The organism is Methyloversatilis sp. (assembly GCF_030698125.1).
Taxonomy (GTDB): Bacteria; Pseudomonadota; Gammaproteobacteria; order Burkholderiales; family Rhodocyclaceae; genus Methyloversatilis.
On record NZ_JAUYNV010000025.1, the window covers coordinates 342,778 to 390,216 of the forward strand.

A 47,439-nucleotide genomic window follows, 5' to 3' on the forward strand; every position below is an offset into this window, starting at 1 on the left:
TATTCCTTTTCGCGCGACCACGAGCGCGAAGCGGATGCAATCGGGCTGGAACTGATGCATCGCGCCGGTTACGACGCCGGCGAAGCCGCCAGGGTCTGGGCGCAGCTGATCAAGGAAAACGCCGGCGAAGACGGGGGCGGCACGCTGCTGTTCGCCACCCATCCGTCGGCCGACGAGCGTCGCGACACGCTGAAGGCGGCTGCCACGACACTGGCCGGTGACCGGAATCCCGGCGAGACACACGCCGAACGCTACCGCGCGCACATCGCGCCGCTGCGCCTGCAGATGCTGCAGGACGAACTGCGCCGACGCGTACCGGACAGTTCGTTGCGCCTGTTCGACCGCCTGATGACCCACCACGGACGTGACGGACAACTGCTGTATGCGCGGGCCGAAGCACTGCGCTCGCGCGCTCGCGACGACGATCTCGATCAGGCACTTGCCGCGCTCGGCGAGGCTGAAGCTCATCCCGACCGGCCGGAAGAAGCCGTGCGCTTGCGTGGCCAGATCCTGCGTAGCCGCAACGACGCCGACGGCGCGCGCAAGGCCTTCCGCGACTATCTTGAACTTCGACCCGGCGCGCCTGATGCGCCGATGATCCGCAGCTATATCGAGACCCCTGCACCATGAAACTGATCTGCCTGCTTTGCCTCACCCTTCTGCTGACCGGCTGCGGCGGCCAGTTCAAGCGGGTCGAATCGGCCCCTGTTATGGTGCGCGGCAGCATGGAAGTGCAGGCCGGCGGCGACTGGAACCACCACACGCCGTACGGTTCCAGACACCGGGAAATGTGGACCCAGCACGGTCTGCCGATCGATCGGCTGGCGTTCTTCAGCGGTGTGGCCGACGGTGTGGCCCTGGACGACCTGGCGCCGCGCAATGGAAAGCCGCCGCTGTTCCGCAGCACTATGTCGCCGGAAGACACGGTCGGTCTCGTGGAAACCATGCTGGCCGGCAATGGTGGCCAGTTCCAGTTGCAGTCCCTGGCGCCCGACACGGTATCGGGCAGCCCGGGCTTTCGCTTCGAGTATCTCTACACGGCGCGCAGCGAAGAGGTGGAGCGCGCGGGGGCAAGCCGTGGTGCCGTCGTCGGCGACCGGCTTTACCTGATGCTTTTCGACGCGCCGCGCGGTCGCTATTTCGACCGCGGCAGGTCTGCGGCAGAGCGGCTGATGGACAGCCTGCGCATCGTGCCGGCGCGTTGATCGTCCGTTGACCGCCTGACTGCGCACGAGGCGCGCAATCAAAATTCACCCGCCAGGCCGCGCTCGCGTAGTATTTTCCGGGCCATGCCATTACCGCCGATACTTGCGAAACGGGCCTTCCTCGACCTGCTGCCCGACGCCATATGCGTGGTCGATGAACACGGCCGTTTCGTGTTCGTCAGCGCGGCCTGCGAACGCATCTTCGGCTATACGCCGGACGAAATGATCGGCCGCGCGATGATCGATCTGGTGGCGCCGGAAGACCGTGCCCGCACGCTGCAGGCGGCGGCCGACATCATGGCGGGCGAGCACAAGCTGAATTTCGAGAACAGCTATGTGCGCAAGGATGGCCGGCGCGTGCATATCCTGTGGTCGGCCCGCTGGTCCGACTCCGACCGGCTGCGCATTGCGGTTGCGCGCGACATCACGGAGCGCAAGCGTGCCGAAGCCACACAGGCCGCGCTGTACGCGCTGTCCGAAGCGGCGCACGCAGCAAGCGACCTGCCGGCGCTGTGCGCCCATATCCGGCTGATCATCGACAGTCTGGTGCCGGCCAACAACTTCTTTGTGGCCACCGTCGACGGCGACGGCGTGCTCAGCTTTCCCTACAGTCTCGACGAACATCGCGCGGCGCCGCCCCATGCGCTGTGCAGCGAAGTGGTGCGTACCGGGCAGTCGCTGCTGCGCACCGGCGCCGCACCCGAGGCCTGCTGCTGGCTGGCCGTGCCGCTGAAGACCGAGCATCGCACGACCGGTGCGCTGGTGCTCAAAAGCATGCCGGGCGAGGCCTGCTATACCGATCGCGACCTGGCACTGCTGCACTTTGTATCGACCCAGGTTGCCACCGCCATCGAACGCATGCAGCTGCTGGCACAACTCAAGCGCATGGCCCGGTTCGACGAACTGACCGGCCTGCCCAACCGCGCGCTGCTGCGCGACCGGCTCGAAACCGCGCTGTCGGCCGCGCGCCGCGAGCACACACACATCGGCCTGCTCTATCTGGATCTCGACCGGTTCAAGGAAGTGAATGACACGCTGGGCCACTCGACCGGCGACCGTCTGCTGCAGGAAATTGCGCAGCGGCTCAAGCACTGCGTGCGCGATGCCGACACGGTGGCGCGCGTTGGCGGCGACGAATTCGTCGTGCTGCTGCCCGGCATTCCGCAGCCGGAAGACGCCCTGGTGGTCGCCCGCAAGATTCGCAGCGCGCTCGGCCAGCCCGTCGCGCTGGGCGGTCGCCACCTCACGGTGTTGCCCAGCATCGGCATCGCGGTCTATCCGGATCACGGCGAAGATGCGCTCGCCCTGCTGGAAGCCGCCGATCAGGCGATGTATCGCGCCAAGCACAGCGGCGACGACTGTCGCTGGGCCGGTGCGGCCGACGAGCTCTAGCACACGCCGTTCAGGTCAGACGATGACGTAACGGTTGCGACCGCGATTCTTCGCCGTGTAGAGCGCCCGATCGGTGCGGCGGAACAGCGTCTCGGGGCAGTCGTCGGGGCGTACCGCGGTCACACCGGCGGAAAACGTGTAGGCCGGCAACCGCGATGGCATGAGTTCGGGCAGCTGCAGCCGGTTCAGCAGCATGGCGACACCCGAAATCTGCAAGTCGGGCATGATCAGCAGGAATTCCTCACCGCCGATGCGTGCCGCCACATCGCTTGCGCGGATGCCGCTGCGCAGGCGCTCGGCGAAGTCGCGCAGCACCTGGTCGCCGACGTCGTGTCCGTGCAGGTCGTTGCAGGCCTTGAAGTGATCAATGTCGATCATGACAAGAATCAACGTCGTATTCCCGGTGACCGATGCCGCAACCGCCGCCTGCAGGTATTCGAACGCGTAGCGACGGTTGTACAGGCCGGTCAGCGAGTCGCGCTGCGACACATGCAGTGCGTGGTCGTAATTCTGTTGCAACACGACCTCGCGCCGCTTCAGGTCGGAAATGTCGCTGGCCAGCGTCAGCACACCGCCGCCCGCGTCGATCGTTTCGACCACCCATACCCAGCGCCCGTCGGTCAGGTCGGATTCGAAGCTACGCGTCGGCCGGCTGCGCCGGCGCAACCGCACGGCGGAAATCCAACCGTCGATGTCGTCAGTGTCGATCAGCACGCCCTGCCGCGTTGCGTGGCAGTTGCGCATCATGTCTTCCCAGCTCGGGTGGTCCGCCGCAACAACGTTGTAGCTCGACTCGAACCAGCGGTTGGCATAGCGCAGCACATCGTCGGCGTCGAACCACGCGATGCCGGCGGCAGCATGGTCGAACAGGCCGCCTGGATCGAACGCAGCCGCAGCGCCTGCAAGGGGTGCGCAAGACAGTTTCATTCCGGCTAGATTCGATCGGAGGTGCGCCTGCGCGGCGGCAGCACGCGTGACGGATCAGGCCAGGCGAGCGGGTCCACGGCGGCAATGGAATTGAAGGCCGCTTTCGCGAACAGCCAGCCCTGCATCAGCCGCACACCGGAGTCGATCAGCACATCACGCTCGGCCACGGTTTCGACGCCCTCGGCGATGACGGTGATGCCCAGTTCCTCACAGGTGCGCAGCACGCCGCGCACGATGGCGCGGCTCGCACGACGCTGGTCGATGTTGCGGATCAGTTCCATGTCGATCTTGATGTAATCCGGCTGGAACAGCGCAAGCAGGTTCAGGCCCGAATAACCCGCCCCGAAATCATCGATGGCGGTCTTGAATCCAAGACGCTGGTATTCGGTGAATATTTCGCTCAGCCAGCGCGCATCGCCGACCCGTTCGCCTTCGGTCGCTTCGAACAGGATCTGCTCGACCGGAAAGTTGAAGTCGCGCGCGGCATCGAGCGTCGCACGAATGCACACTTCGGGGCGGTAGATCGCATTGGGCAGGAAATTGATCGACAGCAGTTCGGACATGCCCAGGCGTGCTGCGCCCTCGATCGCCGTGCGGCGGCAGATCTGGTCGAACCAGTAGCGGTTCTTGTCATCCACCTTGTCGAGCACCGAAGCCGCACCTTCGCCGGCCGGTCCGCGCACCAGCGCCTCGTGCGCGAAGATGCTGCGATCACGTACGTCGACGATGGGCTGATAGGCAAAGGAAAGCTGGAACTGGGCATCCGCGGGCGACTTGCAGCCTGAACAGCCGGTGGTTTTGGGTTGGATGTCGATGATGGAGCGGGTCATGGCCTGATTGATCGGTGCGGGTTTATACGTCGTCTTAACGGGTGGCCGCACCGGAACTTGATCGCGTTCGACGCTGGAAATTCGTGTTCAGGATCTTCTGCCGCGCCATTTCAAAGCGGCCGCACCGCCTGCCGCACTCACAAAAAACACAGCACACGAACCTGCACGCCAGCGTTCAGGGCGATGGTCCTGATGCCGCACAAGGCTTTGGATAATCAGTAAGACACGCCCTGCACGTGTTGCACGCTTGATCCATCCGGTCGATCATGACGATGCAGTCAGGTGAAAATGAGCGATGTGCCAGTGGTTCTGAAACAGACGGATACAAAAGGCGTCGCGTTCTCCGGTTGTCCGTCGATCCGACCGTCCACAATCAACGCTTACCAGTGCGCAAGCTGACATGCGCAGCGTCCTTTGCTGCGCCCGAACGATCGAAGCCGGCCACAAGGAGCTTGAACGCAATCATGCAAGCCCCGCTGCCTGCAAACGAAGCCGGCCGTCTCGCTGCCCTGGCCGAATTCGACATTCTCGATACCCCGGCTGAACAATCGTTCGATGCGATCACCCGTCTGACGGCCGACATCTGCGCGATGCCGGTCGCCCTGGTTTCGCTGGTGGCTGGCGATCGGCAATGGTTCAAATCGGCCGTCGGCACCGATATCGAACAGACACCGCGTTCAGTGTCCTTCTGCGCGCACGCGCTCGATTCTTCGAGCACGCTCGAAGTGGAAGACGCGCTCACCGACCCCCGATTTGCCGACAATCCGCTCGTGACGAGCGGCCTGAAAGTGCGCGCCTACGCGGGCGCTCCGCTGGTGATGCCGGGCGGAGAAATTCTGGGTACGCTGTGCGTGATCGACTGGGTGCCGCGGCGTCTTGACGCGCTGCAGCGCCAGGCGCTCCGGACGCTGGCCGATCAGGTGATGGCGCAGCTCCAGCTACGCCGGCAACTGCAGCTGCGCGCACGGACCGAAGCAGCGCTGCACGAGAGCGAGGAACGCTGGCAGTTCGCTCTGGCCGGTAACGCCCAGGGGGTATGGGACTGGAATATCGAAACCGGAGAGGTGTTCTACTCCGGGCGGTGGAGCGCGATTCTTGACCACGCGCCGTCAGACATCGCGCCCACACCCGACGCATGGTCGTCGCGCGTGCACCGGGACGATCTTGCGCAAGCGCTCGCGCAGCGACAGGCGCTGCAGAATGGTTCGGCGCCAACGTACGCAGCCGAATACCGCATGCGTTCGCGTGACGGTCATTACATCTGGGTGCTCGACCGCGGCATGGTCGCCACCCGGGATCGCAACGGTCGGGCGCTGCGCATGGTCGGCACCCACTCCGACATCACGGTCCGCAAGACCGCGCAACATCAGACTGAACGCATGGCGGCGCTGCTCGAGGAAGCACAGGGCATCGCTGCAATGGGCAGCTGGGAATTCGATCTCGACAGCAAGGTACTGACCTGGTCAGCACAGACCTGCCTGCTGTTCGGTATTGCCCCGAAAGATTTCCGCTGCACTTTCGATGAATTTCTTTCGTACATCGTGCCCGAAGATCGCGCTGCCGTCGCCGCGTGTATCCATGAGCAGACGCTTGCCGGGAGCATCGTCGAGAACACGTATCGAATACGTCGCCCGGACGGCGAAATCCGATGGATGTACGAGCGTGGCAAGGTGGTGTTCGATGGCGATGGCCGGCCGCGGCGGCGCCTGGGCATGGTGATGGATACCACCGAGCGGGAACAGGCTCGCGAGGCGCTTGCATCGACTGAAAAAAGCTTCCGCAAGGTGTTCGAGGACGCCGCTACCGGCATCGCGATCACGACGCCCGACGGGCGTTTCGTCGCAACCAATGCAGCTTACCGCCGCATGCTCGGCTACCCGGAACACGCGTTGCTGACGTGCACCCTGTGGTCGATCACGCATCCGGATGATGTTGCGGTGGTTCGCACCTTGATCGATCAGTTGCAGGTCGGTGAACGTGACAGCTTCGTCCTGGAAAAACGCGACCTTGCTTTGAACGGCCGGACTATCTGGTGTCGCATGAGCGTGTCGATGCAGCGCGATGCAGCGGGTGTGCCGCACAGCATGATCGGCGTGTGCGAAGACATCACGCAGCAGAAAGAGACCGAATCACGCCTGATGCAGACCGAGGCGCTGCTTGCCATGGCCTCGCGCGTCAGCCACCTCGGCGCCTGGATCATCAGGTCGCCCGACCACGCGATGATCTGGTCGGATGAGGTCAGACGCATCCACGGACTGCACCCGGACGAGACGCCCAGCCTCGATCAGGCACTGCAGTTCTACATCCCCGAACACCGGCCACTGGTCAGCACGGCAATCATCGAGTGCCTGAACTCCGGCGCGCCATTCGACCTTGAACTGCAGATCTTGACCGCTGCCGGGCAGCGGCGCTGGGTGCGCACGACCGGCGAAGCAGTACGCAACGCAGCCGGCGGAATCGTGCAGCTTCAGGGCGCGCTCCAGGATGTGACCGAACGCAAGGACGCGGAGTTGGCGCTGCGGGAAAGCCGGCGCGAACTGCTGACCCTGATGACCAATCTGCCCGGCATGGTCTATCGCTGTCGGGCGGATGAAGAACGAACGATGGAATTCGTCAGTGAAGGCGTCGTCGATCTCACCGGCTACAGGCCGGACGAGCTGATCGGCGACGGCGCCACGCACTACGCGTCGCTGATTCATCCCGACGATCGCGCCGGCGTCAAACGCGCCTTGTTGGCGGCGCTGCAGACCGGTCGTCCGTTCGAACTGAGCTATCGAATCATCACCCGGGACGGCAGGGAACGCTGGATGTGGGAGCGCGGACAAGGCATATTCAACCCGGAAGCCGACCGGACCACCATCGAAGGCGTCGTTTCCGACGTGTCTCAGCGGCGCAAGGACGAAGAGCAACTGCGTCTGCTCGAAACCTGTGTCGCGCACATGGGCGACATCATCGTGATTACCGAAGCGGAGCCGGTCTCGGCGCCGGACGGACCGCGCATCCTGTTCGTCAACGATGCGTTCGAACGAGTGACCGGCTACTCGCGCGAGGAAGCCATCGGCCGGACACCGCGCTTCCTGCAGGGGCCGGTGACCCAGCCGGAGGCGCTGGCCCGTTTGCGCAGGGCACTGGGCGAGTGGCAGCCGGTCCGCGAAGAGCTGATCAACTACAGAAAATCGGGTGAATTGCTGTGGCTGGAACTGGAAATTTTCCCGATCGCCAACGACAAGGGCTGGTACACGCACTGGGTCGCGATCGAGCGCGACATCACCGAACGCAAGCGCGCGGAGCAGGCCCTGCGCGACAGCGAGGACCGCTTCCGCAGGCTGTCACGTGCAACCAATGACGCGATCTGGGACTGGGACCTGCTTTACAACACCCTGTGGTGGAACGACGGGCTTGAAACGCTGTTCGGCTATGACCGGATGAAGGTCGAGCCGACCATCGAATCGCGCATCTCACGCATCCATTCCGCCGATGTGGCGCGCGTGATGGAAAGCATGACCCGCGTCATCGATGACGGCAGCGAGCAGTGGTCCGACAGCTATCGCTTCCGGCGCAGTGACGGCAGCTACGCCTATGTGATAGACCGCGCTTACGTGATCCGTGACCCCGACGGCTTTCCGAAACGCATGCTGGGCGGCATGACCGATATCACCGATCGCAGGCTGGCCGAGGAAGAACTGCGTACCGTCGCCAGTCGGCTTCAGCACTACCTTGCCGTCAGCCCGGGCGTGACCTACGCGCTGGCCGTGCAGGGGGACCGCGTGGTGCCCGAATGGGTCAGCGACAATATCAAGTGGCTGTTCGGCTACCTGCCGGAACAAACCATGGCGCGGGACTGGTGGGTGTCGAATGTCCATCCCGACGACCTCGAAGGCGCGCTGCCCCGTGTGCGCGAAGCACTTACGCAGGGCCATGTCATCCACGAGTATCGTTTCCGCACGCTGAATGATCACTGGATGTGGATCAACGACCGCATGCGGGTCGAACGTGATTCGAACGGCTCGCCGATCCGCATCGTCGGCGTGTGGACCGACGTGACACTGCGCCGGGAGGCCGAGCAGGAACTGACGCGATACAAGACCCGGCTGGAAGAGCTGGTGCTGTCCCGCACCGCCCTGCTCGAAGAGGCGCAGCGGCAGGCCGAAGCAGCCAACCAGGCCAAAAGCGTATTCCTGGCCAATATGAGCCACGAGATCCGCACGCCGATGAACGGCGTGCTGGGCATGCTCGAAGTGCTGGCGCACGGCAAGCTTTCGCCAAAGCAGGAAGACATGGTGCGTACCGCTCGCGAATCCGGCCGCATCCTGCTGGGCCTGATCGACGATGTACTGGATTTCTCGAAGATCGAAGCCGGACGCCTGGACATTGCGTACGAACCGGTGGCGGTGCCGGATCTTGCCGAGAGCCTGTGCGACACCCTGCTTCCGGTGGCGGAGGGCGTCATGGTCGATATCAGTGTATTCGTCGATCCGGACATCCCGTCGCAGCTGCTGACCGATTCGGTACGCCTGCGCCAGATTCTGTACAACCTGGTCGGTAATGCGATCAAGTTCTCTGGCGGCCGCAAGCACATGCGCGGCCGGGTCAGCCTTGATGTGGAGGTGGTGTCCAGCGATCCGCTCCGCCTCACCTTCAGCATCCGGGACAATGGCATCGGCATGCCGGAAGAGACGATCGTCAGATTGTTCACGCCATTCCTGCAGGGCGAAGGTTCCGCCACACGCCGCTTCGGCGGCACCGGGCTTGGCCTGAGCATCTGCCGGCGACTGGTCGAACTGATGGGGGGCACCATCGCGGTCTCGAGTGCGCCCGGCGAGGGCTCGCTGTTCACGGTCGAGTTGCCGTTCGTGGCGGCGGACGAACAGACTCCGCCCACGTTGTCCGATCTGTCAGGCGTGTCATGCATCGTGCTGGACGACGCGCTGTTTCCGGCGCTTCTACGGCGCTATCTTTCGCACGCCGGTGCTTCGGTACAGGCAGTCGCCAGCGCCGACGAGGCGGCGATGCGCGCCGTCGGATGCGCGCCACCCGTCGTGCTCATCCGCAGCGCCAACGCGCGTGATCAGACATCGGTGCTGGAGAGCCTGGACGAATTGCACCATGTGCTGATCACGCACGGCAGACGCAGGCGGCCACGAATGGCGGGTGTCGATGCGGTCAGCCTTGACGGAGGCGTCCTGCACCGCGCTGCGCTGCTGCGTGCGGTCGCGATTGCCGCAGGGCGCGCGTCGCCCGAAATCATCAACGAGTGGACGGCTCGCGAAACACTTGATGCGATTGCGCCGCTGTCCGTCGCGGACGCCCGGGCAAAGGGCGAGCTGATACTGATTGCGGAAGACGATGCCATCAACCAGAAGGTCATCCTGCAGCAGCTCGAGCTGCTCGGTCGCACGGCCGAGGTGGCCACCAACGGAAAAGAGGCATTCAGAATGTGGGCGGCCGGCCGTTATGCGCTACTACTGACCGATCTGCACATGCCTGAAATGGACGGCTACACGCTGTTGCGCGCCATCCGTGCCGAAGAGGCTGCGTGTGCGGACGACCTGGCGTCATTCCGGAGGCCGCTGCCGATCATTGCCCTGACCGCGAATGCACTGAGCAGTGCCGCCGCGCAGGCGCGTACCGAAGGATTTGACGACTATCTGACCAAACCGCTGGCGCTCGACATGCTGAAGGCGACGCTCGAACAGTGGATGCCGGATTCGGAACCTGAACCGGACCGGGGTGGCGACACGGGTGCGCAGGACAACTGCGAAATTTTCGACCCGGTTGAAATGCGGCGCTTCCTGGGCAACAAGGAAAAAACCATCCGTGGCCTGCTGCAACTTTTTCTGGAACGCGCCGTGCAGCAGTGCGAGGAACTCCTGCAGCATTGCGCCAACGGTGACGCAAGCTCGGTAGCAAGCGTTGCGCACATGCTCAAATCATCATCGCGATCGGTCGGCGCCGTAAAGCTGGCGGAGTGCTGCACGGATATCGAGCAGGCGGCGCGGGCGGGCCGGACAGCGAGTTTCGCGAAGCAGTTGAAGCGGCTGGACCGGATCTACAGCCGCACGGACGCAGCAATACGCCGCTATCTCGCGGAACCCGTCATCCATCACGACGATCGCACGGAACCGCTGAATTGAACGTACTGATCATCGATGATGACCCGTTCGCGCTGACGCTGCTGTCACAGCAGCTCAACGAGCTCGGAATGCGAGGCGTGCAGACGTGCGACAGCGCAGATGGCGCGCTGACACGTCTTGCCGATCGTGCCGAGCACTTCGACGCGCTGTTCTGCGACCTGAACATGCCGGGCATGGATGGCATCGAGTTCCTGAGGCATCTGGCGCAAACCGATTATTGCGGCGGCCTCGTGCTGATCAGCGGCGAAGACCAGCGCATCCTCGATACGGTTGGTCGCCTCGCCAGTGCGCGCGCGCTGAAGCTGTGGGGTGCATTGCACAAGCCGTTCGGGCTGGATGCCCTCAAAGCGGTGCTCGATTCGGCGCTGACACGTTCCGGCGATACCCGCGCGAGCGCACAGGGCGCGCTCTATCCAGCGGATGCGCTGTTGCAGGCAATCGACGACGGACAGCTCGTCAATCACTACCAACCCAAGGTTGACTTCGCAACCGCCAGCGTAGTCGGGGTCGAAACCCTTGTGCGCTGGAAGCATCCGGCCGACGGTCTCGTCTTTCCGGACCAGTTCATCGGCACCGCGGAAGCACACGGCCTGATTGACCGACTGACCCATGCGGTGCTTTCCCGTGCGCTGTGCGATGCTGCGCAGTGGAACGGTCTGGGTCAGACACTGCGCGTGGCAGTGAATGTATCGATGGACAATCTCGTCGCACTCGACTTTCCGGACGAAGTCGCGCGCGCGGCGCAGATAGCCGGGGTGCCGATTTCGCAGCTGGTACTCGAAGTGACCGAAAGCCAGTTGATGCGTGACCCGCTTGCGTTGCTCGACATCGTGGCGCGGCTGCGCCTCAAGCGCATCGGCCTGTCGATCGACGATTTCGGCACCGGGTTTTCTTCGCTTGTGCAGTTGCGCGATATTCCATTCGACGAACTGAAACTGGACCGCAGCTTCGTGCACGGTGCCAGCACCAGCACATCAATGATGGCCATCCTGCGCGCCAATCTCGGCATGGCCCGCCAACTGGGGCTGCGCACCGTCGCCGAAGGCGTCGAGACCCGCGAGGACTGGGACTGCCTGCGCCAGCTCCGCTGCGACGTCGCACAAGGCTATTTCATCGCGCGTCCGATGCCGGCGGAACGGCTGCCCGAGTGGCTCAGCACCTGGAACACACGTCGTCTGGAACTTGTGTCGTAGCCGCGGGCCGACGCAGCCTGTGCGCGAATGGGTGCGCAAGCTGTCGCACGTCGATTGGGGACGATGCCTGACGCCGATCAGTCCGCGCCGTGGACGTGCGCGAAGCAGCTAGGGCTGCATCGCCATGTCCGGCTGGTCCAGCAGGCCCTGCAGCGTATGCCCGTCCTGCGTGCCGACGAAGCTGCATTCGGTGCTGTGGCCATCGCAGCGCCCGAGAATGGGGCAGCGGCTGAACAGTTCGGCTGCCCAGTCCACGAACGCACGCACCTTGGGCGACAGGTGCCGGTTCTGCAGATAGACGACCGATATCGGCATCGGTGACGGCTGCCACTGCGGCAGCACCTCGCGCAGCGCGCCCGACTGCAGGTGCGCATGCACCATGAAACGCGGCGGCTGGATGACGCCGAAACCCTGCAGACCGCAGGCGACATAGGCGTCGGCGTCGTTCACCGACACCTTGCCCGGCACCTTCACCTCGACCACCTTGTCGTCGACGACGAAATCAAGATCGATGACGCGGCCGGTACGGCTGGAAAAGTAATGCACCGCGCGGTGGTCCTGCAGGTCGTCGAGCGTGCCCGGCGCACCATGGCGCTCGAGATAGTCGGGCGCGGCGCAGGTGACCGTTTCCATCGTGCCGATGCGTCGCGCAACCAGCGTCGAATCCTGCAGTTCGCCAACCCGGATGACGCAATCCACGCTTTCGCGCACCAGGTCGACCGGACGGTCTCCCATGCCGATCACCAGTTCGATGTCCGGATAGCGGCTATGGAACTCGCACAGTCGCGGGATCAGGAACAGCCGGCCGACCGGCGCCGGTACATCGATGCGCAGCCGGCCTTTCGGCCCGCGCGATACCTCGCGGAAGGACGCCTCGGTCTCTTCGATGTCGGCCAGGATGCGCGCGCAGCGCTCGTAGTACGCCGCACCATCCGGCGTCAGGCTGATCCGCCGCGTGGTGCGGTTGAGCAGCCGCACGTGCAGCAGGTTTTCCAGGTTCTGCACCGCCGTGGTGACGGTGGCACGCGGCAGGCCGAGGCTGTCGGCGGCACGGGTAAAGCTGTTGGAATCCACGACGCGGGTGAATACCTGCATGGCCTGCAAACGATCCATGGTGCAGCTCCGTCAGAAAGGGTCGTCGCCGACCGATTGTTCGCGATTGGCGAATAGTGTTACCGAATTATCGATATTTATCCAGACGGCGCCAACACAGACAATCCGGTCACGCCTCGACTCCGGCTCTGCCGACAGGACTGACCGCATGAACCCGCCGCACCCCGACACCGTTGTCGAACGCTCGCCTGCGCTGCCGTGGCGCGGCCTGGACATTGCCGGCCCGAGTGGACGCGTTCCGCTGCGGCTGTATCGGCCCTCACCCGACGCGCTACTGCCGCTGGTGATCTACCTGCACGGCGGCGGCTTCGTCGGCGGTTCGCTCGACGACGCCGATGCAGCGGCACATTTCATCGCTGGCGAACTGCCGGCCGTGGTGCTGTCGGTCGGTTATGCACTGGCCCCGGCACACCCCTTTCCGGCCGCACCGGAAGACGCCTATACCGCAACGCTGTGGGCCTTGAAACACGCAGCCACCCTGGGCGCCGACCCGGAGCGCCTCGTCGTCGCCGGCGATGACGCGGGCGGCAATCTGGCCGCCAGCCTCGCGTTGATGGCACGCGACCGGCAGGACTTCCGCATCGCGGTGCAAGTGCTGATCGGGCCGATGCTCGACCCGAGCATGACGCGCGCCGGCGACGCGCAGCGGCTGCAGTCCGACCTCAGCGTCGCGGACTGCACCGACTGCTACCGCCAGTACCTGCCGCGGCTTGCGCAGCGCCTGCATCCGTACGCCGCGCCGCTCGAATCCTGCCGCCAGGCCGGTCTGCCACCCGCCTACATCGCCACCGCCGAGCACGACCTGCTGCACTGCGAAGCCGAAAAATACGGTGCGGCGCTGATTGCCGCCGGTGTGCACACCCAGGTCGAACGCTTTGCCGGCGTGACGCACGCCGGCCTGCTGGCCCATCCGCCGGTACTCGCTGGCGCGGTCCAGTTCATGCGCTGCCGGCTCGGCCGGTGCGCACCCGCCTCTCCCGCCTTGAATCGCCCTTCAACCCTTGCATGAGGTCAGCCATGTCCATCCTGAACCGCCGTCATACGCTCACCTTTCTCGCGGCCACGCTGATCCTGATCGGCAGTGGTGCGGCCGTGCTGCACGCCCGGGCCGGCACGCCGGAAGCCACGGCGACCGCAGCACCGCCCGCCACCGTGGTCGAGGTCGCCGAAGTGTCCAGCCAGACCATCATCGACTGGCAGGACTATTCCGGCCGGCTCGAAGCGGTCGATCGGGTCGACATCCGGCCGCTGGTGTCGGGCACGCTGACCGCGGTGCATTTCCGCGACGGCGCGCGGGTGAACAAGGGTGACCTGCTGTTCACCATTGACCCGCGCCCGTATGCGGCCGAAGTCGAACGCGCGCAGGCCCAGCTTGCGGCGGCCGAAACGCGCGCGGCCTACACCGCCACCGACATGGCGCGCGGCCAGCGCCTGGCCGCCGACAACGCGATCGCGCAGCGCGACCTCGACGAAAAGCAGAACGCCGCGCGCGAAGCGGCCGCTCAGGTGCAGGCGGCGCAGGCCGCGCTGACCTCGGCCCGGCTCAACCTCGAATACACGCGCATCACGGCACCGGTGTCGGGCCGCATTTCGCGCGCCGAAGTGACGGTCGGCAACATCGTCGCCGCCGGCGCCGGCACCGTGCCGCTGACCACGCTGGTGTCGATGGACAAGGTCTATGCCGCCTTCGATGTCGACGAAAAGAGCTTCCTGAAGTACGTCAATCCGTCGCGTGCCGCCGGCGGCGAACCGGTCGCGGTATTTCTCGGCCTGGCTGACGAAGACGGCCATTCGCGTCGCGGCCGCGTGTCGTCGGTGGATAACCGGCTCGACACCTCGTCCGGCACGATCCGCGTGCGCGCCGTGTTCGACAACGCCGACGGCCTGCTGCTGCCGGGGCTGTACGCGCGCATCCGGCTCGGCGGCGGTGCGCCGCGCGAAGCGCTGCTGATCGACGAACGCGCCATCGGCACCGATCAGGACAAGCGCTTCGTGCTGGTGCTCGACCAGACCGACCGCACCGCCTACCGCGAAGTGCGGCTGGGCGCGCGCCAGAGCGGCCTGCGCATCGTCGAGAGCGGCCTGAGTGCCGGCGAACGCATCGTCGTCAATGGCCTGCAGCGCACCCGGCCGGGCGACACGGTGAGCCCGAAGACCGTGCCGATGAACCGCGAAGTGCTGGTCGACGCGCCCGCGCAGCCGGCCCGGCGTACCCCGAACGTGAAGGCCTGAAGCCATGAACATATCCAGATTTTTCATCGACCGTCCGATCTTCGCCGGCGTGCTGTCGATGCTCATCCTGCTGGCCGGCGCGCTGTCGCTGTTCCAGCTGCCCATTTCCGAGTACCCGGAAGTGGTGCCGCCTTCGGTCGTCGTACGCGCACAGTTTCCGGGTGCCAACCCGAAGGTGATCGCCGAAACCGTCGCCTCGCCACTGGAGGAATCGATCAACGGCGTCGAACAGATGCTGTACATGCAGTCGCAGGCCAACAGCGACGGCAACCTCACGCTGACGGTCTACTTCCGTCTCGGCATGGATCCTGACAAGGCGCAGCAACTGGTGCAGAACCGCGTGTCGCAGGCGCTGCCGCGACTGCCTGAAGACGTGCAGCGGCTCGGCGTGACGACCATCAAGAGCTCGCCCACCATGACCATGGTGGTGCACCTGACCTCGCCCGACGACCGTTACGACATGACCTATCTGCGCAATTACGCGGTCATCAACGTGAAGGACCGGCTGGCGCGGCTTGAGGGTGTCGGCGAGGTCGGCCTGTTCGGCTCCGGCAACTACGCCATGCGCGTGTGGCTCGATCCGCACAAGGTTGCGCAGCGCGGCCTGACCGCCAGCGACGCGGTGCGCGCGATCCGCGAACAGAATGTGCAGGTCGCGGCCGGCGTCATCGGCGGCTCGCCCAGCGCACGCGACGTGCCGCTGCAACTGTCGATCAATGCGCAGGGCCGGCTGAAGACCGAAGCCGAGTTCGCCGACATCATCCTGAAGTCGTCGCCCGACGGCGGCATCACACGTCTGGGCGACGTGGCGCGCATCGAACTGGCGGCGTCCGAATACGGCCTGCGTTCGCTACTCGACAACAAGCCGGCAGTCGCCATCCCGATCTTCCAGTCGCCGGGCGCCAACGCGCTCGACGTGTCGGACCGCGTGCGCGCAACCATGGAAGAACTGTCGGCCGACTTCCCGGCCTCGGTCGAATACCGCATCGTGTATGACCCGACGCAGTTCGTGCGCGCGTCGATCAAGGCAGTCATCGTCACGCTGCTCGAAGCGGTGGCGCTGGTCGTGCTGGTGGTCATCCTGTTCCTGCAGACCTGGCGCGCCTCCATCATACCGCTGCTGGCGGTGCCGGTGTCCATCGTCGGCACCTTCGCGCTGATGCTCGGCTTCGGCTACTCGATCAATGCGCTGTCGCTGTTCGGCATGGTGCTGGCCATCGGCATCGTGGTGGACGACGCCATCGTCGTGGTCGAGAACGTCGAGCGCAACATCAGCGAAGGCCTGAGCCCGCGCGACGCGACCTACCGCGCGATGCAGGAAGTCAGTGGGCCCATCATCGCCATCGCGCTGACGCTGGTCGCCGTGTTCGTGCCGCTGGCCTTCATGACCGGCCTCACCGGCCAGTTCTACAAGCAGTTCGCGATGACCATCGCCATTTCGACGGTGATTTCCGCCTTCAACTCGCTGACCCTGTCGCCGGCGCTGGCCGCGCTGCTGCTCAAGGGCCACGACGCGAAACCGGATGCGCTCACGCGCGTCATGAACCGCCTGTTCGGCCGCTTCTTCGCCGCCTTCAATCGCGTGTTCAGTCGCGCATCCGACCGCTATTCGCGCGGCGTATCGGGCGTGATTTCGCGCAAGGCGTCGGCGATGGGCGTCTATGGTGCGCTGCTCGCGGCCACGGTCGGCCTGTCGTATCTGGTGCCCGGCGGCTTCGTGCCGGCGCAGGACAAGCAGTACCTGATCAGCTTCGCGCAACTGCCGTCAGGCGCCTCGCTCGACCGCACCGAAGACGTGATCCGCCGCATGGGCGACATCGCACTGGCGCAGCCCGGCGTGGAAAACGCGGTCGCCTTCCCCGGCCTGTCGATCAACGGCTTCACCAACAGTTCGAGTGCCGGCATCGTGTTCGCCACGCTCAAACCGTTCGATGAACGAAAAAGCGAGGACCTGTCGGCGGGCGCCATCGCCGCCTCGCTGAACCAGAAGTTCGCTGCGATCCAGGACGCCTACATCGCGGTGTTCCCGCCGCCGCCGGTCATGGGCCTGGGTACGCTGGGCGGTTTCAAGCTGCAACTGCAGGACCGCGGATCGCTCGGCTACGCCGAACTGGACGCTGCCGCGCAGGCTTTCGTCGCCGCGGCGGCGAAGGCACCCGAACTGGGCCCGACCTTCTCCAGCTACCAGATCAACGTGCCGCAGCTCGACGTCGATCTCGACCGGGCACGCGCCAAGCAGCTCGGTGTGCCGATCACCGACGTGTTCGACACCATGCAGATCTATCTCGGCTCACTGTACGTGAACGACTTCAACCGATTCGGCCGCGTCTATCAGGTCAGGGCCCAGGCCGACGCGCCGTTCCGCGCCCAGGCCGAGGACATCCTGCAGCTGAAGACGCGCAATGCCAACGGCGACATGGTGCCGCTGTCATCGCTGGTCACCGTCAGGCCGTCGTTCGGCCCGGAAATGGTGGTGCGCTACAACGGCTACACCGCGGCCGACATCAACGGCGGGCCGGCGCCCGGCTATTCGTCGGACCAGGCGCAGGCGGCGGCCGAGCGCATCGCGGCCGAAACGCTGCCGCGCGGCGTCAAGTTCGAATGGACCGACCTGACCTATCAGAAGATTCTGGCCGGCAACGCCGGCGTGTGGATCTTCCCGATCAGCGTGCTGCTGGTGTTCCTGGTGCTCGCCGCGCAGTACGAAAGCCTGACGCTGCCGCTGGCCGTCATCCTGATCGTGCCGATGAGCATCCTGGCTGCGCTGACCGGCGTCTGGCTGACCGCGGGCGACAACAACATCTTCACGCAGATCGGACTGATGGTGCTGGTCGGGCTGTCGGCGAAGAACGCCATCCTGATCGTCGAGTTCGCGCGCGAACTGGAACTGCGCGGCCACGGCATCGTGCAGGCGGCGATTGACGCCAGCCGCATGCGCCTGCGCCCGATCCTGATGACCTCGATCGCCTTCATCATGGGTGTCGTGCCGCTGGTCATCTCGACCGGCGCCGGCTCGGAAATGCGTCATGCCATGGGCGTGGCGGTGTTCTCCGGCATGCTCGGCGTGACGCTGTTCGGCCTGTTCCTGACGCCGGTGTTCTACGTGCTGCTGCGTTCCCTGAGCGGACGCCGCCTGACCCATGCCGGCCACGCCCCCGCCACCCCTGCCGCGCTTGCGCCGCAGGCTGCCCACTGATCAACGGGAGACCTACGCATGAACCTCAATCTCCGACCCCGCGCGCCGGCGTTGCTGCTGGCCAGCCTGCTGCTGCTCGCCGGCTGCTCGGTGGTGCAGCCCTACGAGCGCCCGACGGTCGACACACCCGCCGCATTCAAGGAAGCAGCGGTGGGCAACGCCGACTGGAAACCGGCGCAGCCGTCCGAACAGAGTGCCCGTGGCGAGTGGTGGACGGTGTTCGGCGACGACACGCTGAACACCCTCCAGGCGCAGGCGCTGGCCGCGAATCAGGACCTGAAGGCCGCCGCCGCCCGGCTGGCGCAGTCGCGGGCGCTGCTGAAGGACGCTCGCTCGCTGCGCGCGCCGCAGGTGAGCGCGGGCTTCGGCCCGACCCGGCAGCGCGCCTCCCCCGCCTCGCGTGGCCTGCCGGATGACGGCGACGCCAGTTCGCTGACACTGTGGCGCGCCCAGGCCACGGTGGGCTACGAGGTCGATCTGTTCGGCCGCGTCGCCGCCGGTGTCGATGCCGCATCGGCCACGGCGCAGCAGCGCGAGGCGCTGTTCCGTTCGGTGCAGCTCGCGCTGCAGGCCGACGTCGCCCAGGGCTATTTCCTGCTGCGCGAACTGGATGCCGAACAGGCGCTGTATGCCGGCACCGTGCAGTTGCGCAGCGACGCACTGCGTCTGGTGCAGCGACGCTTCGACGAGGGCGACATCAGCGAACTGGATCTGGCGCGCGCGAAGACCGAACTGGCGTCGGCGCAGTCGGAGTCGTTCGGCGTCGCCCGCCGCCGCGCCAACGCCGAACATGCGCTGGCGCTGCTGCTCGGTCGCGCGCCGGCCGATTTCAGCCTGCCGCCGAGCCCGCTGCAGCAGGTCAGCATCCAGGTGCCGGCCGGCCTGCCGTCGGCGCTGCTGGAACGACGTCCCGACATCGCCGCCGCCGAGCGCGCCATGGCGGCGGCCAATGCGCGGGTCGGCGTGGCGCAGACGGCGTGGTTCCCGCGGCTGAACCTGACCGGCGCGCTGGGCTACGAATCGTCCGACCTGGGCAATCTGTTCCAGTGGTCGAGCCGCAGCTTCCTGCTCGGTCCGCTGGTCGGCACGATGCTGTCGCTGCCGGTGTTCGACGGCGGTGCGCGCGAAGCCGGTCTGGAGCGCGCCCGCGCCGCCTGGGAGGAAGATGTCGCCAACTACCGGCAGACCGTACTGAACGCCTTCCGGGAAGTCGAGGACAATCTGGCCGGACTGCGCATACTGGCTGACCAGACGCGCACCCAGGACGAAGCGGTGCGGGCGGCGACGCGTGCGGCGCAGCTGTCGCAGATCCAGTACCGCGAAGGGTCGGTCAGCTTTCTCGACGTGATCGACGCCGACCGCAGCGTGCTGCTGCAGCGGCGGGTCGCATCGCAGCTCGAAGGCGAACGCGCGCGTGCCGCCGTCGGTCTCATCCGTGCGCTCGGCGGCGGCTGGGACCACCCGGCCGAAGCCATCAACACATCCGACGCAGGGCCGGTTCAGCCCCTGCATGCCCGACATCATTGAGGAGATCCATCATGACCGTTACCCGCAAAGTTGCCTTCATCACCGGCGCCAACCGCGGCCTGGGCCTGGAAACCGCACGCGGCCTCGGCCAGCTCGGCATCGAAGTGGTGCTCGGCGTGCGCAATGCCGAACGCGCGGAAGAAGCCATCGCCGCGCTGCGCGCCGACGGCATCACCGCCAGCGCGATCGCGTTCGACGCGAAGAAGCCGGCCACCTACCAGAATGCCTATGACCACATCGCGCACCACTACGGCCAGCTCGATATCCTGGTGAACAACGCCGGCATCGCGCTCGAAGACCTGTTCGCACCGGACGCCAGCAGTGTGACGCCGGCCGTACTGCGCGAAACCTTCGACGTCAATTTCTTCGCCGTGGTCGAACTGACGCAGCTGTTGCTGCCGCTGATCCGCCTGTCGCCAGAAGGCCGCATCGTCAACCTGTCGAGCATTCTCGGCTCACTCACGCTGCAGAGCGACCCGACGTCGCCGATCGCGGCCGCCAAGGCCTTCGCCTACAACGCCTCGAAAACCGCGCTCAACGCCTTCACCGTGCATCTGGCCGACGAACTGCGCGACACGCCGATCAAGGTCAATTCGGCCCACCCGGGCTGGGTGAAGACCGACATGGGCGGCGAAAACGCGCCGATCGAAGTGTCGGAAGGCGGCCGCACCAGCGTGATGCTGGCCACCCTGCCCGCCGACGGCCCGACCGGCACCTTCACGCACGTCGGCGAAGCGCTGCCCTGGTGAGGCAGATGCAAGATGCAGGACACAAGATTCAAGGGCAAAGCTCGACGCTCGATGGATCCGACTGCTTGCATCTTGAATCTTGCATCTTGAATCTGGATTGAATGGAGTGATGATGACGATTTCCATGTATGAAACTTCGATACCCGTTTTCGTGCGGGTGCTCCGGAACATGTCCGACGTGCTCGCGAAGGGGGCGGCAGATGCCGCGACCCGGAAGATCGACGAGTCGGTCTTCGTCAACGCGCGACTCGCACCCGACATGTTCGCGCTGGCGCGTCAGGTACAGATCGCGACCGACATCGTCAAGGGTGGCGCGGCACGTCTGGCCGGTGCCGAGGTGCCGCGCTGGGAAGACAATGAAGCAACCTTCGCCGAACTGCAGGCGCGCATCGCCAAGGCCATCGACTTCGTGCAGGGCTTCGGCGCCGCGCAGATCGACGGCAGCGAGGAACGCGACATCACAATCCGGCTGGCCGGGCGCGACGCGCATTTCAAGGGCCTGCGTTATCTGCTCGATTTCGTGCTGCCCAATCTGTATTTCCACGCCACGACCACCTTCGCCATCCTGCGCCACAACGGCGTCGAGGTCGGCAAGATGGACTTTCTCGGCGCGGCGGCGCTGGGCGATGCGCCGGGTGCCTGAAACCGCGGCGTTGAAATGACGGCGGCGCGACCCCAGCTTCTGCGAACCCCAACCGGCGAAACGGGCCAGACGTGCCGCTGCTCCTCTTCATCCTGCTGACGCTGATTCCGGCGGTCTGGCTGCTCGCCGAACCGCTGCGCATCGAATCGCGCCGCCGCTGGCAGCGCAGCCGGCCGTTCCCGCCGGCCTGGCGGGCCATCCTGCGCCAGCGCGTGCCGCAGGTCCGGCTGCTGCCGGCCGACCTGCAGCTCCAGCTGAAGAAGCACATCCAGGTGTTCGTCGCCGAAAAGACCTTTGTCGGCTGCGACGGACTTGAAGTGACCGACGACATGCGGGTGACCATCGCCGCCCAGGCCTGCCTGCTGCTGCTGAACCGGCGCAGCGGCTACTTTCCGGCGCTGCGTGAAATTCTCATCTATCCGTCGGCGTTCGCCGTTCGGCGCCTGACCACCGACGCCGCCGGCGTCGTGCATGAAGGGCGCGCGGTCCATCTGGGCGAGTCATCGGCGCGCGGGCATGTCGTGCTGTCGTGGGACGACGTCGTGCGCGGCGCGGCCGATGCGGCCGACGGCCACAACGTCGTCATCCATGAATTTGCGCATCAGCTGGATCAGGAGAACGGCGACGCCAATGGCGCCCCGCCCATGGTCGGCCGCCACCGCGTCGAGCGCTGGACGCGCGTGTTCGACGCAGCCTACAGCCAGCTCCACCATCAGTTGCGGGGCCAAACTGCGCCTGCGCTCGATCCTTATGGCGCGAGCAGTCCGGCCGAGTTTTTCGCGGTGGCGTCGGAAGCCTTCTTCGAACGGCCGCAGCATCTGGCAGAAAGCTTTCCCGACGTGTTCGGCGAGCTGAGCCGTTACTACCGTGTCAATCCGCTCAGCTGGTGATGACCGCGTTGCGGCCTACAGCAGGCGCCCGTCATGCAGCGCGCTGGCCACCAGCACCGCCGTGACGCCGATGCCGTCGAGCGCGCGCAGGTCCTCGCGGTTGCGCACACCGCCGGCGGCAATGACAGCCACGTCGGAGCGCATCGACTGCAGCGTGCGGATCAGCTGCAACGCCGGACCGTCTTCGGCACCGACACGCCCCAGTTCCATCGCGAGCACCCGGGCCGGCCACTCGACCGGGTCGTACGACCAGTCCGGGCCGAGCGGAACACCGCGCCGGTAATCGAGCGACAGCACGGTATCGATGCGCGCGTTGCGGAATTTGCGCAGCGCGCCATAGCTGCGCATCGATTCGGTGCCGAACACCGGCGTCACGCCGGCCGCACGATGCAGCGCCAGCGCAGGCGTGGCATCGACATAACCGCCGTCCACCCACCACTCGACATCGGGGTGACGCACGGCCAGTTCGGCGATCAGCGTCGCGTGGTCAGCCCTGGCAGCGGTTTCGCCGCCGTCCTTGCCGCTGACCTTGCCGCTGACCTTGCCGTTCGCCTTTCCAGCGACCGGTCCGCGAATGGCATCGATGTCGGCCACATAGACCTGACGCGCACCGGTCGCCTCGATCAGCGCCTGCGCCACGTCGTGCGGGTCGCAGCCATCGACCAGTGAAGACTGCAGCGGCTGGTAAGCTTGCCGGTCGCCGCGGCGCGCATGCACGACCTGGCCGTTCATCAGATCGATGACGGGAATGATTTGAGGCACCACGAATCCTTATATGAAACGTCGAATTTTCGTGTTCGAGTTTATCACCGGCGGCGCACTGGCCGGCCTGCCCCGGCTGCCGCCCGGGCTGCTGCGAGAAGGCCGGCTGATGCGCGATGCACTGCTGCGCGACGCGGCCGCGCTGCCCGATATCGACATCATCCTGCTGCATGACGCCCGCCTGCCAGCGCCCGACTTTCCGGCGCATCTGATTGCGGTCACCCCTGACCATGCCTTCGACGCCGGTTTCGAAGCGGCTTTCGAGCATGCGCTCGCGGCCGCCGACGCGGCGCTCATCGTCGCGCCGGAGAGCGGTGGCGTGCTCGCCGCACTGACGTCCCGGGTCACGGACGCCGGCAAGACGCTGCTTGGTTGCGACGCCGACGCCTGTCGCATCGGCGCGTCCAAGTCGCTGACCGCCCGCTGTCTGGCCCGGGCCGGCATCCCGGTGCTGCCGCACTACACCGATGCCGCCGCGCTGCCGGCGCTGCCCGGTCGCTGGGTCGTCAAGCCGGATGACGGCGCCGGCTGTGACGGCCTGCGGCTTGTCGACAGCGTGCACCAGGCCGCGCAGGCACTGCGCCCGGGCTTCGTGGCACAGCCCTGGGTCGCCGGCGAGGCGCGCAGCCTGAACCTGCTGTGCGCGCGAGGCGAAGCGGTGCTGCTGTCGATCAACCGCCAGCACCTCGCGATCGACGGCGACCAGGTGGCGCTCGCCGCGTTGGCCGTCGGTGAGGTGCCGATCGACGAGACATACAAGGCCTTGGCACGGCGCATCGCTGGCGCCCTGCCCGGCCTGCTCGGTCATGTCGGCGTCGACGTGCTGCACACCGCCGACGGCCCGGTCGTGGTCGAACTGAATCCACGCCTGAGCACGTCGGCCTGCGCGCTGCACGACACGCTGGGCTGCAACCTGCTCGCCGCCACGCTGGCCGCGGCCGACGGCGGCCCGCTGTGGCGTCCGGCCGGCGCAGCGCGGCCGCAGCGCATTGATCTTGCGGAGGCCGTCGATGCCGTCTGACAGCGCATTGACCGGCTGGGACATCGGCGGCGCGCACGTGAAGGCAGCGCGCGTCGAGCACGGCCGGGTCACCGGAGTCGTACAGGTCGCCTGCCCGCTGTGGCACGGGCTGGACAAGCTCGATGCAGCCGTCGTGCAGGCACGTGCGGCACTCGGTGACACCGTCCACCACGCCATCACGATGACCGGCGAAATGGTCGACCTGTTCGATTCGCGTGCGGCCGGCGTGGTGGCTATCGTCGAGCGGTTGACTGCCGCACTTCCGGGCGAGCTGCGCCTGTATGCCGGGCGCAGCGGCTGGGTCGCGCCGGCCGGTGCCGCCGCACATGCCGACGATATTGCCTCGGCCAACTGGCTGGCGACTGCCGCCTGGGTCGCGAGCCGCTGCCCGCAGGCGCTGCTGGCGGACATCGGCAGCACCACGAGCGATCTCATCGTGATCAACCGCGGTGTGGCCAGCACCAGCCGCAGCGACGCCGACCGGCTGATCAGCGGCGAACTGGTGTATGCCGGTCTGGTCCGCACGCCGCTGATGGCGCTGGCCCCGGCCATCGATTTCCGCGGCCGGCGGCACCGCCTGATGGCCGAACATTTCGCGACCACCGCCGACGTCTGGCGCCTGCTGGGCGAGTTGCCGGAACACGCCGACCCGTATCCGGCCGCCGACGGCGGCGCCAAGACGCCGGAAGCCAGCGCCCGACGCCTCGCCCGCATGATCGGCCGCGATGTCGATGAAGGATCGATGGACGACTGGCACTCGCTCGCCAACGCGTTCGCCGACGCCCAGCTCACCGCACTGATCGACGCCAGCCGCGCACTGCCCGGCATCACTACCCTGCCCGTCGGCGCACCGGTGGTGTGCGCCGGCGCCGGCTGCATGATCGCCGCCCGCCTTGCCGCCGCGCTCGATCGCCGCGCGGTCACGCTCGCCAGCCTGCTGGCCGACTGCGCCCCGACCTTCGCCGACGATGCGACCACCTGCGCCCCGGCCGTCGCCACCGCGCTGCTGGCGGAGCGTGCGCGATGAAGCCGTCAGGCGATACCGCGTTGGCGCCATTCGCGTCAGAGCGGCCCCTGTGGGAGCGGCGTCCCCGCCGCGATCGTGCCGCGATGCTCGCGTTGCAGAGTGCGTATCGCGGCGGGGGCGGAACGGGGGTTTCGGCGAGCATTGATCGCCGCCCGCAGAGCCGGCTGGCCATGCAGGGCCAGCCGTGGTGCGCCGCTCCCACGGTCGCCGCTTCCGGAAGAATCCGGACCGACCCGCCATGAACGCCCCGCTCGTCATCAAGCTCGGCGGCAGCCTGCTGAGCGATCCGAAGGACGGCCGGCTTCAGCGCTGGTGCGACTGGCTGGCCGGCGCGGGCGCGGGACGCAACATCGTCGTGGCCGGTGGCGGTCCGTTTGCCGATGCGGTTCGAACCCATCAGGCGCTCTGGGGCTTTCCGGATGATGTCGCGCACCGCATGGCGCTGCGCGCGATGGACCAGTACGCGCTGATGCTCGCGGGATCCCGTCCCGGTTTCGTCGCCACCGACGAGATCGCGCGGATGACTGGTCTGTGCGCCGCCGGCCACACTCCGGTGTGGATGCCCGCGCGCGAACTCGACACCCGGCTCGACCTGCCGCGCGACTGGCGCGTCACCTCCGACAGTCTCGCCGCATGGCTGACGCTCCAGCTTTGCCTGCCGCGCGTGCTGCTGGTGAAGTCGTGCAACATTCCGGAGGCGCCACTCACCGAACTGGCCCGACGCGGCATCGTCGATACCTGGCTGCCTGCGTTCGCGGCAGAGCACGGTATCGAGGTGTGCCTGGTTCAGGCGGACAGCCCGCTACCTGTGTAAGCCGCGCCGGTGTGCGCCGACGATCAAGACGCCCGTCAATCGGCCGCGGCACCCTCTGCCGCGGCGCCGCGCAGCGCGGCGAATTCGCGTTCGATGTCCGGCAGCAGCTCGGCGAAACGCTCGCGTACCGGCTCGGGGCGCTGGCTCACGTGGCACACCGGGTCACCGTACAGCTCGGTTGCGCCGCCAGCCAGTACGTTGGCGAGGAACACGATGTCGGCGACGGTACGCATTGAAACGGGCGCGCTGCGTGGCTGTTCGTGGTCGCGCATTGCATCGATCAGTACCGCCGGCAGGCCGAGCGATTGCAGCAATGCTTCACCGATGGTTTCGTGCCATTCCAGAATGAGTGCCTCCACTCCACCGTGATCGTCAGCGGCACGAGGCTGACGGGCCAGCCGATCAAGCAGGTAGAACGCGCCGATGTCGTGCAGCAGCGCCGCCGTCATCGCCTCGTCCGGGTCGATCGACGTCAGACGCTACGCGATCACGTATGCCGCGGCGGCGGTGCGCAGCGTGTGCAGCCACAGACGGCGCGACAGCGCGTCGACGTGGGTCAGCTGGCGCGCGCAACCGATCTGGCAGCCGGACACCGTGCTCGCGATGTGCCGGCTGCGCTCGCCGCCCAGCCGTGCGATCGCATCACGCAAGCTGGTCACCGGGACGGCCGGACGCAGCCGGTTGGCGCGACGCAGCACCCGTGCGCACAGCAGTGGATCGACCCGCACGGCGCCGGCCAGCTGCTGCAGCGTGACCTCCGGTGCGCGCAGCGTCTGGCGCACGCGCATCAGCGCATCGAAGCAGATCGGAAAGATGACCCCCGGCCGCAGTTCGCGTGCAATGTCGGCCAGCAGGTCGAACGCGCGTGTCGCCCCGTGCGGCGCATCCGCGCCGCCACCTCTGGCGGGTGACGCGGCAAGCGCAGCTGACAGGGTGGGCGTTGCGGCTCGGCTCACATCGGTCTCCAGGCAGTCGACGATCACGGGCCGGAAGGACCGCCCGAGCAGGCGAATCATCCGGACTGGACGGCTCAACGCTTGACTACACACAAACGACGTACATGGATGCGGCACGCGGCGTGGCGCAGCGCCAGCCGGACAAGGCCGCCTGAAACGGTGACGTCCTCCATATGGGATCTTGCGCCGCGCAGCGGGCATGTACGCGCGCGAAAAATCACGCCTGTCGATCGGCAGACTGCATTGCAGGCAAGAAGGTCTGCACCGGCACCGTGTCGGCACTCGTGCGATGCAACCGGACATCGATTCCCGCATCGGCCCACCGGCTTGCGCTCTGGCCCTCTTACATGCCGGCGGCCAGATCACAGCGCGGCGCCAACTATTCACGGTTACTTTTTGTCGCAGCGCGCGATTCCACCCGGTTGATCCGGCATGCTGAGGCGCCCGTACACCGTGAATTGCCCGAATCCGACGTGCCGAACACTCTGGATGCGCTGCGCAGCCGCCCTGACTGGCGGGTGTTCCTGCTGTTGCCGCTGCTGCACTTCGCCAGTGTCAAGCTGACGTTCTCGACCGCGCTGTCGCCCGAGAACGAGGTGGTCATGTGGCTGCCGAACGCGGTGCTGCTCGCTGCGCTGCTGCACTACCGCGGTGAACGCGCGGTCGTGCTCGCGCTGCTCGCGCTGGGTTCCGATGTACTGGCCAACCTGCCGGTATTCCCGCCGCTGCAGGCAGTGCTGCTGAGCCTGTGCAATCTGGCCGAGGTCACGGTCACCTACCTGCTGATGCGCCGGCTGGGTGCTTCGCCCGGGCTGGAGCGCATCGGCGACTTCGGCCGCTTCCTGCTCGCCGGGCCGCTGTTCGGTGCGCTCGGTTGTGCGCTGCTGGCCAGCGCAGTGCTTCTGTTCACGCGTGACAACGTGAGCGCGGGTTACTCGACACTGGTGCTGCTGTGGTGGTTCGGCGACGCACTGGGCCTGTTGATCTGGACGCCCCTGTTGCTCGCACTGCTGCAACCCGAACGCGACCCGCCGATACTGGGCTGGCGTGATACGGCGGTCTTCGTGTTCACCGGTCTGCTGGCCGGCTCGATCTTCCTGCAGGAACACGCTGCCGACCCGGATACCCGGCTGGCACTGACGCCGCACCTGCTGCTGCTGCCGGTGCTCTACATCGCTGCGCGCTGCGGCCGCCGCCTCACAGCACTGACCGTGGCAATGATTGCGTTGGCCGCCGCGTGGTCGCAGACCACCGGATTCCGCCCTTTCGGCGACGCGACGCCGCACGAAATGATTCTGCGGGCGCAGGAGTACATCCTGACGCTGAGCATCATCGGCATGGGGCTGGTCATCCTGCTGGGCGAACAGCGCGCGCTTGCGCACGAGCTGGAAGACAAGGTGAACGAGCGCACCCGGGCACTGGAAGAGTCGAACCGCCGGCTGGCCGAACTGAGCGCCACCGACAGCCTGACCGGCGTGGCCAACCGGCGCTGCTTCGACACCACGCTGGCGCTGGAATGGGCGCGGGCGCGGCGCAATGGAGAGCCACTGGCGCTGTGCATGCTCGATGTCGACCTGTTCAAGGACTACAACGACCACTACGGCCATCAGGCTGGCGACGATTGCCTGCGTCAGGTGGCCGACCTGATCGGTCTGCATGTGCGACGCTCGACCGATCTGGTGGCCCGCTATGGCGGCGAGGAATTCGCCTTCATCAGTCCGGGCGTCGATGGGGCACAGGCGCTCGCCACGGCGGAGTCGGTGTGCGCGGCGCTGCGCGCGCTGCCGCACCAACGCTCGCCCTTTTCCGTGCTGACCGCCAGCATCGGCGTGGCCGTCATCGTCCCGGGCGACCACGACATGCCGGACGCGCTGGTGCGCCGGGCCGACGCCGCGCTTTACGAGGCCAAGCGCCGCGGGCGTAACCAGGTCGTGCTGGCTGGCGCGCCTGAGCAGCCGGTGGCGTGACCGGCTTCGACCGGCCCGGAACGCCCCGCATCGGAACGGCAGTCCTAATACCAAAGTTGTGGTTTCGATTGTCGAGCACCCTTACAACCCTGTAGGGGCTGGCAAGACAAGCAAAGCAAAATCATGTGCTTAGTCGCCGGGTATGCTTTTTGCTTTACACTAACGAAAAATGCTCCGCCCACAGGGAGGAGGTCAGACTTTCAGGAGATCCGCCATGTTCGTCCGCCGTAAGCTCGTCGTGCTCGGCCTGCTGTCGCAGGCACTCTTCGTCGCGCCCTCGAATGCCGCGCCGGTCAACTGGGTGGACTGGACCAGCGGCACCGCCGGCGCCAGCGGTTCGGCCACCGGCGTCCTGAACATCGGTGACTCGGCGGTCGATGTCGATTACGTCGGTGAAATCGCTTTCATCCAGACGGCTGGCGGCGGCAACTACTGGAACCCGTCGTCGCCCTACATCAGCGCACTGGTCGACAACGCACCAGGCACGACAGACATCATCGCGCTGTCACGGGCCACATCCAAAACACTGACGTTTTCGTTACCTGTACAGGACCTGTTCTTCGCCGTGGTCAGCCTGAACGGCAACGGCTACCGGTTCGACCAGGATTTCGAAGTGGTCGGTTTCGGGGCGGGCTACTGGGGCAACGGCACACTGACCCGCGTCGATCTGGGCGGCGGCCAGTTCCAGCTGAACGGCACGGGCGAACCGCATGGCGTCATCCGTTTCACCGGTGCTGTCAGTTCGATCACCTGGACCAGTCTGACCAACGAGTACTGGAACGGCTTCACGGTGGGCACCTACGGCATCGCACCGCCGCCGATACCGGAGCCCGAAACCTGGATGTTGATGCTGGCAGGCCTGGGCATTGCCCTGCTGGCGGGCCTGCGCCGCCGCTGATCCGCAGGTGACGCGGGCGGACTGCCCGCACTTGGCGCGACCTGCTGGCAACCTCGTTGCGGCACAGCCGGCGCAACAACCTTCCCTCTAGCGTTCCGTTCATCCGGCGCTGCCGCGCCCGATCCGTCCGCAGCAGCGCGCGTGATCCGCTATCCTGTCGCGCCAACCGGTGCCACCTGCGCTTGCAGAACGGCCGCCGGCCTTCCCCCCGCATCCGAAGTAGCCGAGGCCTTTCAGTGATCGAAGAGTTCCAGGGTTATCTGCTGTTTTTCCTCGGCGCCTGGTGGATCGCGCTGATCGCGCTGGTCGCCGGCGCATTCGGTGGCCGACACTCGCAGCGCCTGGTGGCCAGTCCGCTGGTCATGGTCGTGATCTTCATCCAGGTATGGATCGTCGTCGCGCTGGCCAAGCTGGCATTCGGCTATGTCGGCTATCTGATGGAGCTGGGCAAGAACGTGCAGGCCATCTATCCGGAATTCGTCATGCCGCTGGCCGCCGGCATCTATGTGGCGCGCCAGCTGCTGCGGCTGGACGCCCAGAAGCACGGACGACTGCGTGCCGACACCGGTCTGCCACCGCCGCGACGGCGCATGCGTCGTCCCTACTGAGCAGTCCGCCAGCGCGGGTTCAGCGCAGACGCACGACGTGGTCCAGTTCGCCCTTCTTCACCTCCACGACTGCGTCGAGCGATTTCAGCATGTCGCTGAAATCGGTGTAGCCGTGGTCCTTGACGTCGAACGTGGCGTCGAGCCGCTTGATCATCGGCCAGATCGACGCCTTGTTCACCCACGGTTCGCCCTGGGCACCGGACAGCAGACGCACGGCGCGTCGCAGGATGTCGGCCGCCGGATCCGAAGGCTGCACGGCGCTCGCTTCGGCCGGCGATGCCTCGTCGGACGGGCTCTTGCCGATCAGGTTCTCGTAATAGCGGAACTCGTGACAGCTTTTCGCCCAGTGACGATTGGTGGCCTTGCGCGTCCCGACGCCGATCAACGTGCGCCCGGCCGCCTTGATCTTCTGCGCGACCGGCATGAAATCGCTGTCGCCGCCGACGATGATGACGGTCCCGATGTGACCGAAGCGGCTGATGTCTTCGGTCGCGTCCAGACACAGCTTGATGTCCGCACCGTTCTTGGCTGACGCACCCGGCGGAAACAGCTGGATCAGTTCCACCGCGCTCTGCAGCAGCACGTCGCGGTAGCGGCCGAAGTACTGCCAGTTGCAATAGGCACGATTGATCGCGATCGGTCCGAACGATGCGCCGAGGCCGACGATGGCATCGATGTCGACCAGCGGTTCCTGCACCTTGAAGCGGGAATCCGGCTTGGCGTAATGACCTTCGCCATAACGGTCCTCGACCAGACTGGCGTGCAGGTTCTCGAAATCCCAATATAGGGCGACCGACCGGTTCGGTTCGCTGTCACTGCGGCTCAATGTGTGCTCCCTGCGTGCTCGGATGGGGCCGACATGATGCCTGCCGCCGCGCGTACGCGCCGGAAAAAGGTGGGCGGGCTGGCCCGGCCGCCCCCTTTGCAGTAAACTTTTCAGATACTTGGTGATTCCAGAGGCAGTGCCTGACGAAGGCGCTGCCTTTTTGTTTTGGGGAACCATCATCGAACGCCAGACCTTGCGTTCGTTCATCCGAACATCCATCCATCATGAGGTGACCCGCATGCAGCATTCGCCCCCCATCACCGTATCCAGCCTCGATACCGCGCGCCTCTACCGTCTGCTGGACCGCGAGGTCTACCGGCATCAGCCGGGCGCCGACGCATTGCGCGATGAACTGGATCGCGCCACAACGGTGGCACCGTCCGACATGCCGCCGGGCGTCGTGACGATGAATTCCACGGTGCGCTTCATCGATGACTCGAACGGCGCCGTCTTCGAACTCAAGCTGGTGTATCCGGAAACCAGCGGCGTATCCGGCACGGTGTCCGTGCTGGCGCCGATCGGCAGTGCGCTGCTCGGCCTGTCGGTCGGCCAGGCCATCCCGTGGCAGGTGCCGGGCGGGCGGCAGATCACGGTGCGCGTGCTCGATGTGCTGATGCAGCCCGAAGCGATGGGTGATTACGTCAGCTGAACACAGGCGCGCCACAAAGAAAAAGGCCGGCACATGTGCCGGCCTTTTTTGTGCGCGTCGCCGATTCAGCTGCGACGGTAGGCAATGGCGCCGATCAGGCCGAGACCGGCGATCAGCAGTGCCCAGGTTTCCGGTTCCGGCACCACGGCCACGCCGCTGAAGCTCACTTCCGACACCGAAAACGCGTTGTCGCCGCCGACGGCGTAGAGGCGGGCGTAGCGCGCAACCGTCGTCGGGAAGTCGATGGTCGCCTGGTACTCCGGATCGCCCGCCACGCTGGAAATGATTTCGCTGCCGAAATTCGACTGGCCTTCGAACGCGAGGTTGGTGAACAGCGTGTTCCACACCGATCCATCGAGCGACACCTGAACCTGATAGAAGTCGTTGTGATCGACGCCGATGAGCACGTCGCTCAGCGTGTAGAGCTGACCGAAGTCGAAATCCAGCGTGACACCGCTGCTGCCGACCTGATCGAACCAGGACACCGAATCCGTCTGGAACGGCGTGCCTTCCGGCGCGATGTAGCCATCGAACAGGATGGACAGATCGGCACCGTCGATCGCGACGAGACCGTTGTTCGATACCGACACCGGCGTGACCGGCGATGCCGCAAAGGCGGCCGGGGCGCTGATCAGCGAAGCAGCGATCAACAGGGATTTCAGCGTGGAACTCATGAGTGGTGTGTCCTTCGTGTAGGGGGGCGCTGCGACGCCACAAGCAAAACCCAAACCAGTTCTGCAAACCATTGATTCAATGGAACCGGATTACGCCGCGGCAGCGTGCTGTCAATTTTTCCGACGTTCGGGGATCCGTGCTCACCGGATCGCCGCGGCCCGGGTCAGAACGCCCGCGCCAGATCCATGCCGGCGTACAGGCCCGACACTTCGTCGGCGTAGCCGTTGAACATCAGCGTGTCGCGCTTGGCCAGTTCGCCCAGACGGCGCTCGCGGCGCTGGTCGTAGCGCTCGCGGCTGACCCGCGGATTCACGTTCGAATAGAAGCCGAAATCGTGCGGGGCCGAGCGATTCCATGACGTCAGCGGTTGCTCGTCGGTGAACCGGATGCGCACGATGGACTTGGCACTTTTGAAGCCGTATTTCCACGGCACGGCCAGCCTCAGCGGCGCGCCGTTCTGCTTCGGCAGCAGGTCGCCGTACAGGCCGACGACCAGCAGCGTCAGCGGATGCATCGCCTCATCCAGCCGCAGGCCCTCGATGTACGGAAACACCAGCGGATTGAAGATGGGCGACGACATGAGTCTGGCATCGTGAAAGGACTCGAATTCGACGTATTTCGCGCTGCCCAGTGGCTCGACCTGCCTGAGCAGCGCCGACAGCGGAAAGCCGACCCAGGGCACGACCATCGACCAGCCCTCGACGCAGCGCAGGCGGTAGATGCGCTCTTCCAGCGGCGCGAGCTTCATGACCCGTTCGATGTCCAGCGTGTGCGGCGTGTGCACCAGGCCTTCGATGCTCACCGACCACGGTCGTACCGGCAGCTTGTGCGCATAGACCGCCGGGTCCTGCTTGCTGGTCCCGAATTCGTAGAAGTTGTTGTAGCCGGTGACGTGTTCGAGCGGCGTCGGCCGATCGCTGATCGAATGCGGGCTGCGCTGCAGCGGGCCCAGTCCGGACGCTGCGTACAGCGCCCCCGGCGCGGCGCACGCGCCGAGCAAGGCGCCGCCGGCGCGCAGCACCTCGCGGCGTGCCTCGAACGCGCTGCGCGGGGTGATGTGCGATGGCGGGATCCGGATGTGCGGGGGTTTCTGCATGCGATGACGCTGGGCGTGTAATGCTGCGACAGACCGGCGGGGTGCCGCGATCCTTACGGATCGGTGGTCGACCACAGCAGCGGCAGACCGCCCGGTACACGCAGTGCACCGGTCACCGCGATCCTGAGCAGGCGCTGCGCCCCGGGATGGGCGGCCAGTGCTTCTTCGTCCTCCACGATCTGCGCGCATCCGTTCACCTGCAGCAGGTCTCCGCTGTCGAAATCGATGAACAGCAGACCGGCGCGCGGCTCGAGCAGCAGATTGCCCAGCGTGTTGAAGAAGAAGTTGCCGACATAGTCGGGCAAGGTCAGCACATCATCCGGGCCGACCGTGATGAAGCCCGGTTCGCCGCCGCGGTGCGACACATCGACGCCGGCTGCATGCGCGCTCGCAATGAACAGCGTGTCGGCGCGCCTGATCAGTGCGCGCGCCGCGTCGTCGAGCGCCGGCAGCGGCTGCGCCATGGCAGGCGGCTCGTCGTCACCGAAGAAAAAGGCTTCGCGCGTGCGGATGTATTTCGGGCAGTTGCCGAAGCTCTGCGCCACCTCGACATCGAAACCGGCTTCGCCTGCCCGGATGACCGATCCATTCATCCTGTTGCGCCGCCGCGTGTGCGGCTGGATGCCGAGCAGACCGAGCGGCGCGCCGACGCGCACGTGGGCGGCCAGCGGGCTGCCCGCCGGTGCCTGCACAGCGACGCGCAGCGTGTGCGGATCGGGCGACTGCACGAAGCCCGGCGGGCCGGACAGCACCGAAGCCCAGGGCTGTCCGTCGGCGTCGACGCTGCCGACAACGAGAAACGGCAGCTGCGCGAAGAAGTCGCGATGCTGATCCGGCATGTGGTCGCGGATGGCGCGCGGGCCGACCTCGGCCATGCGCGCCTGCATGCCGGCCCGCGCCTGCAGCGCGCGCTCGCCGTCGTGGAAGGGATCGCGGGGGGTGTCCATGGCGATCAGGCGCGCAGGCCGACCTGGCTGACCGGCATCGCGACGAAGCCCGGCAGCGCTTCGACGCGCGCCAGCCAGGCACGCACGTTCGGGTAGTCGTCGAGCGACACATTGCCTTCCGGCGCATGGGCGACGTAGGTGTAGACCGCGACGTCCGCCAGTGTCGGCGTCGTGCCGGCCAGCCAGTCATGCTCGGCCAGTTCGCCGTCCATCACGGCGAGCAGGCGGTGTGCGCGGGCGATCACCTCCTGCGTGTCGAACTGGCCGCGGAACAGCGTCACCAGTCGTGCCGCCGCCGGGCCGAATGCAACCAGACCGGCCGCGACCGTGAGCCAGCGCTGCACCCGCGCCTGACCGGCCGGGTCCAGCGGCAGCCAGCGGCCGGGCGCGTAACGTTGCGCCAGATAGACGAGGATGGCATTCGAATCGGCGATCACCGTTGCGCCATCCTCGATCACCGGCACCTGGCCGAAACTGTTCTTCTGCAGAAAGGCCGGCGTCTTCTGTTCGCCGCCCGCCAGGTCGACCTGGCGAAATTCGTACGGCAGACCCAGCAGTCCGAGCAACAGCTCGGCGCGGTGGCTGTGGCCGGACAGCTTGAAGCCGTGCAGCACGATGGGGGCATCAGGACGGTGGATGGCGGTCAGGGACATGGCGGATTCCTCGCTTGGGTTACGTGACGCCGGATGGCGACGCAACACACTATCCATGATCCGTATCAGGCAATAAATGGCCTAAAGTGGATAACACTGCTCCACTTATCGAAGCAATATCCGGCATGGACACACTCAGGGCGATGCGCGCCTTCGTCAACATTGCCGAGCAGGGCAGCCTGACTGCCGCCGCGCGCGCACTCGACAGTTCGCTGCCGGCCGTCGTGCGCACGCTGGCCGCACTCGAGGCGCATCTGGGTGTGCGACTGATGAACCGCACGACGCGCCGCATCGCGCTGACCGACGAAGGCCGCAGCTACCTCGAAAGCTGCCGTCAGGTACTGTCGGCCGTGCAGGACGCGGAGGAGGCGCTGCAGGAAGGGGCGACAGAGCCGTCCGGGCCGATCACGCTGACCGCGCCAGTGCAGTTCGGCCTGATGCATGTCGCGCCGGTCGTCACCCGCTTCGCGCTGCACCATCCGCGCGTGAAGCTGCGCGTTTTGCTGCACGACCGCGTGGTCAATCTGCTGGAGGAAGGCATCGATGTCGGTGTGCGGATCGGCGCACTGGACGATTCAAGCCTGATCGCGCGCCCGCTCGGGACGATTCGCCGCGTCGTGGTCGCCAGCCCGGCGCTGATCGCAGCGCGCGGCGAGCCGTCGCATCCCGATGCATTGCGTGGTGCACCCTGCGTACACTTCACCGGCGCGTCCGGCCTGGGCTGGAGCTTTCACATCAACGGCCGCGTCGTGCCGGTGCCGGTCGCCGGCAATCTTGAGTTCAACCACGTTGCACCGGCCGTGGCCGCCTGCGCAGCCGGTGCCGGGTTCGGATTGTTCTTGTGTTACCAGGTCAGGCCGCATGTTGAACAGGGCACGCTGCGCATCGTGTTGCGCGAATTCGAGCCACCACCGCGGCCAGTCAATATCATCTATCCGCATGCCCGCCTGCTGCCCGGCCGCACCCGGTTGCTGGTGGACTGGCTCACGCGAGAACTGGGTGGCGACAGCGCCGCGTTTGCGCCGGATCAGGCGTGAAATACGCACGGCCCGGCGAGCGCGGCACAATATCTGAACTTGTCGGCCCTGCAATGCGTCTCACGCGCGGTCGCCGCCGGCGTCAGCGGATGATCGCGCCATGATCACCGAATACCGGCAGCCCTTCCAACACCCGCATCCGCCGGAGTATTACAAGAACATGCAAGCCCATCCGGATACGCTTTTCCTGCGCACGCCCCGCCTCGATGCGACCGACCCGGACGCGCTGCGCAGCACGTTGCGCGATTACTTTCACGCCACCTTCAGCCGCTACGAACAGCTGTTCGAGGTGCTGGCCTGTGACGAGGCGTACTACAGAAAACCGATTTCGCTGCGCCATCCGCTCATCTTCTATCTCGGCCATACCGCGACCTTCTTCATCAACAAGCTGCTGCTCGCCGGTCTGATCAATGAGCGCATCAACCCGCGCTTCGAATCGATGTTCGCGGTCGGCGTCGATGAAATGAGCTGGGACGATCTGAACGAATCGAATTACGACTGGCCGAGCGTGCAGGCGGTACGCGACTACCGCAACGCCGTTCGCAGCGTGGTCGACCGCGTCATCCACGAAGCCCCGCTCGCGACACCGATCGACTGGAACAATCCGTGGTGGGTCGTCATCATGGGTATCGAGCACGAGCGCATCCATCTCGAAACCTCATCGGTACTGATCCGCCAGAGCCGGCTTGATTACGTGCGCCCTCACCCGGCCTGGGAACCCTGCCGCGACGCCGGCGATGCACCGGACAACGCGCTGCACCCGGTCGCTGCCGGCGTCACGCGACTGGGCCGGCGACGCGATGACCCGATCTACGGCTGGGACAACGAATACGCGCAGCGTGAAGTCACGGTCGATGCCTTCCAGGCCAGTCGTTTCGTCGTCAGCAATCGCGAATTCCTCGAGTTCGTCGACGATGGCGGCTACGCGAACGACGCCTGGTGGGAAGACGAAGGTCGCGCCTGGCGCGACTGGCGCACGCGCGACGGCCACCAGACCGCGCATCCCGAGTTCTGGGTGCGCAAGGCTGACGGCTGGCACCTCAGGCTGATGCTCGAAGAGATTGCGATGCCATGGAACTGGCCGGTGGAAACGAACTACCACGAAGCCAAGGCCTTCTGTAACTGGAAGGCCGCGCGCAGCGGCGCACCGGTGCGGCTGCCGACCGAAGACGAGTGGTATCGCCTGCATGACGCGGCGGGCGTGACCGAGGTACCGGAGAACGGCGCAGCGAGCGCCAACATCCACCTCGATCACTGGGCGTCGTCCTGTCCGGTCGATCGCTTTGCCCACGGCGACTTCTTCGACGTGGTCGGCAATGTGTGGCAATGGACTGAAACGCCGATCTACCCGTTCGCCGGCTTCGATGTGCACCCGACGTATGATGATTTCTCGACACCGACCTTCGACGCGCGCCACAACCTGATCAAGGGTGGCTCGTGGATTTCCTGCGGCAACGAGGCGACGCGCGCATCGCGCTATGCCTTCCGCCGCCATTTCTTCCAGCATGCGGGGTTCCGATACGTGGTGAGCGATACACCGGCCACAGCGCCGAACGTCTATTACGAAAGCGACCGGCAGTTGTCCGAGTACGCCGAATTCCATTACGGCGACGAGTACTTCGGCGTGCCCAACTTCCCGAAGGCACTGGCGCAGATCGCCATCGAAGCCATGGGCGATCGCCCGGCCCGCCGCGCGCTCGATCTGGGCTGCGCCACCGGCCGATCCACCTTCGAACTGGCGCGTCACTTCGAACACGTCACCGGCGTCGATTTCTCGGCCCGCTTCATCAACGCCGGCGTCCATCTGGCCGAACAGGGCGAGCTGCGCTACACCTTGCCGGACGAAGGCGAACTGGTGTCGTACAAGACCCGCCGCCTGGCCGACATGGGGCTGGACACGGTGCGCGGGCGGGTCGATTTCATGCAGGGCGACGCCTGCAACCTCAAATCCGTGCTGACCGGTTATGACTTCATGCTGGCCGCCAACCTGATCGACCGGCTGTTCGATCCGGCCGCCTTCCTGAAGTCGGTACATGAACGCCTCAATGTCGGCGGCGTGCTGATGATCAGCTCGCCCTACACCTGGCTCGAAGAGCACACGAAACGCGAAGACTGGCTGGGCGGTTTCAAGAAGGACGGCGAAAGCTGGACCACGCTCGATGGCATGAAGCTCATCCTGGGCGAGCACTTCCGCCAGCTCGGAGCGCCCCGCGACGTGCCTTTCGTCATCCGCGAAACGCGTCGCAAGCACCAGCACACGATGGCCGAGGTCACGCTGTGGGAACGCGTGCGCTGAACGGGACGACGGACATGAGCATCGATTTCGACCGCCTCATTGCGCGCGACGGGACGGCCAGCGTCAAGCACGACGGGCGTGGCAGCTATTTCGGTACGACGGCCGTGACCCCGCTCTGGGTGGCCGACATGGATTTCGCGGCGCCGCCCGCCGTGCTTGATGCGCTGACGGCGCGCGCGGCGCACCCGGTATTCGGCTACTCGCTCTACCCGGACGGCGTGTTCGATGCGCTGACCGGCTGGCTCGCATCGCGCCACCGCTGGACGGTGGCGCGTGAATCGGTGCTGATGTGCCCGGGCGTCGTGCCCACGCTGTATGCCGCGGTTCAGGCGTTCGCCGCCGAGGGTGAAGGCGTCATCGTGCAGCCGCCGGTGTACCCGCCCTTCTTCTCGGCCATCCGCGACACCGGCCGGCGCGTGATCGAAAACCCGCTGCTCGAGCGCGACGGCCGCTGGACCATCGATCTCGATCACCTCGAGCGCTGCGCCGCCGACGGCGCGAAACTACTGCTGCTGTGCTCGCCGCACAATCCGGTCGGCCGCGTGTGGTCGCACGAGGAGCTCGATGGCATGCTGGGCGTGGCGCGCCGTCACGGGCTGGTCGTGCTGGCCGACGAAATCCACCACGACCTGATCTATCCGGGCTACACGCACATTGCGCTGGCCACATTGGCGCAGCCGGGCGACCGTATCGTCACCACGGTGGCGCCGAGCAAGACCTTCAACATTCCGGGGCTGGGCCTGTCGGCGCTGATCGCGGACGACGCCGAGCGGCGCGCAATCGAAAACGTCTTCGGGCGCCTGCACGTCAGCGCGTCCAACCCGTTCAGCGTCGCCGCATTCGAAGCGGCCTACCGCGACGGCGGCCCGTGGCTCGATGCGCTGATGACCTATCTGGCCGGCACGCGCGACGCCGTCATGCAGTTCGCCGCACAGCGCCTGCCCGGCATCCGCGCCGTGCAGCCGGAAGGCACCTACCTGATCTGGCTGGACTGTCGCGCACTGGGGCTGAACGACCGCGCACTGCGCGACTTCTTCGTCGGCGGCGCACAGGTCGGCATGAACCCCGGCATCACCTTCGGCACCGGCGGCAGCGGTTTCATGCGGCTCAACCTCGGCTCGCCCCGTGCAGTCATTCTCGATGCGCTGGGGCGGATCGAGCAGGCGTTGTCACGGCGCTGAGCGGCCCTTCCGGGAGCGAGGGCGCGGCGACGCTTTTGTGGGAGCGGCGGCCGCTCCAACATTCAGCCCTGCGCCGCGATGCTGCGCCGGAACATCAGCAGCGAGGCGCCGAAGAAGGCGAGTGCAATCCCAGCCATCGCCAGCAGGCTGGGCCACACCACGTCCAGACCGGCGCCGCGGTAGAGCACCGCCTGGGCCAGACTGACGAAATGCGTGGTGGGTGCGAACAGCATGATGTTTTGCACCACCTCCGGCATGCTTTCGCGCGGCGTCATGCCGCCGGACAGCAGTTGCAGCGGCAGCACCACCAGAATCATCATCAGGCCGAGCTGAGGCATGTTGCGCGACAGCGTGCCGATGAAGATGCCGAGCGAGGTGGTGGCCAGCAGTTGTACCAGCGTGCCGGCCATGAACAGCGGAATCGAACCGGCGATCGGCACGTCGAGCACGCGGCCGACCACGAAATACAGCGACAGTCCGACCGCGATCCACACCACCAGCGCCATCGACCACACCTTGGCCAGCATGATTTCGAAGGCGCCGAGCGGCATCACCAGCAGGTGTTCCAGCGTGCCGTGCTCGCGTTCGCGGATCAGTGCCGCGCCGGTCAGGATGACCGACAGCATGGTCACGTTGTTGATGATTTCCATCACGCTGCCGAACCACGAACTGGTCATGTTCGGATTGAACATGACGGTCGGTGCCAGCGTGATCGGCGATGCCGCCTCGCTGCGCCGGTGCTGCACGAACTCGCCCACTTCGCCCAGCACGATGTTCTGGATGTAGCCGGCGCCGATGAAGGCCTGGCTGACGCGCATCGCATCGATGTTCACCTGTATCGACGGCTGCACGCCGGCCAGCACGTCGCGCTCGAAGTCCGGCGGAATGACCATGACGAAGGTGTACAGCCCGGCATCCAGACCGGCGTCGCCCCGCGCTTCGGTAATCATGTCCGGCAGCCGGAAGTACAGGCCGTAGAAAGCGTCTGCGATGCGCCCGGACAGCACCGAGCGGTCCTCGTCGACGATGGCGATCGGCGCGTTGTGCAGTTCCTGCGACGTGGCGGTGGCGGCGCTGTAGATGCCGCCCGAGAAGGCCCACACGATCATGATGAGCAGCACCTTGTCGTTCCACAGGCTCATCAGTTCCTTGAGCCCGAGCCGCCAGGCGTTGAGCAGGCGCTTCCTCATCATCGCTCCTGCTTCTTCAGCAGCCACACGCTGAGTAACGTGAGCACCGGCACGAAGGCGAGCAGCGCCAGGAAGTCGGCGTACAGGTCGCGCATTTCGAGCGCCTTGGTGAACAGGCCGCGGCTGATGTTGAGGAAATACGTCGCCGGGAAGAAGGTGCCTATCGTGCGCCCCACGCCTTCGAGCGAAGACACCGGATGCGTGAGCCCGGAGAAGGTGACCGTCGCCAGCATGGTGACGACCGCGGTCGCGGCGAGCGCTGCGATCTGCGTGCGGGCGAAAGACGACATGAGCAGCCCGAGGCCGGTGGTGGCGGTAACGAAGATGAGCGCGCCCAGGCTGAGCGACAGCAGGCTGCCCTTCAGCGGTACCTCGAACACGAACACCGCCAGCGCCACCAGTCCGTAGAAGCTCACCATGCTGACGGCGATATAGGGCAGCTGTTTGCCGATCAGGAATTCGAGCCGGGTGACCGGTGTGGCGTACAGGTTGGTGATCGAACCCAGTTCCTTCTCGCGCACCACGCCGACCGCCATCAGGATGGCCGGTATGAAGGTGAGCAGCAACGGGATGACCGCCGGCACCATCGCGAACACGCTGCGGAAGTCCTGGTTGTAGCGGTAGCGCATGTCCAGCTTCGCCGGATGCGCGGTGGCCGGCAGCCCTTCGCGCACCGCCGCCTGCTGCAGGAAGTCGGCGTGCAGGCCCTGCACGTAGCCGAGCGTGGTTTCGGCGCGGAAGGGCATGGCGCCATCGACCCACACGCCGATCTCGACCGCGCGACCGCTGCGCAGCCGGCGCCCGAACTCCGGCGGTATTTCCAGCGCCACGCTCAGTTCGCCGGCGCGCATGCGGCGGTCCAGCTCTTCAACGCTGATCAGCGGCGGCTGTTCGATGAAATAGCGCGAGCCGGCCATGTTCTCGATGTAGGCGCGGCTTTCAGGGGTGTCGTCTCGGTCGAGCACGGCGAATTTAAGGTCCTCGACGTCCATCGAAATGCCGTAGCCGAGGATGAGCACCAGGATGACCGAGCCGAGCAGCGCGAAGGTGAGCCGCACCGGGTCGCGCAGCACTTCCAGCCACTCGCGCCGCGCGTAGGCCAGCAGCCGGCGCCGGCTGAAGGCCGCCGGGCGCGCGGCGGGTGGCGTCGGCGCGGCGGTGGCTGGCGGCGGTGCCTCCGGCCCGGGCGCTGCGCCATCGCCGGTCGCTTCTTCGAGATAGGCGATGAAGGCCTCTTCCAGAGATGCCGCGCCGCGCCGCGCGATCAGCGCCGCCGGCGTGTCGCTGGCCAGCACGCGGCCGGCGTGCATCAGCGAAATGCGGTCGCAGCGCTCGCCCTCGTTCATGAAGTGGGTGGACACGAAAATGGTCACCCCGTCCTTGCGCGACAGCTCGATCAGCAGCCGCCAGAAGCCGTCGCGCGCCACCGGGTCCACGCCCGAGGTCGGTTCGTCAAGGATGAGCATGTCCGGCTTGTGGATCACCGCGACCGCCAGCGACAGCCGCTGCCGTATGCCCAGCGGCAGACCGGCCGCCTGCGTGTCCAGATACTCGGCCAGACCGAAGCGGCCGACCATTTCGTCTACGCGTGCGGCTATGCCGGCCGCCGGCAGGTGAAAGAGCTGGGCGTGCAGCACCAGGTTCTGCCGCACGCTCAGTTCGCCGTACAGCGAAAAGGCCTGGGTCATGAAGCCGACGCGCTTGCGGGTGTCCATGTCGCCGCCATCGACAACGTGACCGAACAGCAGCGCCCTGCCCTCGCTCGGCGGCAGCAGGCCGGTCAGCATTTTCATCGTCGTCGTCTTGCCGCAGCCGTTCGAGCCGAGGAAGCCGAAGATTTCGCCGCGGCCGATCTCGAAATCGACGTGGTCCACCGCGGTGAAATCGCCGAAGCGCATGGTGAGCCCTTCGGCGACGATGGCCGGGCCGTCCGCCTGCGCAACGCGCGGCGGCACCACCAGTGCCTCGTGCCCCTGGCGTTTGGCCAGCGGCAGCAATTCGATGAAGGCGGCGTCGAGATCCTTCGCGCCGGTGCGCGCCAGCAGTTCGGCCGGCGTGCCGGTGGCCAGCACGCGACCGTCGTCCATCGCCGCCAGCCAGTCGAAACCGGCCGCCTCGCCCATGTAGGCGCTGGACACCAGCACGCTCATGTCGGGCCGGCGCGCCCGGATGCGGTCGATCAGTTGCCAGAACTGGCGCCGCGACAGCGGATCGACGCCGGTGGTTGGCTCGTCCAGTATCAGCAGGTCGGGGTCGTGGATCAGCGCGCAGCACAGGCCGAGCTTCTGCTTCATGCCGCCCGACAGCTTGCCGGCTGGCCGGTCGCGGAAGGCGGCGAGCCCGGTGCTGTCCAGCAGTTCGGCGATGCGCGTTTCGCGCTCGCGCGTCGCCTGGCCGAACAGGCGGCCAAAGAAGTCGACGTTCTCGAACACCGACAGCGTCATGTACAGGTTCCGCCCCAGGCCCTGCGGCATGTAGGCGATGCGCGGGCAGACCGCGCTGCGATGGCGGCGGTCGCGCATGTCGCCGCCCAGCGTTTCCACCCCGCCCTGCTGGATCACGCGCACCCCGGCCACCAGCGCCAGCAGGCTGGACTTGCCGACGCCGTCCGGCCCGATCAGCCCGGCCATGCAGCCGGCCGGGATGTCCAGCGTGATGTCGTCGAGCGCGACCGTGTTGCCGTAGCGCAGGCCGACACCGGCGAGCCGGGCGACCGTCTCGGTCATGGCGCCGTTGACGGTCTGGGCGTGCCGACCAGCGGCGGCAGCGTCGCCGGCCACGGCGCTTCGGGGTCGAGCCGCACCCAGGCGACGCCGGGCAGGCCGGTCTTCACCTGTTTGGCGTGCGCCTTCAGCAGTTCGGGCGGAATCTTCACCCGCACACGGAACATGAGCTTTTCGCGCTCGGTGCGCGTTTCGACCGACTTCGGTGTGAACTGCGCCTGTGGCGACACGAAGCTCACGCTGGCCGGAATCGAAATGTCCGGCCGCACGTCGAGCACGATGCGCGCCTCGCTGCCGATGGCGACGCGCCCCGCCTGCGAGGTCGGCAGGAAAATGGTCATGTAGACGTCGGTGATGTCGAGCAGCGTGAGCACCTTGCCGCCAGCCGCCAGCACCTCGCCCGGTTCGGCCAGCCGATACAGCACGCGGCCTTCGGCCGGGGCGAGCAGTTGCGCGTCCTGCAGATCTACGCGGATGCGCGCACTGCGCGCCTCAGCCGCCTCGATCGACGCTTCGGCCTGCTTCACCGACGCGCGCGCCGCGTCGATCGACGACTGCGCGCCGCGCAACTGCGACGACGCAGCCTTCCGCGCGTCCAGCGCCGACTGCCTGCTGGTGCTGTCGACGTCCAGCTTCTGCGCCGAAATGAAACCCTTGTCGACCAGGCGCTGCGTGCGTTCGATGTCCTTCTCGGCCAGCACCAGCTGGCTCTGCCGCTGCGACACGACGGCGCCGGCCGTCGCCGCGTCGCTTTGCCGCTGCGCCACCGCCGCCACCGCCACCGCGCGGCTGGCCTTCGCCTGTTCGATCTGCGCGTCGCTGATCTTCAGTTCGGCTTCCAGCGCGCGCACGTCCATCAGCGCGACGACCTGGCCGGCGCTCACGTCGTCACCCTCGCGCACCGCCACACTTTCCAGCCGCCCGCTGGTCTTGGTGGCAACATCGACCTCGGTCGCCTCGATGCGACCGTTGCCGGAAGCGAACGCCTCGCTCACCGGCGGTGAGGCGTACTGCTTCCAGCCGTAATAGCCGGCCGCTGCGGCGGCGAGCACGAACAGCGCCAGCACGAGGCGGCGACGCGATGCAGTCATGGTTCAGTCCGTTGCAATGCGGGAATCGCCCCGATTGTGCGCCGGCCCGTGTTTCAGCGCCTTGATTTGTCGCAATGCAGCAAACGGTTTCAGCCGGCGATCGCAAGCGCGGCCTGCAACAGAAGCAGCAGCGCATGCGGAAAGGCCACCGTCGGCTTCAGCGCACTCGTCGCGTACTCCATCAACAACCCGGCAGCACCCGGGCGCGTCGCCTGCCACTCGGTGTGCAGCTGGCAGGCCGCGTACTCCGACGCCCCGTCGGCGATCAGCGTTTCCACCTTCAGCAATCGCTTACCCAGGCGCCCCTGCACCGTGCGCAGCATCGCCTCGATCACCCAGACGATGGCGGTCAGCGGCGCCGCCAGTTCTAACGGAAAACCGAATAGTGCGGCGCCCGCGGTCAGCGCCACCGCCGCGATCTTGATCCCGACCGCGCAACGCTCATGGCGCTCGTGGTCCTGCTGCAGCGTGGCCCATTCGGTCTGGAGGGGTGAGGGGGAGGAGGTGTTCATGAGAGCGGAGGCGATACGGGAAAGGTTCAGGAAGGAGCGAAATCTACCCGGTCGCGCAGTCGCCTGCCCGGGCATGCGTCGGGCTTGCATTAGAAAACCATCTACGCGTTATAGTTGCGCAGGCGGATGGCATTGCGCGGACAATCTTTATTCACGTTAGGAAACAATGACACATAGCTACGACTTCGCAGGCGTTAGCGAGAAGCTATTCGTTATTGAGCAGCTACAAGCTGCTAGCCGAGAGTACTGCCGCAACGCCGGGATCTGCCAAGGCTCGTACCCGTACGGTCATAACGCTTGGAACGACTACGAGCACAAGATCAAGCGGATCGTAAGTGGCTACATGATCGAGATCGCTGCAAAGGTCAGAATTCTTCAAGACTCAATGGCAGGGCAGATTCGCCCTTCGATCTTTGAGCGGGCGGACAAGTACGCTGTCGAGAACATCCCTCTCGGAGAAGTGCATTCCGGGGGCTTCAAATTAAATGTTCGGGAGTCGTGCAACAAGACCATTCACGCCACACACGTGGAGCTAGGCTGGGTCACTCGCAACCGGAAGAGTCTGAGCGCCTACACCCATTGGTCAGGAGCGGTAAATCTCTATGGGTCAAAATCCGCGAAACCATGGCATCTAGAACTGGATGCTACCGCTTGGTGTATATCTATCGATACATATCTGGATCATGTTCTAAGTAGTGCTGCAACTGATGGTATTCACATCAGATGAGTGCCTAACGATTCATTCAAGCGGAGGCCTTCGGCGCGACTTAACTCAGACGTTCGGCATCACTAACGAGGAGGTGCTCATGGGGATGTATGTAAGCCGACTCAGGTCTGTGCCCGTCGGTATGTACGAGTACTACACCTATCTCATTGACGCTTCAGCGGCCGAAGCGCACTCGGGTGTTGTAGATTCCTTCTTCGATTCCTTCGCCAGGCGCTCTGGTGTGAACGCATTGATCGTTCGCGGGCCGAAGGACTTGTCGAGGGAGCTTTACACGTTCTTGAAAACGCATGTGTCGGAAAATTTCGTGCGACTGGCAAGTATGTTTCACGAAGCTACGTGCTTGGTGATTTCAGAAGGCGCACTACAAGCGACAACGAAGCCGATCTACGTCCTTCCGCTTCTGCTCCGCGGTGCGGACGAACCGGAGCACTCTGAGCTAGCAGATGCGCTGCTAACCTCCTTGCTGAGCGCCCTCAAGTCCAATCAACTCGGCAGCTTCGTTAGCTCCCTGGGTGCGGAGAAGGTCGAACTTTCCAACATGAAAGGCGGAATGCTCGTGGCCACATTAAGGCACGCGAACGATGTGCTCGAGTTGAAGCCCAATATTGCAGGAATGGGGCTCAATCTGAATGCTGCAATACAAAAGGCTCTCGGCCCGTCTCAGCGCTCATTGCCGGGCTGATTGAGTAAATTGAAACAATTGAACAACTAGGAACAGGCCCTGAGGTTTCCCCGCACATTCATATCGGCGCGAGATCGGCACGAATTTTTAGAGAAAGAAGATAGAAAAATAGGTTCAGAGTCCATTTGTTTCTCGGAACTCTCGCTTTCTAGAAGAAAAATCCCAGAGGATTATCTTTGACCATCCCTTAGAAGTGACGGTATTTGGCCAGATTGCGAGGAAAAATGGCAGACAAAGAAAGACGCAAGGAAGTATTTGTTTCAGTTTCCAAGAGCGGGAATTTTCTTAACGCTGCCTACGAAAACTATATGGCGGAACCGAATAAGCGGGAGGAGCTACCACTCGAGATCGCAGCCCTCCATAATGACGGCCATATCGACTTAGTCTCCGAATTCTCAAGACTCGAAAACACGCGTGAAGGCAGCTCTAAGTTTTTCACGACGCTCCATATTTTCGAGAAGGCGCTGCCGAATCTAATTGCCTCGATCAGAGATGTCATGCGCTGTGTTCTGCATCTTCACAAAGCCGCTGGCCAAGACATGGCAGCCGGAATAATATTTAATGCTTATATAGCACATTGTGAAAAGGACCCGACTCGCCCGCTGGAGGCGATGAGAATAATTGAGATAGAGCACGAACAGTTTGCGGACATGTTGCCGGCGACTGTTGCGGCCGGGTCGCGAGCGAACAGTTCACATTACTTGTCGGAATTGATTCGATTTTGCCAGCATCCCGCGCCGGTTTTTCGCAAGCGCGCAATCTTCTCCCTATCGAGCATAACGTGGCCCAAGGGGGCAAGCGTGCCGAAAGAAGCACTTGCATGTCTTGAGAGCGCAGCCACAGAGAATGAAGACGAAACCCTAGCGAATGTCATCACGTCCGCGTTTAAGTTCTATCAGCAGGACAAGACAACGGAAGCACTGGTGACCCAGGGCTTCCGCACTCGAAACGCATAGCGCCTGAACCATGCCGAATGGGTTGTTCCGCATGTTATCCCGTTTACCGTCAATGACCTGATGCAGCCCCTTGTGGACCTTCGCGAAACGGCGTCTACTCTCGTCTTTTGGACC

The 47,439-nt window shown here is 65.6% G+C and carries 38 protein-coding genes and 1 pseudogene (1 of these 39 only partly in view); 25 read left to right on the forward strand and 14 right to left on the reverse strand.

Annotated features, from left to right (window positions below):
- From Q8Q80_RS11345 to Q8Q80_RS11355, 3 genes are all read left to right on the forward strand, one after another.
- On the forward strand, positions 1–630 hold the 3' portion of the coding sequence (locus tag Q8Q80_RS11345; RefSeq protein ID WP_305633008.1) for a M48 family metallopeptidase. It extends 540 nt beyond the left edge of the window; the window shows 630 of its 1,170 coding nt (coding positions 541–1,170); the start codon falls outside the window, past its left edge; its stop codon occupies positions 628–630.
- Positions 627–1,205, forward strand: coding sequence for a hypothetical protein (locus tag Q8Q80_RS11350; protein WP_305633009.1), 579 nt, complete (start codon positions 627–629; stop codon positions 1,203–1,205). Before Q8Q80_RS11345 ends, Q8Q80_RS11350 begins: the two co-directional genes overlap by 4 nt.
- An 84-nt stretch (positions 1,206–1,289) precedes the next feature.
- Complete coding sequence (locus tag Q8Q80_RS11355) at positions 1,290–2,597, forward strand: GGDEF domain-containing protein (protein ID WP_305633010.1); 1,308 nt, start codon at positions 1,290–1,292, stop codon at positions 2,595–2,597.
- A 15-nt stretch (positions 2,598–2,612) separates the two neighbouring features.
- Here Q8Q80_RS11355 and Q8Q80_RS11360 read toward each other — a convergent pair whose 3' ends face one another.
- Both Q8Q80_RS11360 and Q8Q80_RS11365 read right to left on the reverse strand, forming a co-directional pair.
- The gene (locus Q8Q80_RS11360) at positions 2,613–3,524 is read right to left on the reverse strand and encodes a sensor domain-containing diguanylate cyclase (protein ID WP_305633011.1); all 912 of its coding nucleotides are present in this window, start codon (positions 3,522–3,524) and stop codon (positions 2,613–2,615) included.
- Positions 3,525–3,529: 5 nt separating this feature from the next.
- Entirely contained in the window at positions 3,530–4,354 is an 825-nt protein-coding gene (locus tag Q8Q80_RS11365) for an EAL domain-containing protein (RefSeq protein ID WP_305633012.1), read from the reverse strand.
- A 464-nt stretch (positions 4,355–4,818) separates the two neighbouring features.
- Between Q8Q80_RS11365 and Q8Q80_RS11370 the strand changes: the two genes are divergently transcribed.
- Positions 4,819–10,488 (forward strand): PAS domain-containing protein, encoded by a 5,670-nt coding sequence (locus Q8Q80_RS11370; RefSeq protein ID WP_305633013.1) that lies wholly within the window; start codon positions 4,819–4,821, stop codon positions 10,486–10,488.
- Entirely contained in the window at positions 10,485–11,681 is a 1,197-nt protein-coding gene (locus Q8Q80_RS11375; protein ID WP_305633014.1) for an EAL domain-containing protein, read from the forward strand. The genes Q8Q80_RS11370 and Q8Q80_RS11375 overlap by 4 nt, the downstream gene beginning before the upstream one ends.
- A gap of 108 nt (positions 11,682–11,789) precedes the next feature.
- Here the strand turns inward: Q8Q80_RS11375 and Q8Q80_RS11380 are convergent, their stop codons facing one another.
- Positions 11,790–12,794 carry a LysR family transcriptional regulator gene (locus Q8Q80_RS11380; protein ID WP_305633015.1) on the reverse strand — a complete coding sequence of 335 codons (1,005 nt, stop codon included), beginning with the start codon at positions 12,792–12,794 and terminating at the stop codon, positions 11,790–11,792.
- A gap of 148 nt (positions 12,795–12,942) precedes the next feature.
- On the opposite strand from Q8Q80_RS11380, the gene Q8Q80_RS11385 reads away from it, so the two are divergent.
- From Q8Q80_RS11385 to Q8Q80_RS11415, 7 genes are all read left to right on the forward strand, one after another.
- The gene (locus tag Q8Q80_RS11385; RefSeq protein WP_305633016.1) at positions 12,943–13,803 is read left to right on the forward strand and encodes an alpha/beta hydrolase; all 861 of its coding nucleotides are present in this window, start codon (positions 12,943–12,945) and stop codon (positions 13,801–13,803) included.
- An 8-nt stretch (positions 13,804–13,811) separates the two neighbouring features.
- Positions 13,812–15,026, forward strand: a complete 1,215-nt coding sequence (locus Q8Q80_RS11390; RefSeq protein ID WP_305633017.1) for an efflux RND transporter periplasmic adaptor subunit — start codon at positions 13,812–13,814, stop codon at positions 15,024–15,026.
- A gap of 4 nt (positions 15,027–15,030) precedes the next feature.
- Positions 15,031–18,222, forward strand: coding sequence for an efflux RND transporter permease subunit (locus Q8Q80_RS11395; RefSeq protein ID WP_305633018.1), 3,192 nt, complete (start codon positions 15,031–15,033; stop codon positions 18,220–18,222).
- An 18-nt stretch (positions 18,223–18,240) separates the two neighbouring features.
- Positions 18,241–19,749 (forward strand): efflux transporter outer membrane subunit, encoded by a 1,509-nt coding sequence (locus tag Q8Q80_RS11400; protein ID WP_305633019.1) that lies wholly within the window; start codon positions 18,241–18,243, stop codon positions 19,747–19,749.
- 11 nt (positions 19,750–19,760) lie between these two features.
- On the forward strand, positions 19,761–20,498 hold the full coding sequence (locus Q8Q80_RS11405; RefSeq protein WP_305633020.1) for an SDR family oxidoreductase: 738 nt from the start codon (positions 19,761–19,763) through the stop codon (positions 20,496–20,498).
- A 112-nt stretch (positions 20,499–20,610) separates the two neighbouring features.
- Positions 20,611–21,141: a DUF1993 family protein gene (locus tag Q8Q80_RS11410; RefSeq protein WP_305633021.1), complete on the forward strand. Its 531-nt coding sequence runs from the start codon at positions 20,611–20,613 to the stop codon at positions 21,139–21,141.
- A gap of 71 nt (positions 21,142–21,212) precedes the next feature.
- A complete protein-coding gene (locus tag Q8Q80_RS11415; protein ID WP_305633022.1) occupies positions 21,213–22,031 on the forward strand; it encodes a zinc-dependent peptidase in 819 nt (272 codons plus the stop codon).
- A 15-nt stretch (positions 22,032–22,046) separates the two neighbouring features.
- Here the strand turns inward: Q8Q80_RS11415 and Q8Q80_RS11420 are convergent, their stop codons facing one another.
- On the reverse strand, positions 22,047–22,793 hold the full coding sequence (locus tag Q8Q80_RS11420) for a HisA/HisF-related TIM barrel protein (protein WP_305633023.1): 747 nt from the start codon (positions 22,791–22,793) through the stop codon (positions 22,047–22,049).
- 13 nt (positions 22,794–22,806) lie between these two features.
- Between Q8Q80_RS11420 and Q8Q80_RS11425 the strand changes: the two genes are divergently transcribed.
- The 3 genes from Q8Q80_RS11425 (at position 22,807) to Q8Q80_RS11435 (ending at position 25,655) form a co-directional block, all read left to right on the forward strand.
- Entirely contained in the window at positions 22,807–23,814 is a 1,008-nt protein-coding gene (locus Q8Q80_RS11425) for an ATP-grasp domain-containing protein (RefSeq protein WP_305633024.1), read from the forward strand.
- Positions 23,804–24,841, forward strand: coding sequence for a hydantoinase/oxoprolinase family protein (locus Q8Q80_RS11430; RefSeq protein ID WP_305633025.1), 1,038 nt, complete (start codon positions 23,804–23,806; stop codon positions 24,839–24,841). The genes Q8Q80_RS11425 and Q8Q80_RS11430 overlap by 11 nt, the downstream gene beginning before the upstream one ends.
- A gap of 238 nt (positions 24,842–25,079) precedes the next feature.
- Positions 25,080–25,655: an aspartate/glutamate/uridylate kinase gene (locus tag Q8Q80_RS11435; RefSeq protein ID WP_305633026.1), complete on the forward strand. Its 576-nt coding sequence runs from the start codon at positions 25,080–25,082 to the stop codon at positions 25,653–25,655.
- A 35-nt stretch (positions 25,656–25,690) separates the two neighbouring features.
- On the opposite strand, the pseudogene Q8Q80_RS19810 reads toward Q8Q80_RS11435, so the two are convergent.
- A pseudogene (locus Q8Q80_RS19810) lies at positions 25,691–26,926 on the reverse strand (HDOD domain-containing protein).
- A gap of 158 nt (positions 26,927–27,084) precedes the next feature.
- Here Q8Q80_RS19810 and Q8Q80_RS11445 point away from each other — a divergent pair.
- The 3 genes from Q8Q80_RS11445 to Q8Q80_RS11455 all read left to right on the forward strand — a co-directional run bounded on the left by Q8Q80_RS11445 (position 27,085) and on the right by Q8Q80_RS11455 (position 30,084).
- Positions 27,085–28,578, forward strand: coding sequence for a diguanylate cyclase (locus tag Q8Q80_RS11445; protein WP_305633027.1), 1,494 nt, complete (start codon positions 27,085–27,087; stop codon positions 28,576–28,578).
- Positions 28,579–28,792: 214 nt separating this feature from the next.
- Positions 28,793–29,476 carry a PEP-CTERM sorting domain-containing protein gene (locus tag Q8Q80_RS11450; RefSeq protein ID WP_305633028.1) on the forward strand — a complete coding sequence of 228 codons (684 nt, stop codon included), beginning with the start codon at positions 28,793–28,795 and terminating at the stop codon, positions 29,474–29,476.
- A gap of 236 nt (positions 29,477–29,712) precedes the next feature.
- Positions 29,713–30,084, forward strand: a complete 372-nt coding sequence (locus Q8Q80_RS11455; RefSeq protein ID WP_305612423.1) for a hypothetical protein — start codon at positions 29,713–29,715, stop codon at positions 30,082–30,084.
- Positions 30,085–30,103: 19 nt separating this feature from the next.
- Here the strand turns inward: Q8Q80_RS11455 and Q8Q80_RS11460 are convergent, their stop codons facing one another.
- Complete coding sequence (locus Q8Q80_RS11460) at positions 30,104–30,910, reverse strand: NYN domain-containing protein (protein WP_305633029.1); 807 nt, start codon at positions 30,908–30,910, stop codon at positions 30,104–30,106.
- A 238-nt stretch (positions 30,911–31,148) separates the two neighbouring features.
- On the opposite strand from Q8Q80_RS11460, the gene rnk reads away from it, so the two are divergent.
- Positions 31,149–31,559, forward strand: coding sequence for a nucleoside diphosphate kinase regulator (gene rnk, locus Q8Q80_RS11465; RefSeq protein WP_305633030.1), 411 nt, complete (start codon positions 31,149–31,151; stop codon positions 31,557–31,559).
- 65 nt (positions 31,560–31,624) lie between these two features.
- Here the strand turns inward: rnk and Q8Q80_RS11470 are convergent, their stop codons facing one another.
- The 4 genes from Q8Q80_RS11470 to Q8Q80_RS11485 all read right to left on the reverse strand — a co-directional run bounded on the left by Q8Q80_RS11470 (position 31,625) and on the right by Q8Q80_RS11485 (position 34,930).
- The gene (locus tag Q8Q80_RS11470; RefSeq protein WP_305633031.1) at positions 31,625–32,233 is read right to left on the reverse strand and encodes a discoidin domain-containing protein; all 609 of its coding nucleotides are present in this window, start codon (positions 32,231–32,233) and stop codon (positions 31,625–31,627) included.
- Positions 32,234–32,397: 164 nt separating this feature from the next.
- Complete coding sequence (msrP, locus tag Q8Q80_RS11475; RefSeq protein WP_305633032.1) at positions 32,398–33,330, reverse strand: protein-methionine-sulfoxide reductase catalytic subunit MsrP; 933 nt, start codon at positions 33,328–33,330, stop codon at positions 32,398–32,400.
- Between the two features lie 53 nt (positions 33,331–33,383).
- Entirely contained in the window at positions 33,384–34,277 is an 894-nt protein-coding gene (locus Q8Q80_RS11480) for a pyridoxamine 5'-phosphate oxidase family protein (RefSeq protein WP_305633033.1), read from the reverse strand.
- Between the two features lie 5 nt (positions 34,278–34,282).
- Positions 34,283–34,930: a glutathione S-transferase family protein gene (locus tag Q8Q80_RS11485; RefSeq protein ID WP_305633034.1), complete on the reverse strand. Its 648-nt coding sequence runs from the start codon at positions 34,928–34,930 to the stop codon at positions 34,283–34,285.
- A 125-nt stretch (positions 34,931–35,055) separates the two neighbouring features.
- Here Q8Q80_RS11485 and Q8Q80_RS11490 point away from each other — a divergent pair, with 125 nt between their 5' ends.
- From Q8Q80_RS11490 to Q8Q80_RS11500, 3 genes are all read left to right on the forward strand, one after another.
- Complete coding sequence (locus Q8Q80_RS11490; RefSeq protein ID WP_305633035.1) at positions 35,056–35,967, forward strand: LysR substrate-binding domain-containing protein; 912 nt, start codon at positions 35,056–35,058, stop codon at positions 35,965–35,967.
- Between the two features lie 160 nt (positions 35,968–36,127).
- Positions 36,128–38,263: a 5-histidylcysteine sulfoxide synthase gene (gene ovoA, locus Q8Q80_RS11495; RefSeq protein ID WP_305633051.1), complete on the forward strand. Its 2,136-nt coding sequence runs from the start codon at positions 36,128–36,130 to the stop codon at positions 38,261–38,263.
- 14 nt (positions 38,264–38,277) lie between these two features.
- Positions 38,278–39,444, forward strand: a complete 1,167-nt coding sequence (locus tag Q8Q80_RS11500) for a MalY/PatB family protein (RefSeq protein WP_305633036.1) — start codon at positions 38,278–38,280, stop codon at positions 39,442–39,444.
- 62 nt (positions 39,445–39,506) lie between these two features.
- Here Q8Q80_RS11500 and Q8Q80_RS11505 read toward each other — a convergent pair whose 3' ends face one another.
- The 4 genes from Q8Q80_RS11505 to Q8Q80_RS11520 all read right to left on the reverse strand — a co-directional run bounded on the left by Q8Q80_RS11505 (position 39,507) and on the right by Q8Q80_RS11520 (position 44,960).
- Positions 39,507–40,634, reverse strand: coding sequence for an ABC transporter permease (locus tag Q8Q80_RS11505; RefSeq protein ID WP_305633037.1), 1,128 nt, complete (start codon positions 40,632–40,634; stop codon positions 39,507–39,509).
- A complete protein-coding gene (gene rbbA / locus Q8Q80_RS11510; protein WP_305633038.1) occupies positions 40,634–43,360 on the reverse strand; it encodes a ribosome-associated ATPase/putative transporter RbbA in 2,727 nt (908 codons plus the stop codon). The genes Q8Q80_RS11505 and rbbA overlap by 1 nt, the downstream gene beginning before the upstream one ends.
- A complete protein-coding gene (locus Q8Q80_RS11515; protein ID WP_305633039.1) occupies positions 43,357–44,448 on the reverse strand; it encodes an HlyD family secretion protein in 1,092 nt (363 codons plus the stop codon). The genes rbbA and Q8Q80_RS11515 overlap by 4 nt, the downstream gene beginning before the upstream one ends.
- An 89-nt stretch (positions 44,449–44,537) precedes the next feature.
- Positions 44,538–44,960 carry a hypothetical protein gene (locus tag Q8Q80_RS11520; protein ID WP_305633040.1) on the reverse strand — a complete coding sequence of 141 codons (423 nt, stop codon included), beginning with the start codon at positions 44,958–44,960 and terminating at the stop codon, positions 44,538–44,540.
- Between the two features lie 166 nt (positions 44,961–45,126).
- Between Q8Q80_RS11520 and Q8Q80_RS11525 the strand changes: the two genes are divergently transcribed.
- The 3 genes from Q8Q80_RS11525 to Q8Q80_RS11535 all read left to right on the forward strand — a co-directional run bounded on the left by Q8Q80_RS11525 (position 45,127) and on the right by Q8Q80_RS11535 (position 47,325).
- Positions 45,127–45,687 (forward strand): hypothetical protein, encoded by a 561-nt coding sequence (locus tag Q8Q80_RS11525; RefSeq protein ID WP_305633041.1) that lies wholly within the window; start codon positions 45,127–45,129, stop codon positions 45,685–45,687.
- Between the two features lie 79 nt (positions 45,688–45,766).
- Entirely contained in the window at positions 45,767–46,369 is a 603-nt protein-coding gene (locus Q8Q80_RS11530; protein ID WP_305633042.1) for a hypothetical protein, read from the forward strand.
- Positions 46,370–46,593: 224 nt separating this feature from the next.
- Complete coding sequence (locus Q8Q80_RS11535) at positions 46,594–47,325, forward strand: hypothetical protein (RefSeq protein WP_305633043.1); 732 nt, start codon at positions 46,594–46,596, stop codon at positions 47,323–47,325.
- The last annotated feature ends 114 nt before the right edge of the window (positions 47,326–47,439 follow it).

Excerpts from the sequence above, each read along its gene's own strand:
- Q8Q80_RS11350 (WP_305633009.1), top strand. The coding sequence starts at position 627 with ATGAAACTGATCTGCCTGCTTTGCCTCACCCTTCTGCTGACCGGCTGC.
- Q8Q80_RS11355 (WP_305633010.1), top strand. The coding sequence starts at position 1,290 with ATGCCATTACCGCCGATACTTGCGAAACGGGCCTTCCTCGACCTGCTG.
- Q8Q80_RS11360 (WP_305633011.1), bottom strand. The coding sequence starts at position 3,524 with ATGAAACTGTCTTGCGCACCCCTTGCAGGCGCTGCGGCTGCGTTCGAT.
- Q8Q80_RS11365 (WP_305633012.1), bottom strand. The coding sequence starts at position 4,354 with ATGACCCGCTCCATCATCGACATCCAACCCAAAACCACCGGCTGTTCA.
- Q8Q80_RS11370 (WP_305633013.1), top strand. The coding sequence starts at position 4,819 with ATGCAAGCCCCGCTGCCTGCAAACGAAGCCGGCCGTCTCGCTGCCCTG.
- Q8Q80_RS11380 (WP_305633015.1), bottom strand. The coding sequence starts at position 12,794 with ATGGATCGTTTGCAGGCCATGCAGGTATTCACCCGCGTCGTGGATTCC.
- Q8Q80_RS11385 (WP_305633016.1), top strand. The coding sequence starts at position 12,943 with ATGAACCCGCCGCACCCCGACACCGTTGTCGAACGCTCGCCTGCGCTG.
- Q8Q80_RS11390 (WP_305633017.1), top strand. The coding sequence starts at position 13,812 with ATGTCCATCCTGAACCGCCGTCATACGCTCACCTTTCTCGCGGCCACG.
- Q8Q80_RS11395 (WP_305633018.1), top strand. The coding sequence starts at position 15,031 with ATGAACATATCCAGATTTTTCATCGACCGTCCGATCTTCGCCGGCGTG.
- Q8Q80_RS11400 (WP_305633019.1), top strand. The coding sequence starts at position 18,241 with ATGAACCTCAATCTCCGACCCCGCGCGCCGGCGTTGCTGCTGGCCAGC.
- Q8Q80_RS11405 (WP_305633020.1), top strand. The coding sequence starts at position 19,761 with ATGACCGTTACCCGCAAAGTTGCCTTCATCACCGGCGCCAACCGCGGC.
- Q8Q80_RS11410 (WP_305633021.1), top strand. The coding sequence starts at position 20,611 with ATGACGATTTCCATGTATGAAACTTCGATACCCGTTTTCGTGCGGGTG.
- Q8Q80_RS11425 (WP_305633024.1), top strand. The coding sequence starts at position 22,807 with ATGAAACGTCGAATTTTCGTGTTCGAGTTTATCACCGGCGGCGCACTG.
- Q8Q80_RS11430 (WP_305633025.1), top strand. The coding sequence starts at position 23,804 with ATGCCGTCTGACAGCGCATTGACCGGCTGGGACATCGGCGGCGCGCAC.
- Q8Q80_RS11435 (WP_305633026.1), top strand. The coding sequence starts at position 25,080 with ATGAACGCCCCGCTCGTCATCAAGCTCGGCGGCAGCCTGCTGAGCGAT.
- Q8Q80_RS11450 (WP_305633028.1), top strand. The coding sequence starts at position 28,793 with ATGTTCGTCCGCCGTAAGCTCGTCGTGCTCGGCCTGCTGTCGCAGGCA.
- rnk (WP_305633030.1), top strand. The coding sequence starts at position 31,149 with ATGCAGCATTCGCCCCCCATCACCGTATCCAGCCTCGATACCGCGCGC.
- Q8Q80_RS11470 (WP_305633031.1), bottom strand. The coding sequence starts at position 32,233 with ATGAGTTCCACGCTGAAATCCCTGTTGATCGCTGCTTCGCTGATCAGC.
- msrP (WP_305633032.1), bottom strand. The coding sequence starts at position 33,330 with ATGCAGAAACCCCCGCACATCCGGATCCCGCCATCGCACATCACCCCG.
- Q8Q80_RS11480 (WP_305633033.1), bottom strand. The coding sequence starts at position 34,277 with ATGGACACCCCCCGCGATCCCTTCCACGACGGCGAGCGCGCGCTGCAG.
- Q8Q80_RS11485 (WP_305633034.1), bottom strand. The coding sequence starts at position 34,930 with ATGTCCCTGACCGCCATCCACCGTCCTGATGCCCCCATCGTGCTGCAC.
- Q8Q80_RS11490 (WP_305633035.1), top strand. The coding sequence starts at position 35,056 with ATGGACACACTCAGGGCGATGCGCGCCTTCGTCAACATTGCCGAGCAG.
- ovoA (WP_305633051.1), top strand. The coding sequence starts at position 36,128 with ATGCAAGCCCATCCGGATACGCTTTTCCTGCGCACGCCCCGCCTCGAT.
- Q8Q80_RS11500 (WP_305633036.1), top strand. The coding sequence starts at position 38,278 with ATGAGCATCGATTTCGACCGCCTCATTGCGCGCGACGGGACGGCCAGC.
- Q8Q80_RS11505 (WP_305633037.1), bottom strand. The coding sequence starts at position 40,634 with ATGAGGAAGCGCCTGCTCAACGCCTGGCGGCTCGGGCTCAAGGAACTG.
- rbbA (WP_305633038.1), bottom strand. The coding sequence starts at position 43,360 with ATGACCGAGACGGTCGCCCGGCTCGCCGGTGTCGGCCTGCGCTACGGC.
- Q8Q80_RS11515 (WP_305633039.1), bottom strand. The coding sequence starts at position 44,448 with ATGACTGCATCGCGTCGCCGCCTCGTGCTGGCGCTGTTCGTGCTCGCC.
- Q8Q80_RS11520 (WP_305633040.1), bottom strand. The coding sequence starts at position 44,960 with ATGAACACCTCCTCCCCCTCACCCCTCCAGACCGAATGGGCCACGCTG.
- Q8Q80_RS11525 (WP_305633041.1), top strand. The coding sequence starts at position 45,127 with ATGACACATAGCTACGACTTCGCAGGCGTTAGCGAGAAGCTATTCGTT.
- Q8Q80_RS11530 (WP_305633042.1), top strand. The coding sequence starts at position 45,767 with ATGGGGATGTATGTAAGCCGACTCAGGTCTGTGCCCGTCGGTATGTAC.
- Q8Q80_RS11535 (WP_305633043.1), top strand. The coding sequence starts at position 46,594 with ATGGCAGACAAAGAAAGACGCAAGGAAGTATTTGTTTCAGTTTCCAAG.